Here is a 57,671-nt window from a genome sequence, read left to right as displayed (position 1 = left end):
CTGCGTGACGGCGCCGAAACCGAAGCGATCAACGTCTTCGCCCACAACCTGCACGACTTGCTGCTGGCCGCCCCGGCCGGCCCGCGTGCAACACTGGGTCTCGACCCGGGCCTGCGTACCGGCTGCAAGGTCGCCGTGGTCGACTCGACCGGAAAACTGCTCGATCACGCCACGGTTTACCCGCACGTGCCGCACAACAAATGGGATCAGACCATCGCCATTCTGGCCGCCCTGTGCGCCAAGCATTCGGTTGACCTGATCGCCATCGGCAACGGCACCGCCAGCCGCGAAACCGACAAACTGGCGATCGAGCTGATCAAAAAATACCCAGCGATGAAAATGACCAAGGTCATGGTTTCCGAGGCCGGTGCATCGGTGTACTCGGCGTCGGAACTGGCGGCCAAGGAATTCCCGGACCTCGACGTGTCGATCCGTGGCGCGGTATCGATTGCCCGTCGCTTGCAGGACCCGCTGGCCGAGCTGGTGAAAATCGATCCGAAATCCATTGGTGTCGGCCAGTACCAGCACGACGTTTCGCAGTTGAAACTGGCGCGTGGTCTGGACGCTGTGGTCGAGGACTGCGTGAACGCCGTTGGCGTTGATGTGAACACTGCTTCGGTGGCGCTGTTGGCGCGGATCTCCGGCCTCAACGCGACGCTGGCGCAAAACATCGTCACGCACCGCGACGAACACGGTGCGTTCAAAACCCGCGCAGCGCTGAAGAAAGTCGCGCGTCTGGGCGAAAAAACCTTCGAACAGGCGGCCGGTTTCTTGCGCGTGATGAACGGCGACAACCCGCTGGATTCGTCGGCCGTTCACCCGGAAGCCTACCCGCTAGTGCAGCGCATTGCCGCTGAAACCGACCGCGATATTCGCTCGCTGATCGGCGATGCCGGGTTCCTCAAGCGTCTGGATCCGAAGAAATTCACCGACGAGACCTTCGGTCTGCCAACCGTCACCGACATCCTGCAAGAGCTGGAAAAACCGGGCCGCGACCCGCGTCCGGAGTTCAAGACTGCCGAGTTCCAGGAAGGCGTTGAAGACCTCAAAGACCTGCAACTGGGGATGATCCTCGAAGGCGTTGTCACCAACGTGACCGCATTCGGTGCCTTCGTCGACATCGGCGTGCATCAGGACGGTCTGGTGCACATCTCGGCGCTGTCGGAGAAATTCATCAAGGATCCGCGTGAAGCGGTGAAGGCCGGTGATGTAGTGAAAGTGAAGGTCATGGAAGTCGACATCCCGCGCAAACGTGTTGGCCTGTCGATGCGCATGGGCGACACCCCGGGCGAGAAAATCGACGGCGCCCGTGGCTCGCGTCCGGGCTCAGCGCAACGCCAGCCTTCGAACAACGCACCACGCAAGGAAACCGCGACCGCAGCGCCAGTGAACAATGCGATGGCCTCGCTGTTCGCCAATGCCAAGCAGTTGAAGAAACGCTGATGGAGATTCCGGCCGGGCTCGTCGAGAGCGCGTTTTTCAAGCTGTTGGGCTGCCGCCTGCACAGCCTGGAAACCGGGGTGGCGCAAGTCGCCCTGGTGCTGGAACCGGAACTGCGCAATCGCGGCGGCAAATTACACGGTGGCGCGCTGTTCAGTCTGGTCGATATCGCCATGGGGCTGGCCTGTTCCAGCACTCATGGCTTCGATCAGCAGAGCGCGACCATCGAGTGCAAGATCAACTATATCCGCGCCGTTTCCGACGGTGAGGTCATGTGCACGGCGCGGGTGATTCACCCGGGCCGACGTACTTTGGTGGTCGAAGCCGACGTGATGCAGGGCGACAAACTGGTCGCAAAAGCGCAAGGCACGTTCGCTGTCCTGTAGCTACCGGTCATCATTTTGAGTTAATTTCGGCGCAACGAACCTTGTGGGAGCGAGCTTGCTCGCGAAGGCGGTGTGTCAGGCAACCGAAATGTTGGCTGATAAACCCTCTTCGCGAGCAAGCTCGCTCCCACAGGGATTGTGCAGTTCTTGACTGACCGGCAAATGGCCTGCCGCTATAAAACCAGGCGAAAACGCCAGTTTCAACTTCACCCTTGTAGACCGTCTTGCCCACCCCCATATTGGGGCGACTGACGCGTGAAGGAATCCAAATTGAGCGAACTTCTCAACCGCCGCCTGGCTCTGCTCGGCGAGCGCGCTAACCTCTCTCTGCTCGAGCAGTGCCTGCACGGTATCGAACGTGAATGCCTGCGCGTGACCAGCGAAGGTCGCCTGGCGCAAACGCCGCACCCCGAAGCCTTGGGTTCCGCGCTGACCAACGAACAAATCACCACCGACTACTCCGAGTCGCTGCTGGAATTCATCACGCCCGCCCTGCCCGACCCGGCTGATACCTTGGCGAGCCTGGACAAGATTCACCGTTTTGCCTACAGCAAACTCGGCAACGAGTACCTGTGGAGTCCATCGATGCCGTGCCCGTTGCCGGCCGAGGAAGACATCCCGATAGCCTACTACGGCACCTCCAACATCGGTCAGCTCAAGTACGTCTACCGCAAGGGCCTGGCCCTGCGGTACGGCAAGACCATGCAGTGCATCGCCGGGATTCACTACAATTTCTCCCTGCCGGAAAAGCTCTGGCCACTGCTGCGCGAAACCGAAGGTTTTGTCGGCACGGATCGCGATTTCCAGTCGACGTCCTATATCGCGCTGATCCGTAATTTCCGCCGCTATAGCTGGTTGCTGATGTACCTGTTCGGTGCCTCGCCGGCGCTGGATGCAGGCTTCCTGCGCGGTCGGTCGCATCAGTTGGAACAACTTGATCCGGACACGCTGTATCTGCCCTACGCGACCAGCCTGCGCATGAGCGACCTCGGTTATCAGAGCAACGCCCAGGCCGGCCTGACGCCGTGCTACAACGATCTGGCAAGCTACACCGACAGTCTGCGCAAAGCCGTGGCCACGCCGTACGCGCCGTACGTTGAAGTCGGCACGCACCAGGATGGCGAGTGGGTGCAGCTCAACACCAACATCCTGCAGATCGAAAACGAGTACTACTCCAACATCCGCCCGAAACGCGTGACCTACACCGGCGAGCGGCCGATTCAGGCGCTGGTGGCCCGTGGCATTCAGTACGTTGAAGTGCGTTGCCTGGACATCAACCCGTTCCTGCCGATGGGCATCGACCTCACCGAGTCGCGCTTCCTCGATGCGTTCCTGCTGTTCTGCGCGCTGAGCGACAGCCCGTTGCTGACCAACACCTCGTGCGGCAACGCCACCTCGAACTTCCTCAGCGTGGTCAAGGAAGGTCGTCGTCCAGGCCTGCAATTGCAGCGTGACGGTGAACCGGTCGAGATGAAGACCTGGGCGGCCGAACTGCTGGAGCAGATCGCTCCACTGGCGGCGTTGCTGGATCAGAGCCATGGCGGCGATGCCCATAGCAAGGCGCTGGACGCGCAACTGGCCAAGGTCAGCGATCCGTCCCTGACACCTTCGGCGCAAGTGCTGGCGGCGATGGCAGAGCACAAGGAAAGCTTTGCGCAGTTCTCGTTGCGTCAGAGTCAGGCGCATGCGGAGTTCTTCCGTAGCGAGCCGTTGGTGGCGGATGAGCAGGCGAAGTTTGAGGAGTTGGCGCGTACTTCTCTGGCAGCGCAGGCTGAGCTGGAGCAGAACGAAGTCGGTGATTTCGACGTATTCGTCGGGTCGTATCAGGCAAGCATTCTCGCAATCAGCAACTAAAAGCCCCTCACCCTAGCCCTCTCCCAGAGGGAGAGGGGACTGACCGCGGTGTTGATACGAAGTACGCCGACTTGAAATATCCAGCCGAAATCAGGCCTTGAAAAGCACAGAGATCGGCCCCCTTTCCCCCTCGCCCCCTTGGGGGCGGTCCGACGTTTCGGGAGGGCTGGGGTGAGGGGGCAAAGATCTAACGCCGAACGCAAGATCCGAAATATCCACAATTCTGATCGTTCCCACGCTCCGCGTGGTAACGCCTCAAGGGACGCTCTGCGTCCAGGTGACGCGGAGCGTCACCGGCTGCATTCCCACGCAGAGCGTGGGAACGATCTACCCCCCCCAATCCCACCAAGCCTTAGATTTTTCCGCTCATAAGCTCATTCTAAAAAGTTATTTATTTACTGATTCTTAGATCATTTAGTCTCCTTTCACGCCGACGCTCGGTCGCCTGATATGGAGCTGTTCAATGAAACTGAATTTCCCGCTTCGCCTGCTCGCCGTAGCCTCCCTGGCTGCCGCGAGTTTTCTGGCCCAGGCCGCCGACCTTACCGTCGCCTACCAAACCACCGTTGACCCGGCGAAAGTCGCCCAGGCCGACGGCGCCTACGAAAAAGCCACCAAAGCCGACATCGCCTGGCGCAAGTTCGACAACGGCGCCGACATCATCGCCGCCATCGCCTCTGGTGACGTGCAGATCGGCTACCTTGGTTCGAGCCCGCTGACCGCCGCGATCACGCGCAAAGTCCCGGTCGAAACTTTCCTCATCGCCACGCAGATCGGCGCCGCTGAAGCACTGGTCGCGCGCGACGGTTCCGGCATCAAGACGCCACAGGATCTGATCGGCAAGAAAATCGCCGTGCCATTCGTATCGACCGGTCACTACAGCCTGCTCGCCGCGCTGAAGCACTGGAACATCGACCCGTCGAAGGTCACCGTGCTCAACCTCGCCCCGCCAGCGATCATTGCCGCGTGGAAACGCGGTGACATCGACGCCACCTACGTGTGGGATCCGGCACTCGGCGTGGCCAAGGAAAACGGCAAAGTGCTGATCACCTCCGGCGAACTGGCCAAGTTTGGCGCGCCGACCTTCGATGCGTGGATCGTGCGCAAAGACTTCGCCGAGAAGCACCCGGAAATCGTCACCGCGTTCGCCAAGGTCACCCTCGACGCCTACGCCGACTACCGCAAAGACCCGAAAGCCTGGCTCGCCGATCAGTCCAACGTCGACAAACTGGTGAAACTCTCCGGCGCCAAGGCCAGCGACATTCCGCTGTTGCTGCAAGGCAACGTCTACCCGCTGGCGGCGGACCAGGTCGTCAGCCTCGGCGCGCCGACCACCAAAGCCATCACTGACACCGCCGCGTTCCTCAAGGAGCAAGGCAAGGTCGAAGCGGTTCTGCCGGACTATGCGCCATACGTCAGCGCCAAATACATCACCAACTGACCAGGAGTTAACCGCGATGGCCTTGCTACAGCTGGAGCGCATCAGCGCACAGTACCCGGGCAGCCCGACACCGGTGCTGGCGGATATTTCTCTGACCCTGGGGCCTCAGCAATTGCTGGTGGCCCTCGGCCCGTCCGGCAGTGGCAAGACTTCGCTGTTGAACCTGATTGCCGGTTTCGTCGAGCCGAGCGCCGGGCGCATCACCCTCGACGGTGTGCCGGTCAAAGGCCCGAGCGCCGAACGGGGCGTGGTGTTCCAGGATGATGCGTTGCTGCCATGGCAGGACGTGCTGGCGAACGTCGCGTTCGGTCTCGAACTGGCCGGTATCGCCCGGGACAAACGCGAAAAAATCGCCCGTGAAATGCTCGCGCTGGTTGATCTTTCAGGGTTCGAAAGTCGCCGCATCTGGCAACTCTCCGGCGGCCAGAAACAACGTGTTGGCCTCGCCCGCGCCCTCGCCGCTGATCCGCGCGTGTTGCTGATGGACGAGCCTTTCGGTGCCCTCGACGCGTTCACTCGCGAACAGATGCAAGAGCTGTTGCTGCAAGTCTGGCAGCGCACGGCCAAACCGGTTTTCCTGATTACCCACGATATTGAAGAAGCGGTTTTCCTCGCCACTGACCTGATTCTGCTCGCACCGAATCCGGGGCAGATCGTTGAGCGCCTGCATCTGGATTTCGGTCAGCGTTATGCCGCCGGTGAATCCGCCCGGGCGATCAAATCCGATCCGAGTTTTATCGAAACCCGCGAACACGTGCTGAGCAAAGTGTTCTCGCAACGCAGCGCCGGGCAACGGCAGGAGCGCGCATGAGCAGTTACGACGTTTCCTCGGCTGCGGTAAAACCGGTCAGCGCTTCGGCGGCCATTCCTGTACGTCGCAGCCTCAGCACTCGCTGGATCAGCCTGCTGACGCTGTTCGCGTTGTTGGCAATCTGGTGGGCCGTAACAGCCACTGGATTGATCGAGCCGCTGTTCCTGCCGCCACCGTCCGCCGTGCTGCAAAAGGGCTGGTTGCTGGCGACTACCGGTTACATGGATTCAACGTTGTGGCAGCACCTCGGCGCAAGCCTGAGCCGCATCGGTCTGGGCCTCGGTTTTGCGATCCTGACCGCCGTGCCGGTGGGCATTGCCATTGGCGCCAACCGCATCGCCCGTGGCGTGCTTGATCCGCTGATCGAGTTCTATCGCCCTATTCCACCGCTGGCCTATTTGCCGCTGATCGTGATCTGGTGCGGCATCGGCGAGTTGTCGAAAGTGCTGCTGATTTATCTGGCGATTTTCGCGCCGATCGCCATTGCCACGGCGACCGGTGTGCGCACGGTTGATCCGGCGAAATTGCGTGCCGCGCAGTCGTTGGGCGCGACTCGCGTGCAGCTGATTCGTCATGTGATTTTGCCGAGCGCTCTGCCGGACATTCTCACGGGTGTGCGTATTGGTCTGGGCGTTGGTTGGTCGACCTTGGTTGCTGCTGAACTGATCGCGGCCACCAGCGGTTTGGGCTTTATGGTGCAGTCGGCTGCGCAGTTCCTGGTCACCGATGTGGTGGTGCTGGGGATTCTGGTCATCGCCCTGATCGCCTTCGCCATGGAAATGGGCCTGCGCGCCCTGCAGCGCAAACTGGTGCCGTGGCACGGCCAGGCCCACTAAATCGCCCTGTGAAACTTCCCCTGTGGGAGCGAGCCTGCTCGCGATTGCGGTGTGTCATTCACCACAGCATTGACTGCCAGTCTGCAATCGCGAGCAGGCTCACTCCTACAAAAGCTTGAACCCCGAATTCGAAGAGAAAGACCATGAGCAGCCTCAATATCACCCCATTAAGCTCAGCCCTCGGCGCACAGATCAGTGGCGTCGACATCAGCCAGCCGTTGACCCTGGAACACCGCGACGCGATCGAGCAGGCGCTGCTCAATTATCAAGTGCTGTTCTTCCGCAACCAGCCAATCGAACCGCCGCAACAAGCGCGTTTCGCCGCGTACTTCGGTGATCTGCACATTCACCCGATCTACCCGAACGTACCGGAACAACCGGAAGTGTTGATCCTCGACACCGCCGTCACCGACGTGCGCGACAACGCGATCTGGCACACCGACGTGACCTTCCTGCCGACGCCGGCGATGGGCGCGGTGCTCAGTGCAAAGCTGTTGCCGGAATTTGGTGGCGACACGCTGTGGGCCAGCGGGATTGCTGCGTACGAAGCGCTGTCGGCGCCAATGAAAGCCTTGCTCGAAGGGCTGACCGCGACTCACGATTTCACTCGCTCGTTTCCGCTGGAGCGCTACGGCAATACGCCGGAAGCGTTGGCGCAGTGGGAAGAGGCCCGACGCAAGAATCCACCGCTGTCGCACCCGGTGATTCGTACGCATCCGGTCAGCGGGCGGCGTTCGTTGTTCGTCAATGAAGGCTTCACGTCGAAGATCAATGAGCTGTCGGAAACCGAGAGCGAGGCGATTCTGAAGTTTCTGTTCGCCCATGCAACGCGACCGGAATTCACCATTCGCTGGCGTTGGCAGCAGGACGACATTGCGTTCTGGGATAACCGCGTGACGCAGCATTACGCGGTGGATGATTATCGGCCGGCGCGGCGGGTGATGCAACGGGCGACGGTGTTGGGCGATGTGCCGTTTTTTCGCTGAGTCCTTTTAAAGGCAAAAGCCCCTCACCCTAACCCTCTCCCGGAGGGAGAGGGAACTGACCGAGGTGTTTGTACTAGCTACATCGACCTGAAATGTCGGGTTGAATTCAAGTTTTGAAAAGCATGAAGATCGGCTCCCTTTCCCCCTCGCCCCCTCGGGGGAGAGGGCTGGGGTGAGGGGGATGGATCTTGCTGACCAAACCCAATCTTCATCACTCCGCCGTCGAAGGCTTCTCCCAAAGATTGATCCCACCCTCTTGGGCAAACCGGTCAATCTCCGCCAATTCCTCAGCACTGAAGCTCAAATTCTTCAACGCCCCGACGTTCTCGATAATCTGCTCCGGCCGGCTCGCCCCAATCAGTGCCGAGGTCACCCGAGGATCCCGCAACGTCCACGCCAGCGCCAGTTGCGCCAGGCTCTGGCCGCGACGCTTGGCGATCTCGTTCAATGCGCGCACATGAGCGATGTTGGCATCAGACAGGTGCGAAGCCTGCAACGAACCGCCGCCCGGACGATTGACCCGCGCATCCGCCGGCACGCCGTTGAGGTATTTGTCGGTGAGCAGACCTTGCGCCAACGGAGTGAAAGCAATCACGCCCGTGCCGAGTTCATCGGTGGTATCCAGCAGGTCTTTTTCCACCCAGCGATTGAGCAGGTTGTACGCCGGCTGATGGATCAACAGCGGTACTTTCCACTCTTTCAACAGCGCAGCGATCTCGCGGGTTTTTACCCCGGAATACGACGAGATACCGATGTACAACGCCTTGCCCTGTTGCACGGCAGTGGCGAGGGCGCTGGCGGTTTCTTCCAGCGGGGTGTCCGGGTCGAAGCGGTGCGAATAGAAGATATCCACATAGTCCAGACCGAGCCGTTGCAGGCTCTGGTCGAGGCTGGCCAGCACGTATTTGCGCGAACCGCCGCCCTGGCCGTAAGGGCCGGGCCACATGTCCCAACCGGCCTTGCTGGAGATGATCAGCTCGTCGCGGTACTGCTTGAAGTCTTCGCGCAGCAGACGACCAAAATTGATCTCGGCGCTGCCGTAGGGCGGGCCGTAGTTGTTGGCCAGGTCGAAGTGGTTGATGCCCAGGTCGAACGCGGTGCGTAACAAGGCGCGCTGGGTGTCGATCGGCGTGCTGTCACCGAAGTTGTGCCACAGACCCAGCGACAACGCCGGCAGCACCAGACCGCTGCGGCCGACGCGGCGGTAAGGGATGGAGTCGTAGCGGTTTTCGGCAGCGGTGTAAGTCATCGAATCCTCTCTTGTCTGTCTTGAATAGGGTGTCGACTGCTTCGCGAGCAAGCTCGCGAAGGGTGTTACACAAATCGATTGCCGGGTCGGGCCAGACCCAGGTTCTCGCGCAAGGTCCGGCCTTCATACTCGGTTCTGAACAGCCCGCGCCGTTGCAGTTCCGGGACCACGCCATTGGCGAAGTCTTCGAGCCCGCCGGGCAAGTGCGGCACCAGCACGTTGAAACCGTCCGCTGCGCCTTGTTCGAACCATTCCTGCAAACGATCGGCAATCTGCTCCGGCGTACCGACCAGGCTGTAATGCCCGCGTCCGCCAGCAATCTTGCGCCCCAGTTCGGCAAGGCTCAGGTTCTCCCGGCCCGCCAGTTCAGTGAGCAATTTCTGCCGGCTCTGCTGACCGCTTTCGGTCAGCGGCAACTCCGGCAACGGCCCGTCCAGCGGGTACTTCGACAAATCGAAGTTGCCCAGCATACGCCCAAGCAAGGCGACGCCAACCTCGGGTTCGACTAATTGCTGAAACGTTTCACATTTTTCCCGCGCTTCGGCTTCGGTGCGGCCGACCACAACGAAAACCCCGGGCATGATTTTCAGCGAATCCGCGCTGCGCCCGTACTTGGGCAAACGTGCTTTGAGGTCAGCGTAAAACGCTTGGGCACTGGCCAGCGAAGTCTGTGCGGTGAACACCACTTCAGCGGTTTGCGCCGCCAATTCGCGCCCGGTTTCCGAAGATCCAGCCTGAACAATCACCGGTTGCCCCTGCGGCGAACGCGCAACGTTCAGCGGACCTTTGACCCTGAAGTGTTCACCAACGTGATCCAGCACATGCAATTTCGAAGGGTCGTAATACGCTCCGCTGGCCTTGTCGCGAAAGAAGGCATCGTCCTCCCAACTGTCCCAAAGCCCGGTCACCACCTGATGAAACTCGCGGGCTCGGCTGTAGCGTTCGGCGTGGCCAATGTGTTCGTCACGCCCGAAATTCAGCGCTTCGGCAGCATTGTCCGACGTCACCAGATTCCACCCCGCGCGGCCACCCGACAGGTGATCGAGCGAAGCAAATTTGCGCGCCACGTGATACGGCTCGTTGTAACTGGTGGTCGCCGTGGCGATCAGGCCGATATGCTCGGTCACCGCACTAAGGGCCGAGAGCAAGGTCAGCGGTTCAAAGTGATCGGAACGCGCCATGCGGCTGGCGATGTCCTGAGTTGGCGCGGCGACGCTGTCGGCGACAAACAACGCATCGAATTTTGCCGCCTCGGCGATCTGCGCCAGCCGTTTGTAATGGGCGAAATCCAGTCCCGCATTCGCCGGCACATCCGGATGACGCCACGCTGCCACGTGGTGCCCGGTGGCCATAAGGAATGCACCGAGTTTCAACTGTCTGCTCATCTCAGAAATCCTTGCGCAGTTGCACGCCAAAGTAGCGCTCGTCATCCCGTGGCACGGCGCGATAGATGTAATTGCCGCCGCTGGCGAGCAATGGCGAGTACGACTTGTCGGTGAGGTTTTTGCCCAGCAGTGCCACGCGCCAGCCATTGCTGTAATCAGCCAGCGCGACACTGGCGTTCCAAAGACCGTAGGCGCCCTGCTTGGTGTCGACGTTCTGGCTGATGTCGTACTGCACTTCGCTCTGCCAGCTATAGTCGGTGCCGAGTTCGATATCCAGGCCGTTATCCAGCGGGATGCTGTAGTCAGCACGCACGTAGCTTTTCCAGTCCGGACTGAACGGCAGCGGTTTACCGTTGACGTTGCACGACGCCGCTGCGCCTGCCGGGCAGGCGAATTCGTCGATGCGCGCACGGGTGTAGGCGAGTGCGCCGGACAGTTTCAATTGCTGGGTGGCCTGCAAGGCGTAATCGAGTTCGACGCCCTCGGTGCTGACGCTGCCAGCGTTGATCAGGCGCGTCACCACTTGCCCGGCGACGGTGTCGAAGAAGTTCGCCTGATAGTTGTCGTAATCGCTGTGGAACACCGCGAGATTGGTGGTCAGGCGATTGTTCCAGGAAGTGGCTTTGATGCCCGCTTCCCAGGTGTTGGAGGTCTCCGGTTTCAGCGCTTCGGTATCGCGCGGCTGCATGTTGAAGAAGACGTTGTAGGCCGGGCCTTTGTAGCCGCGCGAGTAGGTCAGATAGGTAGTGACAGCATCGCTCAAGTCGTACTGCACACCGAGGCGGCCGGACCAACCGTCTTCGTCCACTGAACCGGAACTGCTGGTGGCCGGTTGAATGCCGCTGACGGTGGTCGACGAGGTCGAGACGCGGCGGTGATCGTATTCCAACTCATCGTGGGTGTAGCGCAGGCCGGCGATGCCACGAAAATCCGAGGTGAAGTTCAGCGTGCTCTCACCGAACACCGCATAGCTGTCGCTGGTGGTGCTGTAATCGGCGACGCCTCGGTCGGTGCGCGTGGTGGTGTTCAGCGTGCGCTGATAGGTCTCGTCATCCTTGCCGTGCATGTAGAACAGGCCGCCGACGTACTCAAGAAACTCGCCCTTCGGCGAGGCCAGGCGCAGCTCTTGCGAATATTGATCGAAGGCCAGATCACCTTTGTCCGCCGTGCCGGGGAACGCCGCCGTCACCGTACCGAGACGGTCACCGTCCTGATACTGGGTGTTGTCCCAACCGCGCCATGCGGTGATCGACGTCAGGGTGTAATCGCCCAGTTGCCAGTCGAGCTGGCCGGACAGGCCCTTGTTGGTGTCCTCGACATGGCTGCGGGTGTCGGTGTTGATATCGCGATTGTGGCTAGTCGCATTGACCGGGTTCAGCGCGTTGGCGAAGGCCGGCGTCAGCGACTTGCTGACCACGCCGTTGGGGCCGTCGTCATGGGACTGCATGTAGTCGGCGATCAGGGTGAAGGTGACGTCGTCATTCGGGGTGAATTCGAGTTTGCCGCGCACGCCGCGATGGTTGTAGCCGTTGACCTCCTGGCCATTGTGCTGGTTGTCGACGTTGCCGTCGTAGGTGCCGAACAGCGTGCTGATCGAGCCTTTCAACGTGTCCGGAATCAGGCTGCCGCCGATGCCGAAACGGGTGCGACTTTCGTTGCCGCTGTAGTACGACTGATCGATGTAGCCATGGGTCTCGGCGGTGGGTGCCTTGCTGGTGATGTTGAGTACACCGGCCGAGGCGTTCTTGCCGAACAGCGTACCTTGCGGGCCGCGCAGCACTTCGACGCGCTCCAGATCCAGCAAGTCGAGAGTGGATTGCCCGGGACGCGCGTAGACCACGCCGTCGATCACCGTCGCCACGGTCGGCTCGACACCCGGCGAGGTGGAAATCGTGCCGACACCGCGCACGAACAACGAGGTGTCCTTGTTCGAAGCGCCAGTGCGGAAGTTCAGCGACGGCACTTGCTGGACGATGCTCGCCACGCCGTTGCGGTTGTCGCGCTCAAGTTGTTCGCCGTCGATCACCGACACTGCGACCGGCACTTTTTGCAGTGACTCTTCGCGGCGGGTCGCGGTGACTGTCACCGATTTGAGTGTTGGCTCCTGATCACTGCTCTCGGCAGCGAATGCGTTGGGCAACGGCAGCGCCGCCAACCCCGTGAATAACCAGCCGGCGGCGCGGATCGATTGCGCCAGTTTGTTTGTCGCCCCAGGAATGTTGTGCATGTTTGCCCGCTCGAAATTGGCCCTTAACCGCTGCCGTTCTGCGACGACAGCGCCTGAATCGGTGTCTTGGGCATTCGCTCGAGCGAGTAGCAGACAGCGCGCTTTGTTAGCGCTACCATCGACAGTATTGGCAAGCCGCACATAGAGCGTCAAATACTGAAAAATCACTTTTATATGCGATTTGGTTTTTAAGAAGGATCGAGCCTTGAGCGAAGAAAAACCCCGCAAACGTCGTGGCGCCGGGCGTGTAACGCTGAATGCCGTGGCGCGTGAGGCCGGGGTTTCGGCGATCACCGTGTCACGCTATTTCAACCAACCTGAGCAGGTTTCGCCCGAGCGTCGCGAGCGGATTGCGGCGGTGGTGGCCGAGTTGGGTTACGTGCCGAATCTGGTGGCCGGCGGGCTGGCCTCGGCGCGAGGGAAAATCGTCGGCATGGTGATCCCGAATATCTCCGGGCCGATCTTCGCCAATACCATTCAAGGCTTCAGCGATACGCTCAGTCGTTATGGCTATCAGCTGTTGCTGGCGTCGAGTTACTTCAGCACTGAACAAGAAGAAAACGCCGTGCGTGCGTTTCTCGGCTGGTCGCCAGCGGCGCTGGTGCTGACCAGTCACTTTCACAGTGCGGGCACGGAAAAGATGATCGCCGAGGCGGATGTTCCGGTGATCGAGACGTGGGATTACCAGCCGGAGCGTGAGCCGATGCAGATCGGTTTTTCGCATTTTGAAGTGGGCGTGAAGGCGGCAAAACATCTGCTGGGAAAAGGCTACCGACGCATTGCCTTCGTGCAAAACAGCGCTGCGGGCGACTTCAGCGCATTGGAACGCCGCGACGGTTACGCGGCGACCTTGCGCGAATCCGGCCTGGACCCTTGGATCTACGCCCCTGACGCCGATCGAGCGCCATTCGAGGCCGGCAAACAGGCGATGGATGCGCTGATGAATGCCTCACCGCGCCCCGACGCAATCATTTTCGCCAACGACAACCTCGCCGCCGGCGGCCTGCTCGCCGGGCAACGCGCAGGCCTCAAGATCCCCGAGGACTGCGCCGTCCTCGGTTTCGGCGATTACCCGTTCGCCGAGATGCTGCTACCTAGCCTGAGCACGATCAAACCGCCGGCGCTGGAGATCGGCGTACTGGCCGCAACACGCGTATTGGAAAGTCTTGGCGTGTTGCCGAGCGACGAAGTGCAACGTCTGAACCTGCTGCAGTGCCAAGTCATCGAACGCGAAAGTACCTGACTTCGCTATACCGACAGTTCGCGCAAGGCGGCCGCCGCGAGAAATCCGGAACGGGATCGATAGCGCTGGTCACGGCGGACTGTCTGGTCAATACGCTCAAGCAACTGCTCCGGCAGCGTGGCGTTAAAACGCACTGACTTGCCGAAATACGGGGTGATATCAAAATCGACCACGCCCCAGATCCCTCCCGCGTAATCCGGGTTATCGAGATGAGCATCAATGTCCCGCACTTGCGGTAACGGCGCGTTGTCGGCGACCAACCCCTCATAGTGAAGCGCCAATGCCTCCTGAGTATTTTCAAACGCCTCAGCGACCGTAGTGCCTGCGGAGAAACAACCCGGGACATCCGGGATGATCACTCCGTAGTCTGAGTCGACATCCTTGTGCAGAACGACAGGGAATTTCATATGAGTGAGTCCTTCCTCTGACAGGCCCATAAAACGGCCTTCGTTTCCAATAACGGGCCTCATTTCAAGGCCGCCTGTTTCAAAATGCTGTTGATCGTGCCCTTGGGCAGATCCGAATCAGGGTGCTTGATCGTCACCCTTCCTGGCTTGTGCGGATGCTTGTATTGGTGGTGGCTGCCTTTCACCGCCACGAGATACCAACCATCGTCTTCGATCATCCTGATCATTTCCCGACTGCGCATTTCCTTTGCCCTGTTCGACAGCTAGAGCCATTTACTCTAGAGGGCGCAGTAGCCTTTGATACACACGATACACACTAGGATAAATATTAGCTCACTGAACAATCGCTCGGTTATGGGGCAGATCAACGGCAGGCTTGGGCCAGCAAGAAAAACATGTCGCCGGCCAAACTCTCTGTAAGGGTCGCAAAATATGTCCAATAGAGATGTGGCGGGACTGGCTATGCTCTAAAGAACACCGAGGTGGCCCCTTCGCGAGCAGGCTCGCTCCCACAGGGATTTCCTGTGTACATGAAATCCCTGTGGGAGCGAGCCTGCTCGCGAAAGCGATCCTTCAGGCAATGCACCTCCACCAGGCAGAACCCGCCATGCACACCGCCATCATCATTTTCTTCGGCCTGGTCCTGCTCGCTCTGATGCTTTACATCGGCGAGCGCATCGGCTTCAGCCGCCAGACCATGGCCTACGGCTTCGCCGCCCTGTGGTTGGCGTTGACGGTGATCAATGGCGCGGTGGGCGTGGTGCATGCCGGCCAGTCCGTGGGTTCGGAAATAGCCATAGGCAGTGCGGTGTTCGGGGTGCCGGTGGCGGCGATGGTGTTGTTCATGGTGCTGAGCGCCGAATCCTGAGCGGACCCGGCGCTCAGGCGCCGATCAACGTACCAAGTGCAGGAACTGCATATGGCGTTCGTACTGATCGAGGATGTCGTTGATGATCTGTTCTTTGGTGTAGCCGACCAGATCGTAGTCCTGACTGCCCTCGCTCAAGTGCACTTCGGCGCGGTAGTAACGACGATTGTTGAGCTGCTTCGAGCCCATCCCGCCACGCGCGAACGACGGCGTGAAGTAGCCGCGCATCTGCACCTGATAGATGAACGGATGCGCATCACCATGGCCGATTTCGAGGCTGACGCTGTCATTCGCCGGATCCGGCTGGGTGACCACGTTGAGGCCTTTTTCAACGAACACCGCCGTCACTTCTTCAATTGCCGGGCGTACCGTGGTGTCCATGAAGCGGTACACCTCGTCACGCGACGGGAAGTGCACCGCCTGACTCAGCCGCTGACGCCAGCCGCCCGTACCGCGCCGTGAACCGGAGACCGGTGCCAGCGAGTGCAACTGCGCGATCTGCTTCTGCGACTCCAGATAGAACGCCTTGTGCAAGCCCCACATCATCAGCAGCAAGATCAACGAGAACGGCAACGAGGTCAGCACTACCGCTGATTTCAGCGCATCGATACTGCCGGAGAACAACAGCGCACTGGTGATCAACGCGGTCATTGCGCCCCAGAACACCCGCAGCCATTTCGGTCCGTCTTCGTCCGGATTACCGCCCTTGGCCGACAGCGTCGAGAGCACCACGGTGCCGGAATCGGCAGACGTGACGAAGAACACGAAGCTGATAAACACCGTCACAGCGATGACGGTTTTGCTCCATGGGTAGGTTTCCAGCAGCAGGTAAATGCTCATCGACGGATTGTCGATGGCCGACATGCCCAATGCACTCATGCCGTGATTGAGCACTTGATCCAGCGCGCTGTTGCCGAAAATCGACATCCACGCGAGGGTGAAACCGAGCGGAATCAGCAGCACGCCGAAAACGAATTCACGGATGGTCCGGCCACGGGAAATCCGTGCGATGAACAGGCCCACGAACGGCGACCATGCAATCCACCAGGCCCAGTAGAACACTGTCCAGCCACCAAGCCAGTCGCTCGGTTTGTCGTAGGCGTAGAGGTCGAAACTCTTCATCGGCAAGGCGCCGAGGTAGTCGCCAAGATTCTGGATCAAGGTGTTGAGCAGGTGCTGGGTAGGCCCGGCGAACAACACGAACAGCAGCAGCGCACAGGCCAGCAGCATGTTGATGTCGGACATCACCCGCACGCCTTTATCGACGCCGGAGACGGCAACGATGATCGCTGCGCCCATCATCAGCGTGATCAGGCCGACCTGAATCCACTGGGTGTGAGCGATGCCGAACAGGTAGTCGAGACCGGAGTTGAGGTGCAGCACACCAAAGCCCATGTCGGCGCCCAGACCGAACACCGTGGCGATGATGCCGAAGCCGTCCACTGCGTAACCGATCGGGCCGTTGATGCGTTTGCCGATCAGCGGATACAGCGCCGAACGCAGAGCCAGCGGCAGGTTGTGGCGGTAAGCGAAATACGCCAGCGCCATGCCGACGAAGGCAAACACGCCCCAGCCATGCAGGCCCCAGTGCAGAAACAGAATTTGCATCGCCTGACGTGCCGCGTCTGCCGTGCCCGCCTCGCCTTGCGGCGGTTGGAGCATGTGGGTCAGCGGTTCAGAGACGCAGAAGAAGAACAGCGTGATGCTGATCCCGGCGGCGAACAGCATGCCGGCCCATGACAAGTAACTGAATTCGGGCTCGTCGTGGTCGGCACCGAGTTTTATCTTGCCGTAGCCGGATAAGGCGGTGACCACCACGAAGACCAGATACAGGGTCATCGCGAGCATGTAGTACCAGCCGACCGTATTGGCCGCCCAGTTTTGCGCTTCCAGCAGCCAGGCGCCTGCCTGCTCCGGCATGGCGATGACAACGAGACCAAACAGCAGAATGACCGTCGCGGCGAAGTAGAACACCGGCGGATTCATGCGTACCAGACCGCTGGCGGGGGTAGACGATGCACTCATGAAACGTGCACCTCGAAGGGTTGAAACGTGGCTGAAATGATCGGACTCAGCAAAGGCAAGCCTCCTGTTGTGAGCGGGCAGCGAACCACCGGTTTAACTTGAATGAACGTTCAAGTTAAACATGGATAGGGTGGCAAGGACTAATCGTACGGCTAGGCGGTAGTTTTCCTACGCTAGCTCAAGGATGGGTATGACGCGGGTTTGAGGGTATTCGTTCACTGGAGAATTGGCTGATTGCCATTATCTTGATTTGGTCTGAAAATCATTCGCGAGCAGGCTCGCTCCCACATTTGAAACGCATTCCAGTGTGGGAGCGAGCCTGCTCGCGAAGAGGCCTGATGCCGCAACGCAATTTCAGAGCCTACTTCTGCGTCCCGTCATCATGCTGCAAATTGGCCTGAGTCAAATTGCACCCCGCCGGCACACTCCGCGTCAGCCACACATTGCCGCCAATGGTCGAACCCTTGCCAATGGTGATCCGCCCGAGAATCGTCGCCCCGGCATAAATCACCACGTCATCTTCAACGATCGGATGGCGCGGATGGCCCTTCTGCAACTGCCCGTCCTCATCCGCCGGGAAGCGCTTGGCACCCAAGGTCACGGCCTGATAAATCCGCACGCGCTCACCAATGATCGCGGTCTCGCCGATCACCACGCCCGTGCCGTGATCGATAAAGAAACTACGGCCGATCTGCGCACCCGGATGGATATCGATACCGGTCGCCGAATGGGCGATTTCCGCGCTGATACGCGCCAGCAACGGCAAACCGGCGCGATACAAATGGTGCGCGAGGCGATGGTGAATCACCGCAAGAATCCCCGGGTAGCACAGCAGCACTTCGTCGACACTGCGTGCCGCCGGATCACCGTGATAGGCCGCCAGCACATCGGTGTCGAGCAGCGTGCGCAGGCCCGGCAGTGCGAGGGCGAAATCCTGCACGATCTGAATCGCGCGTGCTTCGACTTCGGTGTCGGCCTGCGCAATATGGCGGGCGACGTAACGCAGCTCCAGGCGGGTCTGCGCCAGCAACGCATTCAGCGCGACATCGAGGGTGTGGCCGACGTAGAAATCTTCACTCTCTTCGCGCAGATCCACCGGGCCCAGACGCATCGGGAACAACGCGCCACACAATGCTTCAAGAATCTCCGCCATCGCTGCGCGGGACGGCAACTCGCGACCGCCCTGCTCGCCGGACGCCCGGCCGTTCTGTGCCCGCCACTGATCCCGCGCGCTGCGCAGTTGACTGACGATGGTCTGCAATTGCCAATGGCTGGAACGCTCGCTCACGGTAAAGACTCCTCACGGGCGGCCGGACTGTCTGGCCGCGTCAACGGCGCCTACTTTACGGCATGCTCGCGAAGGCGAATTAAGAACCGATAGTGCTGGGCTCAGTTCATTTGGCTATAAGCGATTCACGGTTGCCCCTGCAAAAGCGCGTGCCTATAGTCCTTTCATCTTCCTCCGCCAGTACGGACCCATGATCAAACAACAGCTGGACCGCTTTAACCGTCTCGACCTGCTCGGCCACCCGACGCCCCTGGAAAAACTCGAACGCCTGTCCACTTGGCTCGGCCGCGAGGTGTACATCAAGCGCGATGACCTGACGCCGCTGGCCATGGGCGGCAACAAATTGCGCAAACTCGAATACCTCGCTGCCGATGCCTTGGCGCAAGGTGCCGATACGCTAATTACCGCCGGTGCGCTGCAATCGAACCACGTTCGTCAAACCGCCGCACTCGCCGCCAAACTCGGTCTTGGCTGTGTGGCGCTGCTGGAAAATCCGCTGGGCACTGACGACAGCAATTACACCGGCAACGGCAACCGCCTGCTGCTGGATCTGTTCGATACCAAGGTCGAACTGGTCGACAACCTCGACAACGCCGACGAACAACTGACCGCCCTCGCCGCCCGCCTGCGCAGCAACGGCAAGAAGCCGTATCTGGTGCCAATTGGTGGCTCCAATGCGCTCGGTGCGTTGGGCTATGTGCGCGCCGGTCTGGAACTGGCCGAGCAGATCAACGACACCGGCCTGAATTTCGCCGCCGTGGTGTTGGCCTCGGGCAGTGCCGGGACGCACAGCGGTCTGGCATTGGCGTTGAGCGAAGTGCTGCCGCAATTGCCGGTGATTGGCGTGACGGTTTCGCGCAGTGAAGAAGATCAGCGGCCGAAGGTTCAGGGACTTGCCGAACGCACGGCGGCGCTGCTCGGCGTCGAACTGCCGGCCAGCTTCAAGGTCGAGTTGTGGGACGAATATTTCGGCCCGCGTTATGGCGAGCCGAATGCCGGGACGCTGGCGGCGCTGAAGCTGCTGGCGAGTCAGGAAGCGGTGTTGCTCGATCCGGTGTACACCGGCAAGGCCATGGCAGGTTTACTCGACGGGATTGGTCGTCAGCGCTTTGATGAAGGCCCGATCATCTTCCTGCATACCGGTGGGGCGCCGGCGTTGTTTGCCTACAAGGACTTCCTGTAACAGAAGATCAAAACGGCAGCTTCTACAAGTGATCTCATGCAGGAGCTGCCGCAGGCGGCGATCTTTTTCCACAGACAATACATATTCCAATAAAGAATAACATTTCAGATATTAAGTATTTTCAAGTCTAACACAGACATCTTATAGTCTCGCCGCAGGCGAATTTCGCGAGAGACGCATAAGCTGCTTTAAGGCAGGATAGCGCTGTCGTCCGAATCACCCATTCGCCAACTTTGCTTAAGCGTCTTCCATAAGAAAACACAGGGGCTTGTCATGAATTTTTCCGCACTACGTCGCAATCTGCTGGTGGGTTCGCTGGGGCTTGCGCTGAGCGCCGGCCTGATCGGCCAGGCAGTGGCCGGTGAACAGTTGCAACAGATCAAGGACAAAGGCGTTATCAACGTCGGCCTGGAAGGCACTTACCCACCGTTCAGCTTCGTTGATGCCGACGGCAAGCTGTCCGGTTTCGAAGTCGAACTCTCCGAAGCGCTGGCGCAAAAACTCGGCGTCAAAGCCAAGATTCAGCCAACCAAGTGGGACGGCATTCTCGCCGCGCTGGAATCCAAGCGTCTGGACGTTGTGGTCAATCAGGTGACCATCTCCGAAGAGCGCAAGAAGAAGTATGACTTCTCCGAGCCGTACACCGTTTCCGGCATTCAGGCGCTGGTGCTGAAGAGCAAGGAAGCCGCGTTGAACATCAAGACCGCCAATGACCTGTCCGGCAAGAAAGTCGGCGTAGGTCTGGGCACCAACTACGAACAATGGGTCCGCGCCAACGTGCCGGGCGCCGACGTCCGTACTTACGACGATGATCCGACCAAGTTCGCCGACCTGAACAACGGCCGCACCGACGCCATCCTGATCGATCGTCTGGCTGCACTTGAGTACGCCAAGAAAGCGCCAAAAACCGTCGCTGCCGGTGAAGCTTTCTCCCGTCAGGAATCCGGTATTGCCCTGCGTAAAGGCGAGCCTGAGTTGCTGGCTGCATTGAACAAGGCGCTCGACGAACTGCGTGCCGACGGCACCCTTGAGAAGCTGTCGAAAAAATACTTCAACGCAGACGTCACTAAATAATGGAAGCAGGTTTTCAGTTCGGACTGGACTTCCCGCAGTTGAGCCAGCAAATCGCCGAAACCACACAGCTGTTGGTGGACTCCGCGCCCTTCCTGTTCAAGGGCGCGTATTTCACGGTCATCCTCAGCCTAGGCGGGATGTTCTTCGGGCTGCTGCTGGGCTTCGGCCTGGCATTGATGCGCCTGTCGCGCTTCAAATCGGTCAGCTGGCTGGCCCGCGTCTACGTGTCGTTCTTCCGCGGTACGCCGTTACTGGTGCAGCTGTTCGTGATCTATTACGGCTTCCCGCAACTGGGAATAGAGCTTGATCCACTGCCAGCGGCACTGATCGGCTTTTCGCTGAACATGGCCGCGTACGCCTGTGAAATCCTCCGTGCCGCGATCGGTTCGATCGAGCGCGGCCAGTGGGAAGCCGCTGCGAGCATCGGCATGACCCGCGCGCAAACCCTGCGCCGGGCCATCCTGCCGCAAGCGATGCGCACGGCGTTGCCACCGCTGGGCAACAGCTTCATTTCACTGGTCAAGGACACGGCACTGGCCGCCACCATTCAGGTGCCGGAGCTGTTCCGTCAGGCACAGTTGATAACCGCCCGGACTTTCGAAGTCTTCACCATGTATCTTGCCGCCGCGCTGATCTACTGGATTCTGGCCACGGTGCTTTCGCACTTCCAGAACAAGCTGGAAGAGCGGGTCAATCGGCACGACCAGGAGTCCTGACCCCATGATTGTCGTGGAAAAACTGACCAAGCAATTCAAGGGTCAGGTCGTGCTCAACGGCATCGACCTCGAGGTCAAGGAAGGCGAAGTCGTCGCGATCATCGGCCCCAGCGGGTCGGGGAAAACGACGTTCCTGCGCTGCCTGAACTTCCTTGAACAACCCACCAGTGGCCGGATCAAGGTCGGCGATATCGAAATCGATACCAGCCGCCCGCTGAACCAGCAGCAAAGTCTCGTGCGCAACCTGCGCCAGCATGTGGGCTTCGTGTTCCAGAACTTCAACCTGTTCCCCCATCGCACCGCACTGGAAAACGTCATCGAAGGCCCGATCGTGGTCAAGAAGATGCCGCGCGACGAGGCAATTGCGTTGGGCAAAAAGCTGATGGCCAAGGTCGGACTCGCCGGTAAGGAAGACGCTTATCCGCGTCGTCTTTCGGGTGGTCAGCAACAGCGCGTAGCGATTGCCCGGGCGCTGGCGATGGAACCGGAAGTGATTCTGTTCGACGAGCCGACTTCGGCGCTTGACCCGGAACTGGTCGGCGAAGTGCTGGCGACGATTCGTGGCCTGGCTGAAGAAAAACGCACCATGGTGATCGTCACCCACGAGATGGGTTTTGCTCGTGACGTGGCCAACCGTGTGGTGTTTTTCGATAAAGGTGTGATCGTCGAACAAGGTGAAGCGAAGGCATTGTTTGCCAACCCGAAAGAAGAACGTACTAAACAGTTTCTCAGCAAGTTTCTGAATCACGCCTGAGAACTTTTATTGCATCACCGACAACTTCCACGGATGGAAGTCCCCTTTATAAAACATCTAGCTGCTTCAGTCCCTCTCAAACAAAACATATCCCTAACAGTACATATATATGTTCTGCAACAGATAACACCCGCCTCCTTCCATGCCACATCAAATGATAGTGCTCAAATAAATCCGCGCATAAAACGCCGGGAAAGCCCTGTGCCTCGTGGTTAATTTCGCCTGACCACCTAGGCATATGGCCGCAATGGCGTAGGAAACTTCTGATTAATTCGTAATTCACGGATTAACTAATATCGTCTATTGACACCCCATCCCGCAGACTCTTATCTAGTCGGCAACCGGCATCAACTAGTTCAACCACCCCGTCTTCAACTTGAATAAAAGCCCAAAGCTTTATTGCCAGTTTATTCACGCTTTTTGTTCTTTCAGAAACGGACTTCGCTGCAAGGCTTCAAGGAGAGAAATCGATGACCCGCACTTCGCACACCCCCGAACTGGCAGCGCCGACCCTCGCGCCAGCGCAAAAAACCGGCATCAATCTGGCTGCCGCCGCACACCTCTTGATCGAGGTGTCGCCCTACCCTGATATGGACAGCGGCGATCTCATCGAGCTGTTCTGGAACAAATGCTATGTCGCTTCCAAAGTGCTGACGGCGGATGACGTCGGCACAACCGTCAGCCTGCGAGTGCCGGAAAGTTTCATCGCCAACGGCACCGCGCGCATCCACTACCGGGTGATGCAGGTCGGTCAGGGGCCGGCGTTTTCGGCGGCGACGCGCGTACAGGTCAAACTGGACTGCCCCGGCGGGCAACCCACGGCGCTGAGCGCAGACGAAAATCAGCAACTGGCCCCGGTGACCATCCCCGACGCCATACGCCGTCAGGGCGTCAATCCGAACCAGATCAAACGCGGTGTGCCGCTGACCATCGAGCCGTATCTGAACATGGCCGAGGATGACGCGATCACCTTGCGCTGGGGTGACGTGCGCATGGATCTGGCACCGGTCACCGCCGCAGATATCGGCTTGCCGATTCGAGTCTGGGTACCGCCGTCGGTGATCGTCGAAGCAGGCGAGGATCTGCGCCTGGACGTGACGTATTGCATTCTCGATCGGGTCGGCAACAACTCCCGCTGGGCACCGCCCCGCACCTTGAAAATCGGCTGCGCAAATCCTTATCTGAAAGTCCCGCTCAGGCCCGAACTCAAAGCCGCCGAATCCCGCAAGCCCTGAACACAATGCCCCTGTGGCGAGAGAGCAAGCGCCCTCGCCACCGGATCATTCCAGCCGCAAAAAAATTCTTAACCAACCCGACCATCACCTCTTCTATGCATATTCCTAAAAGTTAGTTTATTTAATATTTATACACGTTTAGGGTATATAAACCGGACCACCGGACATTCATTCGTTCGCCGCACTTTTGCGGCGTTTTTCATGAGATGTGAGGTAGGTAGTATGGTCCGGAACACAATCACCCCAGTGCAGATCGCCAGGGCATTGCGTGCAGCCAAGGAGCGGCACTGATGTCCAGTCTGGCAAATGCAAACGTCCAGTCTGATCTGGACATCGCCCCGTTGTTGTTGCCTGCGCAGGTCTTGCGCAACGACGCCCAAGCCATCGAGGCCGCCCATGAACTGGCGCAAGTCGCCCGCGTGCAGGCGGCCAAACGCGACCGTCAGCGCAAGCTGCCGTGGTCGGAAATCGAACAGTTCACCCGCAGCGGATTAGGCAGCATCGCCATCCCGCGCGAATACGGTGGCCCGCAGGTTTCATTCGTCACTCTGGCCGAAGTGTTCGCGATCATCTCCGCGGCCGACCCGGCGTTGGGGCAGATCCCGCAGAACCAGTTCGGCATCATCAATCTGGTACTCGGCAGCGCCACCGAAGCGCAGAAACAACAGCTATTCCAGAGCGTTCTGGAAGGCTGGCGCATCGGCAACGCCGGTCCTGAGCGCGGCACCAAAAACACCTTGGAACTGAAAGCGCGGATCACCGCTGATGGCGATGATTTCGTGATCAATGGCCAGAAGTTTTACTCCACCGGCGCGCTGTTTGCGCATTGGGTCGCGGTCAAGGCGCTCAACGATGACGGCAAGCAAGTGCTGGCCTTCGTTCGTCGCGGCACACCGGGTTTGCGCATCGTTGATGACTGGTCGGGCTTCGGTCAGCGCACCACCGCCAGCGGTACGATTCTGCTGAACAACGTGCGCGTCGAGTCGAGCCTGGTGGTCGACAACTGGAAGATCAACGAAACCCCGAACACCCAAGGCGCGGTGTCGCAGCTGATTCAAGCCGCGATCGACGCCGGCATCGCCCGTGGCGCCATTGATGACGCCATTGAGTTCATCAAAACCCGCGCACGGCCGTGGATCGACGCCAAGGTTGATCGCGCCAGCGATGATCTTTATGTGATCGCCGATATCGGCAAACTGAAAATCGAACTGCACGCCGCCGAAGCGCTGCTGCGCAAGGCCGGGCAGGTTCTCGATCAAGTACACGCTGCGCCGCTCACTGCCGAATCTGCCGCCCGCGCTTCGATCGCCGTGGCCGAAGCGAAAGTGCTGACCACCGAGATTTCCTTGCTCGCCAGCGAAAAGCTTTTCGAACTGGCCGGCAGCCGCGCCACCCTCGCCGAATTCAACCTCGACCGCCACTGGCGCAACGCCCGCGTGCACACCCTGCATGACCCGGTGCGCTGGAAATATCACGTGGTCGGCGCCTATCGCCTCAACGGCACTTTGCCTGCTCGCCATTCCTGGATCTGAGACGACCAGACATCTGGAGAAACCTATGACTTTTTCCCATCACGTCGCGGTCATCACCAGCGATGAGCAAGCCCTGATCGTCGCCAGCGACCTGGCCGAAGATTTCAAACGCGACAGCGCCCTGCGTGACCGTGAACGTCGCTTGCCATTACCGGAACTCGACGTGTTTTCCCGCTCGGGTCTGTGGGGCATCAGCGTACCCAAGGAATACGGCGGCGCTGGCGTGTCCAACGTAACTCTGGCCCAAGTCATTGCCCTGATCGCTCAGGCTGACGGCTCGCTTGGGCAGATTCCGCAGAACCATTTCTACGCACTGGAAGTGCTGCGCGTAAACGGCAGCCACGCGCAAAAACAACGGCTGTACGCCGAAGTGCTCGCTGGCCAACGCTTCGGCAATGCCTTGGCAGAACTGGGCACCAAAACGGCCCACGATCGCGTCACCAGTCTCAAACGCGACGGTGACGGCTATCGCATCAACGGCCGCAAGTTCTATGCGACCGGCGCGATTTACGCACAGCGCATTCCCACTTCTGTGGTGGATGAAAACGGTGTACAGCAACTGGCCTTCGTCCCCCGCGACAGCAAAGGCCTGACCGTGATCGACGACTGGAGCGGCTTCGGCCAGCGCACCACCGGCAGCGGTTCGGTGGTGTTCGAAGACGTGTACGTCGCGGCTGAAGACGTGTTGCCATTTCAAAGCGCCTTTGAACGTCCAACCACCGTCGGCCCGCTGGCGCAGATCCTTCACGCCGCCATCGACACCGGCATCGCCCGCGCCGCTTACGAAGACGCCCTGCACTTTGTGCGCAGCAAGACGCGGCCGTGGATCGACTCCGGCAACGACAAAGCCACTGAAGATCCATTGACGCTGAAAAGCTTCGGCCACTTGAGCATTCGCCTGCACGCTACCGAAGCCTTGCTCGAACGTGCCGGCGAATTCCTCGACGCTGCGCAAGCCGAGACCCGTGCAGAAACCGTCGCTGCCGCTTCGATTGCCGTCGCCGAAGCACGGGCGATCAGCACTGAAATCTCTTTGGCCGCCGGCAGCACGCTATTCGAACTGGCCGGCAGCCAGGCGACCCTGATCGAACACGGCCTCGACCGCCACTGGCGCAACGCCCGCGTGCACACCTTGCACGACCCGGTGCGCTGGAAATACCACGCGGTGGGCAACTACTACCTCAACGATGAAAACCCTCCATTGCGAGGGACGATCTGATGAGCGCCGTGAAAAAGAAGATCCTGCTCAATGCGTTCAACATGAACTGCATCGGCCACATCAACCATGGCCTGTGGACGCATCCGCGCGACACCTCGACGCGCTACAACACCATTGAATACTGGACCGAACTGGCGCGACTGCTGGAGCGTGGACTGTTCGACGGGTTGTTTATCGCTGACATCGTCGGCGTGTATGACGTCTATCAGAACTCCGTGGACGTGACGTTGAAAGAGTCGATCCAGTTGCCGGTCAACGATCCGTTATTGCTGGTTTCAGCGATGGCTGCCGTGACCAAAAACCTCGGTTTCGGCCTGACCGCCAACCTCACCTACGAACCGCCGTATCTGTTCGCCCGGCGCATGTCGACGCTCGATCATTTGAGCCGTGGTCGAGTGGGCTGGAACATTGTTACCGGCTATCTCGACAGCGCCGCGAAAGCCATGGGACTGAGCGAGCAGGTCGAGCATGACCGTCGTTATGACCAGGCCGACGAGTACCTGGAGGTGCTCTACAAACTCTGGGAAGGCAGTTGGGAAAACGGCGCGGTACTGAATAACCGTGAGCAGCGGATCTACGCCAACCCGGAAAAAGTGCACAAGGTCGAGCACAAGGGCGAGTTCTATCAGGTCGAGGGTTATCACCTCTGCGAACCTTCGCCACAACGCACACCAGTGCTGTTTCAGGCCGGCAGTTCTGAGCGCGGTTTGCTGTTCGCCGGGCGTCACGCCGAGTGCGTATTCATCAGCGGTCAGAACAAGCCATCGACCAAGGTTCAGGTCGACAAGGTTCGCGCCAGCGCCGTGGAAGCCGGGCGTAATCCTGAAGACATCAAGGTGTTCATGGGCCTTAACGTGATTGTCGGCGAGACCGAAGAAGCCGCGTGGGCCAAGCACGCCGAGTATCTGAGCTACGCCAGCGCCGAAGCCGGCGTGGCGCATTTTTCCGCCTCCACCGGCATCGACTTTTCCCAATACGAGATCGACGAACCGATCCAGTACGTGAAGAGCAACGCCATTCAGTCGGCCACCAAGAACCTGCAGAACAACGACTGGACCCGGCGCAAATTGCTCGACCAGCACGCCCTCGGTGGCCGCTACATCACCGTGGTCGGTTCGGCTGAGCAAGTGGCGGATGAGCTGGAATCGTGGATCGCCGAGACCGGCCTGGATGGGTTCAACCTGACCCGCATTGTCACGCCGGAAAGCTATGTCGATTTCATTGAGATGGTAATTCCGGAGTTACAACGGCGCGGGTCGTACAAGACCGCGTACGACAGTGGCAGCTTGCGCGAGAAGCTGTTTCACGGCGCGGCGCAGCTACCGGAGCAACACACCGGCTCTTCGTACCGGCATTAAAAGCTTCGCGAGCAAGCTCGCTCCCACATTTGGAATGCATTTCCCTGTGGGAGCGAGCTTGCTCGCGAAGAGGCCCGACCAGACACCACAAATCTTATGCACTGACTGGAAAAACCATCATGACCCAGAAAATCCTGTCCCACCCAGTCAAAGCACTGGCCCTGGCCTTCGGCCTGTTCAGCTCGGCGCTGTTCGCCGCCGACGCCCCACTGAAAATCGGCACCACCGCCGCCTTCGCCATTCCGCTGGAAGCTGCCGTCGAAGAGGCCTCCAGACAAGGCCTGAAAGTCGAACTTGTGGAGTTCACCGACTGGATCGCGCCTAACGTCAGCCTCGCCGCCGGCGACATCGACGTGAACTACTTCCAGCACATTCCGTTCCTCGAAAACGCCAAAGCCGCCTCGGGTTTTGATCTGGTGCCGTTCGCCCCGGGGATCATCAACAACGTCGGTCTCTACTCGAAAAAATACAAAAGCTTCGATGAGTTGCCCGAAGGCGCCAGCGTCGCCATCGCCAACGACCCGATCAACAGCGGCCGTGGTTTGCAATTGCTGGCCAAGGCCGGTTTGATCACGCTGAAGCCGGGCGTCGGCTACAAGGCTACTGAAGACGATATCGTCGCCAACCCGAAGAAAATCAAAATCCTCCAAGTCGAAGCCGTGCAATTGGTACGCGCCTATGACGACGCCGATCTGGTCCAGGGCTACCCGGCCTACATTCGTCTGGCGAAGACTTTCGATGCCGGTTCGGCGCTGCTGTTCGACGGCCTCGACCACAAGGAATACGTGATCCAGTTCGTCATCCAGCCGAAAAGCAAAACCGACCCGCGCCTGATCAAATTCGTCGACATTTACCAGCATTCGCCGGTTGTTCGCGCGGCGCTGGATAAAGCCCACGGCAAGCTCTATCAAGCCGGTTGGGAAAGCTGAGCATGACGGCCGCGATCCAACGGCGACTGGAGATTCCAGAGCCACACCATGCTGAAAAAACCGAGCTGCACCCTGAGCTGAATCGCGCCCACGTACGCTTCATCGGTCTGGGCAAAACCTACAACGGCCGGCAAGGCCCGGTCGCGGCTTTGCAGGGCATTGATCTGGCGATCCAGCGCGGTGAAGTGTTCGGCATCATCGGCCGTAGCGGCGCCGGCAAGTCGTCGCTGATTCGGACGATCAATCGTTTGGAACAGCCGACGTCCGGGCGCGTGCTGATCGATCAGGTCGACATCGGCGAATTCGATGAAGACCGTCTCGTTGCTTTGCGCCGGCGCATCGGCATGATCTTCCAGCACTTCAATCTGATGTCGGCCAAGACCGTTTGGCAGAACGTCGAATTGCCGCTGAAAGTCGCGGGCGTGCCAAAAGAGCAGCGCGACAAAAAAGTCCGCGAATTGCTCGAACTGGTCGGTCTGCAAAGCAAGCACAAGGCTTATCCGGCGCAGCTTTCCGGTGGGCAGAAACAGCGTGTCGGCATCGCCCGTGCGCTGGTGCACGACCCGGATATTTTGCTCTGCGACGAAGCGACTTCAGCCCTTGATCCGGAAACCACGCAGTCGATCCTCGGCCTGCTGCGCGAGATCAACCAACGCCTGGGCCTGACCATCGTATTGATTACCCATGAGATGGCTGTGATTCGCGAAATCTGCGACCGCGTTGTCGTGCTTGAGCACGGGCGGGTGGTCGAGCAAGGCCCGGTCTGGGAAGTGTTCGGCAATCCGCAGCACGAGGTCAGCCAGACCATGCTCGCGCCGCTGCAACACGCGTTGCCGGAAGAACTGCAGAGTCGTTTGCAGGCTCAAGCGCCGTCCTCCGATGCCGCTGTGGTGCTGCGTTTGCAGTTCACCGGCAGCGCCAGTGACGAGCCGGATCTGGCGGCACTGTTCGCGGCATTGGGTGGCCGGGTGAAGCTGCTTCAGGGCGGCGTCGAACGGATTCAGGGGCATGCGCTGGGGCAACTATTGCTAGCGGTGAGCGGCTCTTCGTTCAGCGCCGAGCAACTGCGCGAGCGCGCCACGCCTTGGGCGCAACGGGTGGAGGTATTGGGTTATGTGGTTTGATCGCTTGTTGCAGGGTTTTATCGACACGTTTCTGATGGTCGGCGTGTCGTCGCTGATCGCCTTGCTGGTGGGGATTCCCATGGCGGTGATCCTGGTCACCAGCGACAAGGGCGGCATCTACGAGGCGCCGGTGCTGAATCGTGCCTTGGGCGCGTTCGTGAACCTGTTCCGCTCGATCCCGTTTCTGATTCTGATGGTCGCGCTGATTCCGTTTACCCGGTTGATTGTCGGCACCACGTACGGAGTGTGGGCGGCCGTGGTGCCGCTGACGATTGCGGCGACGCCGTTTTTTGCGCGGATTGCCGAAGTGAGCCTGCGTGAGGTCGATCATGGTTTGATCGAAGCCGCGCAGGCGATGGGTTGCCGACGTTGGCACATTGTCTGGCATGTGCTATTGCCCGAGGCGCTGCCGGGGATTGTCGGCGGGTTCACGATTACGCTGGTGACGATGATCAACTCCTCGGCCATGGCCGGGGCGATTGGTGCCGGTGGCTTGGGGGATATCGCTTATCGCTACGGCTATCAGCGCTTTGACAGCCAGATCATGTTGACGGTGATTGTGTTGCTGGTGGCGTTGGTCGCGGTGATTCAGTTGGGTGGGGATCGCTTGGCGCGGGGGTTGAACAAGCGCTGAGTCTGGCCGAGCTCATGCGGCGCCTTCACAACCGTTATCGCGAGCAGGCTTCCCACATTTGGAATGCGTTCCACTGTGGGAGCGAGCCTGCTCGCGAATGGCTGCGCAGCAGCCCCGAACCCGATGGCGTATATTCGGCAAATCTCCTTTGCCCGTGCAGCCCTCGACCATGAAGCAGACCCCCACCGATCTCGAACAGATCACCGCCACCACCCTCGGCCATTACAACTCAGTGGCCGAAGACTTCCGCGAAGGCACCCGCGATCACGATGTCAGCCAGAACATCGATGCGTTGCTGCGGCATATTCAGGGCACGGCGCCATTCACGATTCTGGATTTTGGCTGCGGCCCAGGGCGGGATCTGCAAACGTTTACGCGCATGGGGCATGTCGCTGTAGGGCTCGACGGCTCTCAAGAGTTTGCGCGAATGGCCCGTGAAGACAGTGGCTGCGAGGTGCTGCAACAGGACTTTCTGAAGCTGGATCTGCCGGCCGAACGCTTCGACGGCATCTTCGCCAACGCGGTGTTGTTTCATGTGCCTTTGCAGGAATTGCCACGGGTGCTCAAGCAATTGCATGGCGCCCTGAAGCCCGGTGGTGTGCTCTTCAGCTCGAATCCACGCGGGGATAACCGTGAGGGCTGGAACGGGCCGCGCTATGGCTCGTATCACGATCTTGAGGCGTGGCAGGAGTTGCTGACGGCGGCAGGGTTTGTCGAGCTTGAGCATTACTATCGGCCGGCCGGGCTGCCGCGTGAGCAGCAGCCTTGGTTGGCCAGCGTTTGGCGTAAGGCTTGAGTCGAGTCAGAGACAAGTCCCTCACCCCCAGCCCTCTCCCAGAGCAGATTGGGGGAGATTGTAGAAGTACACCGACTTGATCGAACTTCGCTGAACCCATAATCGACCCGATCCTTCAGGTCGATGGATAGCGTCAGACACCTCGGTCAGTCCCCTCTCCCCCCGGGAGAGAGTTAGGGTGAGGGTCGTTGTTGACTTGATCCTTCTTCGGCTCGCGAATCTTGTACCAGGCCACATACAGCGCCGGCAGGAACAGCAGCGTCAGCAACGTCGCCACCACAATCCCGCCAATCATTGCGTAAGCCATCGGTCCCCAGAACACTTCCCGGGCAATCGGGATCATGCCCATGCTCGCCGCTGCCGCGGTCAACAGGATCGGCCGGCGCCGGTGCTCGGTCGCTTCCACCACCGCATCCCACGGCGCATAGCCTTTCTGCTCGAACTCATCGATCTGCGTCACGAGGATCACCGAGTTACGGATGATGATGCCGATCAGCGCGAGAATCCCCAGGATCGCCACGAAGCCCATCGGCGTGCCGGTCGGCACCAGCGCCAGCACTACGCCGATCAGCCCCAGCGGCGCGACACTGGCGACGAGGAACATCTTCTGCACGCTGTGCAACTGGATCATCAGGAAGGTCGCCATCAAAAACAGCATCAACGGCAAAACCTTGGCAATCGGCCCTTGGGCCTTGCCGCTTTCCTCGACCGTACCGCCGGTGGCGACCTTGTAGCCCACTGGCAGTTTGTCAGCGAAGGCATCAATCGACGGCTTGAGCAGTTTCACCAGATCGGTCGGCTGGATCTCGTCGCGCACCGAGGCCTTGATGGTGATGGTCGGCAAGCGGTCACGACGCCACACCAGCGGCTGCTCCAGTTCATAACGCACGGTGGCGAACGCCAGCAGCGGGATCGACGTGCCGTTGGGCGTAACGATCTGCAGATTCTGCAGGGTTTCCGGCGTACCGCGCTCCGAATTCACCGCCCGGCCGACCACATTGATCAGGTAGATGTCGTCGTTGACCTGGGTCAGCGGCGCGCCGCTGACGATGCTGTTCATCAGGTTCGCGACGTCTTCGGAGGACAACCCGAGCTGCCGCGCCTTGTCCTGGGCGATGTCGATGCGCAGGACTTTGCCCGGCTCGTTCCAGTCGTAAATGATCTCGCCGATGTGCGGGTTCTTGTCCAGTTCGGTGGCCAGGTCGATGGCGTGCTTGCGCACCTGATCGATGTCCTTGCCACTGACCCGGTACTGGATCGGACGCCCCACCGGCGGGCCCATTTCCAGCGCCTGGACGTAACTGCCGATGCCGACGAAGTCTTTGTGCAAGCGCTCACGCAGGCGTTGGCTCAGGGCCTCGCGGGCTTCGAAGTCTTTGCTGACAATCACCAGTTGTGCGTAGTACGGGTTTTGCAATTGCTGGTCGAGCGGCAGGTAGAAACGGATCGCGCCCTGACCGATGTAGGTGCTCCAACGCACAATGTCCGCGTCGCCTTTGAGGGTTTCTTCCAGCTTGTCGACGGCTTTGCGGGTTTCGTCGATCGAGGCGTTTTGCGGCAGGTTCAGGTCGACGAGAATTTCCGGCCGGTCCGAGGAAGGGAAGAACTGGTTCTGCACAAAGCGCATGCAAAACACTGCCAGCACGAACAGCAGCACGGTAATGCCGATGGCCCACCAGCGATTGCGCATCGCCCACAGCAGACCGCCATTGAACGCACGCCCGACGCGGCCCGGCTCGGCTTCATGGGGTTTCACGTTGGCGCTGAGAATGTGCACGCCGATCACCGGAGCGAAGAACACCGCCACCACCCATGACACCAGCATCGCCACGGCGATCACCGCGAACAGGGTGAAGGTGTACTCACCGGCGGAGCTGGCATTGAGGCCGATGGGCACGAAACCCGCGACGGTCACCAGCGTGCCGGTGAGCATCGGGAACGCCGTCGAGGTGTAGGCGAACGTCGCGGCCTGCTCGCGGGTCTCGCCCATTTCCAGGCGCGTGACCATCATCTCCACGGTAATCATCGCATCGTCGACCAACAGACCGAGGGCGATGATCAAGGCACCGAGCGAAATCCGCTGCATGGTGATGCCACTGTATTCCATGAATACGAACACCATCGCCAGCACCAGCGGAATCGAGCACGCCACCACCAGGCCGGCGCGCACGCCGAGGCTGATGAAGCTGACCACCAGCACGATGATCACCGCCTCGAACAGGGCACTGGTAAAGCCACCGACCGCTTCTTCCACCACCACCGCCTGATCGGACACGGTGTGCACACCCACGCCAACCGGCAAGTCTGCGGTCAGTTCATCGATGCGTTGGTGCAACGCCTTGCCGAACTCCTGAACGTTGCCGCCCTTCTGCATGGCAATCGCCAGACCGATGGCCGGTTTGCCGTCGAAGCGGAATTCCGGGGTAGCCGGATCGGTGTAACCGCGAGTGATGTCGGCGATGTCAGCCAAGCGATAGAAACGGTCGTTGAGCTTGAGATTGACCTCGGCCAGATCTTTCTCCGAGGCGAACTGCCCCGAAGTGCGCACGGAAATCCGCTCAGGGCCGGCCTCGATCACACCGGCCGGGGTCACGGCGTTCTGCGATTGCAGGCTCTGCACAACCTGACGCTGATCGATACCCAACGCCGCCAGTTTACGGGTGGAGAAGTTCAGATAAATCACTTCGTCCTGCTGGCCGATCATTTCGATCTTGCCCAGCCCCGGTACATTGCGGATCTCGGCCCGCGCCTGTTCTACGTAATCGCGCAACTGGCGCATGGTCAGGCCGTCGGCGGTGAAGGCGTAGACCGAGCCGAACACATCACCGAACTCGTCGTTGAACCCGGGCCCCTGAATACCTTTGGGGAACTGCCCGCGAATGTCGTCGATCTTCTTGCGCACCTGGTACCAGATTTCCGGGATGTCCTTGGCGCTGGTGGTGTCGCGCAGGTACACGTAAACCGTCGATTCGCCGGGGCGCGTGTAACTTTTCACGTAGTCGAGGGAGTCGAGTTCTTCGAGTTTTTTCTCGATGCGGTCGGTGACCTGTGCGAGGGTTTCTTCCTGGGTCGCGCCCGGCCATTTGGTCTGGATCACCATGGTCTTGATGGTGAACGACGGATCTTCTTCGCGGCCCAGATTGAAGTACGAGAACACGCCCATCAGCAACGCGACGAACATCAGGTACCAGACGAATGACTGATGCTTGAGGGCCCATTCGGAGAGGTTGAAAGAGCCTTTCATTGACTGTCCTCGTCAAGTTTTACCGATTGTCCGGGTTTGAGGCTGTTGACGCCGGCGCTGACCACGCGCTCGCCATTCTTCACGCCGCCCGCGAGCACTACGCTGCTGTCGGTGCGGCTGATCACGCTGACGTCGCGGGGGCTGACGGTTTTGCTCTGGGTGTCGATGACCCAGATCCGTGGTTTGCCGTCGACTTCCTGCAAAGCGGTAGCCGGCAATTCGATGCGCGGTTTGATCGCCGAACTGAGGGTCACGCTGATCGCCGTGCCGAGGCGGAAACCGTCCGGTGTCTCGGCCAGTGTCAGGCGTGCCCGACGAGTACGCGTGGCGCTTTGCGCCTGCGGTTCGATCTCGCGAAGGGTTGCCGTGGTGTTGATGCTCGGGTCGAGTTGCCCGGCCACCAGAAACACCACGTCGGAAGGAATCTGATCGACCAGGGTGTCGGGCAGATCGATCACCGCTTCCTTGATGTCCGGTTGCGCCAGAGTCACGACCTGCTGGCCCGCCGTCACCACTTGCCCGGCTTCGGCGTTCCACGCGGTGACCACGGCTTTATGGTCGGAACGCAGTTCGGTGTAGCCAAGCTGGTCCTTGCTTTGATTGACCGCCGCCCGTGCCTGGTCCAGCGAGGCCTGGGTGGTTTTCAAGTCCGTGGTGGCGATGTCCAGTTGTGCCTGCGCCCCTACGCCACGATCGAACAGCGCCTGCTGACGGCGGGCATTGGCCTGGGCATTGATCAGTTGCGCCTGAACCCTGGCCAGGTCGCCTTGAGCCGAACGCAATTGGTTCTGCTGATCAGACGGATCGAGGGTGGCGAGCAGCGTGCCCTTTTGCACTTCGGTTCCGACATCGACGTTGCGGCTGGCGATGCGGCCACCGACGCGGAAACCAGTGTTGCTTTCATAACGCGCCTGGATGCTGCCGGCGAAACGCCCGAGGCTTTCCTCGCTCAACGCTTGAACCTTGACCGATAGCACCGGACGTACCGGCTCCGGAGGTGGCTCGCTTTTCGAGCAGGCCGCCAGCAACACACCCACGGATAACAGCCCCAGACGCTTCATGGCTGTGCTCCCGGTTGCAGACCCTTGTAGGTGTTTTCAGCGATTTCGACTTTCATGCCGGGATGCAATAACTGTCCTCCGGCGACAATGACTTTCTCCCCGCCCTTGAGGCCTTCGCTGATGATGACCTTGCCGATCAGGTAGCGGCCGACGGTCACGTTGTGCAACTGCGCTTCACCTTTATCGTCGACCATCCACACCGCCGGATCACTGATGTTTTTAGTCAGCGCCGACCATGGCAATTCGACTGCCGACTTGCCGCTGCCCTTGGCGGTGGCGCTGACCACCGAGCCCAGCTGCATCCCTTGTGGCAGGCTGTCGAGGCTGACTTTGACTTGCACCGTGCCGGACTGCGCCGACACCGCCGGGGTGATTTCACGCACCGTGCCGGTGGTTTTGATGGCAGGGTTATCGAGCAGACTGACGACGATCGAGGGATCCGCAGGACGCTCGGCCAGCAGTGATTCGTAGACATTGAACACCGCGTCACGGTCGCCATCGCGGGCCAACGAAAAAATCGGTGCCGTGGCCTGTACCACCTGGCCGACTTCGGCCTGACGCTCAGTGATCACGCCCGGGGCGTCGGCGATCAGTGCGGTGTAGCTGAGCTGATCTTTAGCGTTGGCCAATTGCGCCTGCGCCGCGCTCAAGGCGCTCTGGCTGCTGCGCAACGCGGCTTGGGCGGAATCGTATTCGCTCTGGCTGGTGTAACCCTTGGGCAGGAGTTTTTGCTGGCGCACGAAAGCGGCCGCGCTCTGTTTCACCCGGGCTTGTTCAGCGACGACCTGGGCTTGAGCCGAGTCGACGTTGGTCTGCAAATCCTTGGGGTCGAGTTTGGCCAGCACTTGCTTGGCCGTGACCCGGTCACCGACGTCAACCATACGCTGGATGATCTTGCCGCCGACGCGGAACGACAATTCGGTCTGCACGCGCGCCTGCACGTCACCGGTCAACGTCACCGACGCGGCGTAATCCGTGGGTTTCACTTCCTGTACAAAGACCCTGGGCAGGTATTCCTCAGGGGCTTTTTTCTCGCCGCAGGCGGTCAGCAAAGTGAGCAGACTCAGCATGACCGCTGTTTTCAAACCGGGACTCGCCATGCAGACTCCTTCCTGTGTACGAACGTGCAAGTGACGATACGACTGTGAGCTTAGAACAGGGTTCAACGTTCGCCCGTTCGATCCCCATATTTCCCTGCAGGAGCTACCGAAGGCTGCGATCTTCTGAAAACAACGTCAAAAAATCGCAGCCTGCGGCAGCTCCTGCAATGGGCGCCTCAAGAGAAGGAATTCCATGCTCAATACTCTCGCGGTGGCCAATTACCGCTCGATCAACAAACTGGTGATCCCGCTCGGCCGGCTGAACCTGATCACCGGGCCCAACGGCAGCGGTAAGTCCAATCTCTACCGGGCCTTGCGCCTGCTAGCGGAAACCGCTCAGGGCGGGGTGGTCAATGCGCTGGCCCGTGAGGGTGGGCTAGAGTCGACCTTCTGGGCCGGGCCGGAAACCATCAGCCGACGCATGCGCAATGGTGAGGTGCCGATCCAGTCGACGGTACGCCAAGGCGTGAAGCGACTGCGCCTGGGGTTCGCCGGGGAAGATTTCAGCTACTCGATCAGCCTCGGCCTGCCCGACTCCAACGGGCACTTCATGCTGCCCGAGCATTCGCACCCGATTCCCTCGCGCTTCAGCCTCGACCCGCAGATCAAGCGCGAGTGCATCTGGGCCGGCCCGCTCTACCGCCCCGCCAGCCTGCTGGTGGATCGTGACGGCCCGATGATCCGCACACGCAACGAGCGCCAATGGGATGTGCTGGCGCAACACACGCCGAACTTCGACAGCCTGTTCGATCAGGTCGGCAGCCTGCGCAGCTCGCCGGAAGTGTTCCAGATGCGCGAGTTCATTCGCCGCTGGCGCTTTTATGATCACTTTCGCAGCGATGCCGACGCCCCAGTACGCCAACCGCAATTGGGTACGCGCACGCCAGTGCTGCATCACGACGGCCGTGATCTGGCGGCGGCGTTGCAGACCATCATCGAGATTGGTGATGGCGATGCGATGCGTGCGGCGATTACCGATGCGTTTCCTGGCGCGCGGGTGCATATCGAAGCGCAGGCCGGTGGACGTTTTGCCATCGAGTTTTATCAGGAAGGTTTGTTGCGGCCATTGTCGGCGGCGGAGCTGTCGGACGGCACGTTGCGTTATTTGCTGTTGGTTGCGGCGCTACTGACGCCGAGGCCGCCGTCGCTGATGGTGCTGAACGAACCGGAGACCAGCCTGCACCCGGATCTGTTGCCAGCGTTGGCGCGGTTGATTATCCGTGCCTCGGAGCAGTGTCAGGTGTGGGTGGTGTCGCATGCGCGGCGGTTGATTTCGGCGTTGCAGGAAGACCCGGAGTGCAATTGTATTGTGTTGGAGAAAACCCTGGGACAGACCGGGATTGTCGGCCAGCGGGTGCTGGATGAGCCGGCGTGGAACTGGCCGGATTGAGCGTTCAAGCCAAAAGCCCCTCACCCTAACCCTCTCCCAGAGGGAGAGGGAACTGACCGAGTTGTTCTTTCGAGTTACGCCGGCGTGAAATTCCTGAGCTGAACTCAAGTTTTGAAAGGCATGAGGATCGGCTCCCTCTCCCTCGGGAGAGGGCTGGGGTGAGGGGCAGGCCTCACCCCCGACTCAACAGGCAATCACCCCTGCCACTTGCCACCCTCGACAATCACGCTCTCAGGCTTGGTGTCATCACTCAGCTCTTTACGCACATACTGGTCGTACAGCTTGAGCAGATACTTCTCTTCACCCAGCTTGGTCAGCTCAGTATTCACCCAGTCACGCAACTCGAGATTGCCCTTCTTCACCGCCGGCGCGATCGGCGCTTCAGCCCCCAGTTTTTCATCCAGCACGCGATAGCCCGGGTTCTGCTTGGCCCAGCTGAACAACACCAGGTTGTCCTGTGCGTACGCATCGCCACGACCATTGGCCAGGGCTTGCAGCGATTCGGAGTTTTTCTCGAACTTGAGCAATTTCCAGTCCGGATGATTCTTGGTCAGCCAGATATCAGCGGTGGTGCCAGTGGTGACGATGGTGGTGCGGGTTGCCAAGTCATCAAGGCTTTTCACCGAGCTGCTTTGCGGTACCAGCGCCTGCACCGCGACCTTGAGATTCGGGTTAGTAAACTCCACCGCTTCCTTGCGCTCAGGCGTGACGGTCATGTTGGCGAGGATCAGGTCGACCTTGTCGCTTTGCAGAAATGGAATGCGACTCGCCGGTTCCACGGCGACGAACTCGACCTTGTTTTCATCGCCAAGCAGATCCTTGGCGAAACGGCGGCCGATGTCGGTATCGAAACCGACGTAGCGCCCCGCTTCGTCGACAAAACCGAATGGTGGTTTATCGGTGAAGACACCGACAATCAACTTGTCGCGGCCCTTGATCTTGTCCAGATAACCGGCCGGCGCAGTGCTTTCGCTGGCGACTTTCGGCTTCGGTGGTTCTTCGGTTTTGCTGCAACCGGCAAGCAAGACGAGGCTGAGCAGAGGCAGTAAAAAAGCGGCAGTTTTCATAACAGTTCCAGTTCCTTTGTCGGATTCGTTTTTGGCAGTGTTGCCACGAAGGAGAACTTCTCCAGAAACTGCTGCGCGCGTGCGGTTTGCGGGTTCGTAAAGAAAATCTCGGGCGGGTTCTGTTCAAGGATGCGCCCGGCATCCATGAACACGATGCGATCGGCCACCGCGCGAGCGAAGGCCATTTCATGGGTGACGATCAACAGGGTCATGCCTTCGCGGGCCAGGCCCTGAATGACCTGCAAAACTTCCTTGACCATTTCCGGGTCGAGGGCGGCGGTGACTTCGTCGAAGAGCATCACCCGTGGGTTCATGCACAGCGAGCGGACGATGGCGATGCGTTGCTGCTGGCCGCCGGAGAGCTGACGCGGGAAGGCATCGCGCTTGTCCGCCAGGCCAACGCGTTCGAGCAGCGCTTCGGCTTCCTGTTGCGCTTCGCGGCGCTGACGCTTCTGTACCTTGAGCGGGCCAAGTAGCAAGTTGTCGAGCACGCTCATGTGCGGGAACAGGTGATAACTCTGGAACACCATGCCGATCTGCTGGCGGATCTCGCGCCAGTCGGTGGACTTGTCCAGCAGCTCGCGGCCGACAAATTTCAGGCTGCCGCTGTGGGCTTCTTCCAGACCATTGAGGCAACGCAGCAAGGTGCTTTTGCCGCAACCGCTGGGGCCGAGGATGACGATCACTTCGCCACTCTGCACTTGCAGGTCGATGCCGTTGAGCACCTGCTGCTCGCCGTAGAATTTGTTGAAACCGTAAAACTCGATCAATGCGCTCATGCTTGCGTCCAGCGCCGCTCCAGCACGCGCGAAGCGGCCGAGAGCGGGTAGCAGATGAAAAAGAAAAACAGGAACAGCGCGCCGTAGATCAGCACCGACTCGTAGGTGCGCTCGATGATCTGCTGGCCGACCTTGATCACATCGACCACACCGATCAGCACCGCCAATGAGCTGGTCTTGATGATCCGCGTGTAGACGTTGATGGTCGGCGGCGTCATGCGCTTCAACGCTTGCGGCAGCAGTACGTAGCCATAAAGTTGTGCGGCGTTTAGGCCGATCGACAGCCCCGCTTCACGCTGCCCGCGCGGCAACGAATGCAGCGCACCGCGCGCCACTTCGCCCACCTCGCTGGCGCCCCACAGCGACAGCACCAGCACCGCGCACCAGAAACTCGGCAGGCTCAGGCCTAAAAAGATCGGTAAGCCGAAGAACAGCAGGTACAACCAGACCAGCACCGGAATCGCCCGGAACAACTCCAGATAGCCCCGCAGGATCGCGTTCAGCCACCTCACGTTGAGCGTTCGCAGCACACCGTAGAGCACGCCGCCGACAGTGCTGATGGCGATGCTCAGGAACGAGATCGACAAAGTTTGCCCGGCGCCTTTGGCCAGTTGCGGCAACGACACCCAGAGCAGTTCAAGACCCGAACTGGCCATGCTGGAGCCTCCTTTCCAGACGGCTGAGCAGCAGCGACAGCGGCAAGAACAGCAGCACGCAGATCAGCGTCAGCACGGCGAGCATTTCGTAGGTTTTGTAGTAGAGCGCGATGTAGCTCTTGGTGGTGTAGAGGATTTCCGGCACGGCCACCGCCGAAACCACGGTGGTTTCCTTGAGCAGGAAAATGAAATTGGCGAACAACGACGGCAGGCTGAGAATCCCCGCTTGCGGCAGGATCACGTAGCGTAGCAACTGGCCATGGGACAGGCCGATTGAGCGCCCTGATTCCAGTTGCGCTTGGGGCACCGCATCGACGCCGGCGCGCAGCACTTCGGTAAGGTAAGCGCCGCCGAGAAAGGTCATGGTGATGATCGCGGCAGTGAAACCAGAGACTTTGATCCCCAACGCCGGCAAGGCGAAGTAGACGAAGAACAACTGAATCAGCAACGGCGTGTTGCGTGCCAGTTCCACATACAGGCCCACCAGTCTTTGCAGGTACGGCGTGCGGAACACCAGAATCGTCGCGTTGAGCAGCGCCACCAGCAGCGAGGTGCCAATGGCGATAAAACCGACCTGCAGCGTTACGCCCACGGCTTTGAGAAACGCCGGCAGGGTGCTGAGGATAAATGCGTAATCGAAGGTCATGAAACGTCCTGAACGCCGCTCGGTAAGCGACGGTGGTGCAGTCCATGGGCAGCGGATGGCTGTCCGGCAGACACCGACTTTATAGGTATAAAAACAAGAATTTAAATACCGTTAAAGCATATTGATATCACCCAAAAAACTATCTTGTGGGTTTGCCGGGAAGGAATAAGAAGGCTATTTTTCTTTGCGCTGTAGGAAGGATCTTTTTTTCATGAAAGCCCTCCAAGGACGAACAGCTTTTGGCCAGACTCCCCCGGCCAACCTCATAACAAGGAAGAGAACATGGACGTAAAAGTGCCGCAGCGACTGGATCCGCAGGAAATTTTGAAATTGTTGGTGGCGTTGAGGCGGGCATTGAAGGCTGCAGCGTAAGTCAAAATCCCCTCATCGGAACGCCGCCCGCCCAGCCCTCTCCCCGAGGGAGAGGGGGCCGACCGAGGTGTCTGGCGTCATAGACCTTATCGATTATGGATTCGGTAAAGCCGTGTCAGGTCGGCGACTTCTACAGCATCCCCCAATCAGTCCCCTCTCCCTCTGGGCGGTCCGACGTTTCGGGAGGGCTAGGGTGAGGGGCTTTTCAACGCACACACAAAAACGCCGATGCCCATCACTGGCCATCGGCGTTTTCACACCTTGAAGGGGGTGGTTCAAGCGTCAGATCAGAACGCCGGCAGTACCGCGCCGTTGTACTTCTTCTCGATGAACGCTTTGACTTCCGGGCTGGTCAGGGCTTTGGCCAGTTTCTGGATCGCGTCGCTGTTCTTGTTGTCCTCACGGGCCACCAGGAAGTTCACGTACGGCGAATCAGCACCTTCAATCACCAGCGCATCTTTTTGCGGGTTCAACTTGGCTTCCAGTGCGTAGTTGGTGTTGATCATGTCCAGATCAACTTCTTTCAGAACGCGTGGCAGCAGGGCCGACTCCAGTTCCTTGAACTTGAAGTTGTGCGGGTTCTTCGCGATGTCTTTTGGCGTTGCCAGCGCGTTCTTCGGGTCTTTCAGCTCGATCAGGCCAGCCTTCTGCAGCAGGATCAGTGCGCGGCCACTGTTGCTGCCTTCGTTCGGGATGGCGATGGTGGCGCCGTCCGGCAGTTCAGCCAGGGTCTTGTACTTGCTCGAGTAACCACCGAACGGTTCAACGTGCACGCCCTGCACGGTCACCAGGTACTTGGACTTGTCGTCCTTGTATTTGCCCTGGTTGAAGCTGTTCAGGTACGGCAGGGTCTGGAAGTAGTTGGCGTCCAGACGCTTCTCGCCCACCTGTACGTTCGGCTGAACGTAGTCGGTGAACACTTTGATTTCCAGATCCACGCCTTCTTTGGCCAGGGTCGGTTTGATCAGCTCAAGGATTTCAGCGTGCGGAACCGGGGTCGCGGCAACCACCAGTTTTTCGCCAGCATTGGCCAGGGAAGCAGTCAGAGCAGCCGCCAATGCGGTAAACAACAGAACCTTTTTCATGCAGTGTCCTTATCGAAAATCACGGTCGTCATCGACGACGGCATTAATACGTGTGCCAGTGAAGTGATATCGCTGGCGTGGGGCGGACAATACCGGGATTTTTTATTCCCGGACAATAACGTTTATTCAGCTTCATATTCCATTTTGTTCATGTTGAACGAAACGGTTACAACCCCTCACTCAAACGAATCAGCAAATCTTTCAATGCCTTACGCTCGGCGACGCTGCCGCCGATGTTGATTTGTGCAACCAGCCGTTCGATCTGAAGCTGCGGGCCAGACGCCTCGGGCAGGTTCAGGTGCTCCGGCAGAATCTCGTCACCGGTACTCACCAGCAAGGCAAAGTGAATGACGTTTTCCAGCTCGCGGGTATTGCCCGGCCAACTGTGTTGTTCGAGCACGTGCTGCGCCGCTTCGCTGATCAGCGGTACAGGAAGGTCGAGACGCTGGCTGTAGATGCCGAGGAAATACTCGGCCAGCGACAGGATATCGCCGGTACGCGCACGTAACGCCGGCAATTCGAGGTGGCCCTCGCTGAGGTAGTGATAAAGGCGCTCGTGGAATTTCCCGGCGTCCACCGCTTGCGCCAGATCGATGCTGGTGGCCGCGACCAGGCGCACATCCACGGGACTTGGCTGATGCGCACCGACACGAGTGACTTCGTGGTTCTCCAACGCGGCAAGCAATTTGATCTGGATCGGCAGCGGCAAGTCGCCGATTTCATCCAGATACAAGGTGCCGCCGTTGGCCGAACCGAACCAGCCTGCACGGCTGCTGGCCGAGCCGCTGTAACTGCCGGCAGCGTAGCCGAACAGCTCGGCATCAGCGTAGGTCGGGCTGATCGCTCCGCAATTGACCGAAACAAACAGACCGCTGCGGTCACTGGCGCGATGGATGTGCCGGGCGAGCAATTCTTTACCCGTACCGGTCTCGCCACGGATCAATACCGAAGTCGAGCGCGGCGCCAGTTGCTCGAGCTCCTCACGCAGTTGACGCGAGCGCGGATCGACGAACACCAGCGCCTTGGCGCGAATGCTCAGGGGGCTTTTTTCCGCATCGGGAAAGGTCAGCAACGGCTGACCGAAGGTTTCGAAACTCATGGCAGGCTCCCGCCCAAAACCGCCGGCAGACGGGGGCGTTGAAAGAAAAAAGGTCAGGCGCGGCGGCGGGCGTGGTGTTCCATACGGTTTTGCAGGCGATAGAGATAAGCAAAACCCTGCTCCCAACGCTGATGCCCGGACTTGACGTTGATGTGTCCGGCACCGGCGAGGATCCCCGCCTCGGCACCCCAGTTGCGCGCCAGCTCCAGTGCGCGCGGCGCACTCACGGCGGCGTCGTTGTCGGAACTGACGACCTGGCTCGGAAACGGCAGCAGATCAGTCGGAATCGGCGCGAAATTGCGCAGCGCCGGGGCACATGCCGGACGCTCGACATCTGCCGGCGCGACCAACAAGGCACCACGCACCTGACGCAGGTATTGCAGCGGCGCAGTGGCTGCCCAATGGGCAACGGTGATGCAGCCGAGGCTGTGGGCGATAAGGATGACAGGCGTGCTATCGGCGGCAATCGCCTCGGCCAGTGCCGCCACCCAGTCTTCACGACGCGGCGTCAGCCAATCGGCCTGCTCGACCCGCGCACTGTTTGGCAGGCTGTTCTGCCAGTGGCTTTGCCAATGATCATCTGGCGATCCTTGCCAGCCCGGCACAATCAGGTAGCGGATTGATTCGTTGCGCATGGGGAGCTCTCCTGCGTCGTGTCTGTTCCTGGACGAGTATAGGGAGGGGATTTATATTCGTTAAGGAATAAGAAGCTATTTATTAAGACCTGAATTGAATATGAGATGTGTGCCTGGCTTGAAATCTTTCCCCCTCACCCCAGCCCTCTCCCCCATGGGGGCGAGGGGGAAAGGGAGCCAATCTTCATGCCGTTCAAATCCTGAGTTCGACTGGGATTTCAGGTCGGCGTAACTCGTGAGAACAACCGAGATCAGTTCCCTCTCCCTATGGGCGGTCCGACGTTTCGGGAGGGCTAGGGTGAGGGTCTTGCGTCTAATGCCAGAAACAAAAAAAGGGCCGCACCCTGCCAAGGAGACGGCCCCGGAAAAACGTAAATCCTGTTACCGCGCAGTAATCACCGATAACTTGGTAATCCCCGCCCGTTCAATCGAAGCCATCGCCCGCGCCACTTCGCCGTAGTTCACCCCGTCATCGGCCTGCAATTGCACGCGCACTTCCGGATCCTTGGCCTTGGCCGACTTGAGGTTGAATTCGAGCAAGTCAGGCTGAATCTCGTCCTTGTTGATAAACAGCTTGCCGGCGCCATCGATGCTCACCACCAGCGGGTCCTTCTGCTCGACCGGCGCCACCGCTTCGGTTTTCGGCAGGTTGATCGGGATCGCGTTGGTCAGCAGCGGCGCGGTGACGATAAACACCACCAGCAGCACCAGCATCACGTCCACCAGCGGAGTCACGTTGATCTCGCTGAGCACCTCATCACTGTCTTGCGTGGAGAAGGCCATATCAGGACGCCTCCTTCACTTTTGCTGCGTTGCCCGGCGTTGCGACCTTGTGCGCCGTCGGGTGGATCAACACGCGGAATGCACTCTTCTGCGCCAGGCTGTAGAAGTCGTGGGCGAAGTCATCCAGATCCGCCGCCGTCAGTTTCAACCGACGCAAAAAGTAGTTGTAAACCAGCACTGCCGGCACCGCGACGGCGATCCCCACACCTGTGGCGACCAGTGCCGCCCCGATTGGCCCGGCGACCGTTTCCAGGCTCGCCGAACCTGCGGCGCTGATGCCTTTCAACGCCTCCATGATTCCCCACACCGTGCCGAACAATCCAATGAACGGCGAGGTGCTACCAATACTTGCGACCACTGCAAGGCCCGTTTCCAGCGAACGCCGTTCGCGAACGATCTGCTGACGCAATGCGCGCTCGAGGCGATCCTGATGGTTGATCGCCTGGCTCAAATCATTCGCCTGTGGCGTCTCACCCACCTGAATCGCCGCGTAACCGGCCTGTGCCACCCGCGCTGCGGCGCCGGGTTGGGTCTCGCTCAATTCAGCGGCTGAATCCAGACTCGACGCCGCCCAGAAACGCTTATGAAAACGCCGATCCTGCGCCTTCAGCCGCCCGAACTGCACAGCCTTGAGCAGTGCCAGGCCCCAGGTGGCGACGGAAAAAACCACCAACAGCCAGATCACCGCGCTTTCGATGGATTCCAGTGGAGATGCCAGTAACGTCATGATGATTCCCTCGTGTAAACGTTTCGCGCGAATTTGGTTTCGGTTTAATGAATCTTGAAATCGATGGGCACGCTGACCCAGCCGTCCTGGGCGACATCACCCTGCTTGGCCGGGACGAAACTCCAACGTTTGACGGCGTTCAGCGCCGCGTCGTCGAGCTGTTGCCGGCCGCTGCTTTTGGCTATCTGGATCTCACCCGGTTTGCCGCTGGCCAACACATGCACGCGCAGCAACACCGTGCCTTCCCAACCGCGACGCTGAGCCAGCGACGGGTATTCCGGTGCCGGGTTTTTCAGGTACGCGGCGTTCGCTGAGGCTGGGGTTACCGGTGCCGGCGCGGGGGGAGCAGGTGGCGCTGGCGCTGCAACCGGAACTGCCGGTTGTGGCGGCGCGGGTGGTTGCTCGACGGCTTTCGGCGCTGGTTTGGGGGCCTGTTTAACCACCGGTTTGGGTTTCGGAACGGGTTTTGGCGGCGGTGGTTTTACCGCCAGTTCGTCTTCTACCGGCGGCGGTGGCTCAACCACAGGCGCAGGTGGTGGCGGCTCGACAACCGGTGGTGCTGGTGGTGCCGGGCGCGAGAATTCGATAGTCATCGGCGGAATTTCCGGCGGCACGATCGGCAGCACCGGCGTCGGCTTCTGGCTGATCCAGTAGATCACCGCGCCATGCACCACCAATGCGAGCACGCCGAGCAGAAGGGTTTCGCGCCGACTCAAAATTCCTTTGGGCGCACGCTGCAAACGCAGCTGTCCCAACGGCACACGATGCGGCCGGCCGAGATCGACCAACTCGCCACCCGGCGTCTGACGCCACAGCAATTCCTCTGCGCTGGCGGCGGTCTGGACATTGCCCATTGATTCACTCCCTGCGGTCTTTTTGCGTTCTCTACAAACACTGCCGATCAACCGTTTGTTGAATTCCCCACGGCGAATCGATGGATGAATCATTGGGCTTGGCGCTTATCTCCGAAAGTAATCTTTAACGTTATGCATAGGTCTTTATGGAATATATGAATTGATCAATTCCGCCAAAGCCACGTGCCACGTGGGCTGTAGCGATGCGGGAAAATTCGCATGCTTTTCAGGCATTGAAAGTATTCACGCAACGCATCAAATTCGCCTGACCCGGTTTTGCCGGACAACTAATACCAAGTAGATAGTTGATTATTATTTTGCTGGAACAATAAAAAAGGCCGACGTACTTTCGTGCGTCGGCCTTTATCAATTGCGCGCGGATTATTGTTTGACGAATTCCCCTGCCAGGGTCACTACTTCACCGTCAAAATTAGTACGGGAACCGGCCGCACGAACTTTTGCGTAATTGTGATCAGGAGAAAACAATGACCACGCTTGAAATCCGCTATTACCATTCAGACCGACAAATGTGATGGTGGTAGGTTGTCCGGTGCTGTTCTGGAAATGGTAATGCCCGTAGCTGACGTCATAGTTAACGCCGCCCTGGCTGAACGTGCCACTGAATGTACCGTTGGAATCGTTGCCATCGGTAATCGTCAGTTTGGCGCCAGCGTTAGCGTTCACATAAGTGCCATTAATGCTCGACATGATTCGATTTCCTTTATCGTTGGGATAAGTATCTTCCGATGAGAGCAAGTTTCCTCCTGGAAACTCACGACAGTCAGGATGGTTGCACATTCAATTATTGTCCACGCGACTTACTAACGAATTTGCAATAAGCACCCTTCAACCCGCTCATAACTTATCGCCGTTCGTTCGAGCAATAATTCCAATTCAACTAACGACTGGCATTGGTTTGTTGCGCGCCGACAACCGGGGCATTAACCGCCGTCTCGGAGCGTGGCGTACCCGTTGGCACCCAGTCATAACTCACAGGCAACGCCCGATAGACCCAATTGCTGATCGCGTCGCTGCCCGGCGCCTTGCCGAGATACGGGCTGACGTATTCCCAGACATTTTCACCACTGGCCGTCACCTGGAAAAACCGTCCGTTCATGCCTTCGTCGATCAGCGTGTTGCCGTTGGGCAAGCGCCGCGCGCTGCTGATAAACGAGCTGTAGAACGCCCACCCCGGTTGCTTCGAATTGGCCGCGCTGTACTGCCAGACGATCTCACTTTTCACCGGATCGATTTCCAGTACCCGCGAGCCGGAAATCAGCCCGAGGGTAACGTTCGGATAACCCGCCGATCCCTGGTTATCGAACACCAGCAAATTGCCGGCACCTGGCAATCCGGCCGGAATGATGTGTGCATCATGCTGACCGACGAACTGATCCACCGGGCGCGGCAATTTTTGCGCAGTTTTCGGGTTGATCAGCGGCAGGTTCGGGCCGAGACGCCAGACCACTTTGCCGCTGTTCTTGTCGATGATCGCGATGAAGTTGGCGTTGCGTGAATCGATCAGCAGGTTGTCCGGATTGAAGCGCTTGTCACCGGCATCGAACCACTTGTTCGGCCCCACCAGACTGAGGTTGTTGATGTGCAGGTAGTCCGGATTTTCACTGGCGCGCACCAGCTTCAACTGCTCGGCGGTGAAGCCGAATTCATTCAGATGCTCCGAGGCCAGCCACTGCCATTTCAGCGCGCCGTCGGGGCTGACTTCATAGATCGCATCGTCAATCACCTCGGGCACTTTAAAGCCTTTGACTTTGTGCACCTTGTTCGCCAGCACCACGGTGTTGCCGTTGCTCAAACGGCGCTGATCATGGTGTTGTTGCGCTGCGCCACCGGGCGCCTTGTCGCCCCACTGCCAGACGACTTTGCCATTCCAGTCCAGCTCGCCGACGCTCTGATTGCCCAACCCGTTGCCGGCCGAACCGAGTTTACCGGGATCCTTTTCACTCAGTTGCAACAGCACATGGCCGCGCTCGCCGCCGACCAGTTTCGGGTCGATGATCGCTGACGGGAAACCTGCCTGTGGCCAGGTTTTCACCTCGTTGCCGTTCATGTCGATCAGGTGCGTCTGCTTGTCGGCGCCGCTGAAAATCACGTACTGATTGAAAGCCTTGTTCGGGTCATAACGGGTCACGCCGGTCGGGTAAACACTCGGTGCGGCGAAGGCGCCGGCACTGAGCACTGCGCCGGACAGCAACACCGGCAAAGCGGTTTTGATACGCAACATGATGCAGTTCCTTGAGTGACGAATCAGAAGTCGTAGCGACCGGTGACGCCGAGGGTGCGAGGTGTGCCGAGCAAGCCTTCATAGCCGCCATTGCCGCCCGTCCACAGGGTCGTGTAGTAGGTTTTGTCGAAAGCGTTTTTCAGCCACAGCGACACGTCCCACTGGCCCTGATTGAAATCGCCGCGCAGGCCGGTGGAAAAGTTGACCACCGCATAACTCGGGATCTGTCCGAAGTCGGAATCCTCGACGGTACCGACGGCTTTCGAGCGAAACGCATAGCTAGCGGTGACGTAAGGTTCGAAGCCGTTATCCAGATTCCATTTGTATTCACCGTTGGCGTTGCCGATCCATTTCGAAGCGCCGACCACCTGATGGCCGCTGAGGTCGCAGGACGCTGGAGCCCCCGGCGCCTGACTGACTTCCGGCGGGCACGGGGCATCTTTGTACGAGAGGTAACTGACGTCGTTGTAGGAGCCGTTGATGTTCAGGGTCAGGCCGCGCAGCGGGATCACCGTGCTTTCGAACTCGACCCCGCGTGAACGTACGGAACCGGCGTTGGTCAGGTACTGCACACGGTTTTCCGCGTCGTAGGCGTTGGTCTGGTAAGCGTTGACCTGAGTCCAGAAGACGTTGGCGTTGAGTTGCAGACGGTGATCCCACAGCGTGCTCTTGAAGCCGAGTTCGGCGTTGTTCGCGCGCTCGGTGCCGATCAGCAGCGAATCGGAACCCGCTACCGGTGCGGAACCGACGGCGAGGTTGACCCCGCCGGACTTCTCGCCGTGGGATAACGTGGCGTAACCGAGCACATCATCAGTGATGCGATAGCTGAGGTTGAGCAGCCCGGAAGGACTCGAGCTGTACTGATTCAGATCGCCGGAATCGTAAGCGCCGGCACGACCGCGCCGCGCCGTGGCCGCAGCGCCCGTAACGGCGGCACCACCGAGCGGCGCATCGCGAGTGACCCAGGCTGATTTCTCTTCATACGTGCCACGCACCCCGGCGGTGAAGTCCAGTCGCTCGGTGAGGTGCCAGGTGCCTTGGGCGAACAATGCAAAACTGTCGGTCTTGATATGACCGTTGCCGACACTGGTGACGTTGGCCAGCGCACCGGGCGCCGTACCATTCCAGATATCCGCTTGCGGGCCGTAATAAGCGAAGGATTTATTGTCCAGATCCGAGCCGAAGTAGTACGCGCCTACGACGTAATCGAAGAACTCGCCCTTGGGCGAGGCCAGGCGAAATTCCTGCGAGTACTGTTTGTCTTCCACCGAAACCCCGGCGTTGTAACTCGCCGGCACGTTGAGGCCATCGTCGTTGCGCGGGGTGAAATTCCAGAAGCGATAGGAGCTGATCGAGGTCAGCGTGAAATCGCTCGGAAGCGTCCAGTTAGCCTCCACCGAAGTGCCGCCCTGATGCACGGTGACATGCTGGTCGTTGTCCAGATTGACCTTGCGGTGCGAGCCATTGACCAGCGTTGCGCCGGCGGCATTGGCGCGCGACTGGTACAGGTTGACGCCGTTGATGGTCGGCCCGGTGTTGTACAACACGCGGGTGCCGGCGCTGGAATCTTCTTCGTTGTAGTCGCCGATCCAGCGCAGGTTGAAATCTTCGTTGGGCTTGAACAGCAGCTGCGCGCGGAAGCCCTCGCGCGAGCCGCCGTTGAGATCATGGCCGTCGTATTCGTTTTTGATGTCACCGTCGCTACGGGTTCGATAAGCCGAAAAGCGTCCGGCCAGTTGATCGTTGAGCGGGCCGGAAATGGTGCCCTTGGTCTGGAAGTAACCGTCCTCACCCACCGAGGTTTCGATGCTGCGCTCAGGGGTGAAGGTTGGCGCGCGGGTGCTGATGTTGATCACCCCGGCAGTGGTGTTTTTGCCGAACAACGTCCCCTGCGGCCCACGCAAGACTTCGAGCTGTTCGATATCCATCAGGTCAAACACCGCCATCCCCGGGCGGCCCAGATAGACGTTGTCGATGTACAGGCCAACGCTGCCTTCCAGGCCATCGCTGGCCGGGTTATTACCGAGGCCGCGGATCGATACGCTGGACTGGCGTGCGTGCATGTAGGCGACGTTGACGCTGGGCACCAGTTGCTGCAAATCCTGAATCCGGTAGACCCGCTGCGTCTCCAGATTCTGCCCACTGACCACGCTCATCGGCGTCGGTACATCTTGCGAACTTTCTTCGCGGCGGCGGGTGGTGACGGTTACGGTTTCCAGTTGCGAACTGTTGGCGGCAGGCTTGCCGGCCGGAACTGGCGCCGGGGTTTCTGCTTCGGCGGCGTAACCGTGAGTCCAGCTCGCGCTCCCGGCCAGCAACAGGGCCAGAGGCAGGCGTTTGAGCCGTCTTGGCGTTAAGGGTGACGCAAGGTTCAACGGACTCATGGCGCGGCTCCTGGTCAAAAAACACACAGACATCTTCAGCCCTGCATATTCTTTTAAGTTATTTATTTATATATTTACAGATATTTACTGCATAAGAGATTGCCTTTATAAGGAGTCGACCTAATGCATATCCAATGCATTTCCCGGATATTTTTTATGTGAAAAATGCATATCGACTTGCGTCAACTTCGTCACTTCATCGCCTTGGCTGAACAACGCAGCTTCGTCGCCGGCGCGCAGGCGGTGAACCTGTCGCAGTCGGCGTTCAGCCGCAGCATTCAGGCGCTGGAACACAGCGTCGGCTGCCAGTTGGTCGATCGTGGCCGCAAGGAATTACCGCCGACCAAACAGGGCCAGGTCCTGCTTGAGCACGCGCGGCGACTGGTCAGTGGTGCGCAGCAGATGGCCAACGAGATCAGTCAGTTCAATGGGCTGGAGGCGGGGGAATTACGCTTCGGTTGTGGGCCGGCACCGGCGGCGGGTTTGATCCCTCGGGCGATTGGCAGCTTCATCGGCCGCTATCCGAAAGCGCGGGTGCAGTTTCAGGTCGATGACTGGCAGAGTCTGAGTAAGCGGTTACTCAGCGAAGAGTTTGAATTTTTCGTCGCGGACACTCGGCACTTCGAGGCAGATCCGGATTACCTGACCTACCGGTTGCGACCGCGCAAATGGCATTTCTGCTGCCGTGCCGGCCACCCTTTGGCCGGGTTTGAGCGGGTCACCGCCGAGCAATTGATGAGCTATCCCTTGGCGGTAAGTATTCGTCCGCCGAACCTGCGCAAAGTCATAGTCGACCTCAGTGGGCGTCCGGATTTCACACCCAATGTGGAGTGTGAAAACAGCTCGAGCCTGCTCAGCGTGGTGCTGCGTTCGGATGCGATCGGAATTGTCGGGGCGTATTCCGACGCGCTGCATCAGGCCAAGGGCGAGTTGGTGTGCTTGCGCATCGAAGGACTGGCGGATGATCTTGAGGAACTGTACACCCGCTACGGGATTGTCAGCCGCGCAGGGTATCGGTTGTCGCCGTTGGCGGAGGCGATGATTGAGCAGATCAAGGCGATTGATGCGGTGGTTGAAGAAGTCTGTTCACTGGAGAATTTTGCTGTCTGAATTGACGCTTTCGCGAGCAGGCTCGCTCCCACAATGGATTGTGGTGAATACAGAATGTGTGATCGCCACCAACCCTGTGGGAGCGAGCCTGCTCGCGAAGAGGCCGGCACAGGCACCGATGCATTTCCTGCATAAAACCCATTCCCCAAATGCACTTGCCGAACACCCCCACTGAAAGCGAAAAACCCCACCTGTCTCTCTGACCGGTGAAACCATGTCCAACTCGCCAAACCCCGTGCGCAACGTGCTGTACATCATGTGCGATCAACTGCGCCGCGATTACCTGTCCTGCTACGGCCATCCGCATCTGCACACGCCGAATATCGATCGCCTGGCTGCAGCCGGCGTGCGTTTCAGCCGCGCCTACACCCAAGGCACGATTTGTGGCCCGTCGCGGATGTCGGCCTACACCGGACGCTATGTCAGCAGCCATCAAGTGGCGTGGAACGCCGTGCCGTTGCCGCTGGAAGAACTGACCATCGGCGATTACCTGCGCCCGCACGGCATTCGTACTGCGCTGGTCGGCAAGACCCACGCGACGGCGAATGTCGATGCCTTGCAACGCCTGGCAATCAATCCCGAAAGCGAACAGGCCGAAATCCTCAACGAAGTCGGTTTCGAACCTTACATGCGCCACGACGGCATCTACCCCGACGACCCGCTGTTCGACGACAAACGCGAATCCGCGCCCTACACCCATTATCTGCGCGAGCAGGGGTTCGACGGCAAAAACCCTTGGCACGACTGGGCCAACGCCGCCGAAGGCGAGCACGGTGAAATCCTCAGCGGCTGGCAAATGCGTCATGCGAATTTGCCAGCACGAATTCCCGAGCAACACTCAGAGACTGTCTACACTACAAATCGAGCCATCGACTTCATCACCGAGCAAGGCGAGAAATCGTGGTGTTTACACCTTTCCTATATCAAACCGCACTGGCCGTACATCGTGCCATCGCCGTACCACGCATTGTACAGTACGAAATCGATTCTCGAAGCGGTCCGCCCGACGCCCTCCAAAGCCAGCAAACACCCCGTATACACTGCCTTTCGCCAGCATGAGGAAAGCCTCAACTTTTCCCGCGATTCAGTACGATTGACTGTAATCCCTACGTACATGGGTCTGATCAAGCAGGTGGATGATCAACTCGGACGGCTGTTCGACTTTTTGCAGAGCAACGGTCGCTGGGATGACACGCTGATCGTGTTCACCAGCGATCACGGCGACTTTTTGGGCGATCACTGGCTCGGTGAGAAGGAGTTTTTGCTGGAGCAGGCGGTGGGCGTGCCGTTGATCGTGCGTGATCCTCGGGCGGCGGCGGATGTCACGCGCGGCACGGTGGATGATCGACTCGCGGAAACCATCGATGCGTTGCCGACCTTTCTTGAAGCACTGGGATTGCCGGGGGCAGAGCATCGGCTTGAAGGGCGTTCGTTGATCCCGCTTCTGCACGGCGAAAATCCGGATTGGCGCCACTATGCAATCAGCGAATACGACTACGCCTTCCAGGCGCCGGCGCGTGAGCGTCTGGGCCAGCCGATCGATCGCTGCCGGATGACCATGGTGCGTAGCGAGCGCTGGAAGTACCTGGCTTACGACGGCTTTCGACCGCAGTTGTTTGACCTGCTGAATGATCCGCAGGAGTTGCGGGATTTGGGTGATGCCCCGGAATTCGCGGCGGTGCGCGAGGAGCATGCGGGGTATTTGTTTGAGTGGGTGCGGGGGTTGAAGCGGCGGACGACGATCAGTCATCAGGAGATAGATGGGCGTGGGCAGCGGTTTCGTTATGGTGAGCCGCAAGCCGAGAAGGTTGTTCAGATTGGTGTTTGGTAGCGGGAAGAGCCCCTCACCCTAACCCTCTCCCGGAGGGAGAGGGGACTGAATGGGGGATATTGCAGAGATACACCGACCTGATCCAGCTTCACCGAATCCATAATCAATAAGGTGGTTCAGGTCGATGCATCCCGAAAGACAACTCGGTCAGCTCCCTCTCCCTCGGGGAGAGGGCTGGGGTGAGGGGCTTTTGATCTTCAATCACGCCCCTTAATTGTCTGACTGCGCTGCCCTGAAGCCCCAACCGGCACTTCACCCTTCAACGTCACCCGACGCACCACCCGATCCTGAGTACCGTAATCATCAATCGCATAATGCTGCGTCGAGCGGTTATCCCAGATCGCCACATCACCGGCCTTCCAGCGCCAGCGCACGGTGTTTTCCTGACGGATCACATGACTCTGCAACAGCCCGAACAGATGCGCTGAATCCGCTTGCGAGTAACCCTTGATGCGTTTGACGAAATGCCCCAGCAGCAAGCTCTTCTCGCCGCTGATCGGGTGCACGCGCACCACCGGATGCTCAGTCTCGTAAACGGTCGACGTGAAGACCTTGCGATAACGCTCAAGCTTCTCCGCCGAGACGTCCGGCTTGGCGCTGGCGTAGTCGTATTCGTTGCTGTGCACGGCGACCAGTTTGTCGGCCAGTTCACGCAGCTCGGTCGGCAAGCCGTTGTACGCCGTCGCGGTGTTGGCCCACAGGGTGTCGCCGCCGAATGCCGGCGCGACGACCGAGCGCAGGATCGAGGCTTTCGGGTAGGCGTCGACGAAAGTCACGTCGGTGTGCCAGGAGTTGGCGCGCTGACCTTCAGCACCGTCCAGCTCCAGCAGATAACGCGTGCCTTCACGCGACGGCACGGTCGGGTGCGCCACCGGCTCGCCGAGCAAATGGGCGAAGGCTTCCTGACGCTGATCGTCGAGTTGGGTCTGCTCACGGAAGAACACGACTTTGTATTGAACCAGAGCCTGCTGGATAGCTTCGACGGTGGCGGCGTCCAGCTCACCGGACAGGTGCACGCCACGGATCTCGGCGCCGATACGACCGGCCACCGGATGAATCTCCAGCGCGTGGACAGCGGGTTTTACTGCGAGTGCGGCATTGCTCATGGGTAGACCCTCATCGACTGCTTACGGTTTTGGACGGCAGCGAAACAACGCTCTATCTATATTCCATTTACATCTAATAGATATTCACATGCTTCGTTGACGGAATAAGAGCTTGCATTTAAAACCTCTAGCAACCCTCGTCGCAAATGCCTTCGAGCTATTTTTAGGATGCCGGAAAAGCATATGGACCTTCGCCAATTGCGTTACTTCATCGCCCTCAACGAACACCGCAGTTTTGTCCGCGCGGCGGACGCGATGGGCATCACTCAACCGGCGTTCAGCCGCAGTATTCAAGGGCTCGAGCAGGAGTTCGGCTGCGTGCTGGTGGATCGCGGCAACAAGGATCTGCGCCCCACGCCCGAAGGCCAAGTGGTGCTGCAACACGCCCTGAGCCTGGTGCAGGGTGCCGCGCTGCTCAGTGCCGAAGTGACGCAGATGACCAAGCTCGATGCCGGCGAAGTGCACTTCGGTTGCGGCCCGGCGCCAGCAGTGAAACTGGTGCCGGACGCCGTGGCGCAATTCATCAACGCGCACCCGAAAGTGCGCACCTGTTTTCAGGTGGATAACTGGGAAAAACTCAGCCGCGCGTTGAGCCGTGAAGAGATCGAATTCTTTATCGCCGACATTCGCCATTTCGAGTCCGATCCGAACTTCCAGACCCAGGCACTGACACCCAAACGCGGGGTATTTTTCTGCCGCCCGGGACACCCGTTGCTGGCAAAGGAAAGTCTGTCGACCAACGACATGTTCGACTATCCGCTGGCGACGACGCTGATCCCCCCGGGGATTCGCAAATTATTGGCGAACCTCAGCGGCCGCATCGATTTTTCCCCGACCATCGAGACCGAGCATTTTCCGGCGCTGGTGAAGGTGGTGCTGCAATCGAATGCGATTGGCGTCGGTACGGAAGAGGCGTTTGTCGAGGACATTGCCAAGGGTTCGCTGGTGTTGCTGCACTGGCGCAATCTGCCGCAGAACCTGGAGAGCATGAATGCGCGTTGCGGGATTGTCAGTCGTACCGGGTTTCGCCTGTCGCCGGCGGCACGGGCGATGATCGAGACGTTGGTGGCGGTGGATCGGCAGGAGATCAGCGTCGCTGTTTAGGGCCCTTTCGCGAGCAGGCTCGCTCCCACAGTGGTTCGGTGGTGAATGCAGAATCTGTGTTCACCGAAGAACCCTGTGGGAGCGAGCCTGCTCGCGAAGAGGCCAGAGCAGGCGCTAAAGATTCAGAGCTTGGCCGCTGCCAACTCAGGCGCCACCCAATCATTCACCTTGAACGGCTTGCGAATCAGCTTCTGCTGCGCCGCCAGATCAACTTTGTCCTGCAAGCTGCCAAGGAACACCGGATCCAGCGTCGACGGGAACACTTCGCTCAACTTCTGATCCTGCAGATCCTGGGTCAGGATCACCGGCGGATAGCTGGCCAAACCCGAGACCAGTTGCACGTATGCGGCCTTGTTGCCGTCCTGCGTCAACCACTCCACGGCCTGTTGTTGCGCCTTGAGCAACTTGGCCACCGCCTCCGGGTGAGCGTCGACAAACTTGCCCGTGCCGACCAATACCGACTGCACGCTGCCTGCGCCACCGAGATCTTTGGTGTTCAGCGGCAACTCGGCCAGCCCCTTGGCCTGCAATGCGCTCAACCCGGAGCTGCCCCATGACGCATCGATCTGCTTGGCTGCCAACGCCGCGACCGCTGCATTGAAATCCAGATTGATCACTTTCAGATCCTTCTCGCTCAGGCCCTGACTTGCCAGCGCCGCATCAAACGACAACTGCGTCGCGGTGCCACGGAAGATCGCCACGCGCTTGCCCTTGAGATCCTGCAACGTCTTGATCCCCGAACCCGGCACCACCCCCAGATACTGCTTCACCCCACGCGCACTGGCGCTGAGCAAGCGAGTATCCAGTGCCATTGGACTTACCGATGATTGCCGCCAGATCGCCGAGATACGCCAGATCAACCTGACCGTTGGCAAACGCTTCATTGATCACCGGTCCCGCACCCTTGAAGAAACTCCACTGAATCTTGATGCCCTGATCGGCAAAGGCCTTTTCGAAGATCTGCTGATCGCGCAGCACGTCGACCACACCGCCGCCGCTGTGTTGAGTCCCCGCGCTCAGGTCGGGCACGGCGATTCTGATTTCCTTGAGTTCGTCGGCATGCGCGGTAAACGCCAGCAGGCCCACCAGAGCAGGAACGGCAAACAGACTGAAAACATGTTTGAAGGGGAGGTTCATGGGTGCTGCTCCTTGATCACGACGGGCGTTGAGGAGCCGAAAGTAGGCCGAATGACTACCTACGCTTAAATACTATAAATGCACATTTTTATAGCTTTTAACGCTAAGCGAGCAGCGCCGGGGCTCGTAGCGGCGTATGCATTAACAGCATCGAAAATATTCTTCGAATGCATTGGATGCGTTTGGGTTGGAAGCCTTAAATGGCCTCGCTTATCCCTCAAAAGAATCTATATCGATGTTTTTATAACTTTTTGTTTTT

General features: G+C 59.4%; 49 protein-coding genes and 1 pseudogene (1 of these 50 only partly in view). 25 read left to right on the top strand and 25 right to left on the bottom strand.

Translation table 11 applies throughout. The features are described 5' to 3' along the window. The 7 genes from AB4O11_RS09775 to tauD all read left to right on the top strand — a co-directional run. Positions 1-1,443, top strand: the 3' portion of a protein-coding gene (locus AB4O11_RS09775) for a Tex family protein (protein ID WP_093440637.1). The gene continues 882 nt to the left of window position 1, outside the view; 1,443 of the gene's 2,325 nt are visible here — the last part of the coding sequence; its start codon lies beyond the left edge, outside the window; it ends in the stop codon at positions 1,441-1,443. After that, on the top strand, positions 1,443-1,826 hold the full coding sequence (locus AB4O11_RS09770; RefSeq protein ID WP_053116527.1) for a PaaI family thioesterase: 384 nt from the start codon (positions 1,443-1,445) through the stop codon (positions 1,824-1,826). Before AB4O11_RS09775 ends, AB4O11_RS09770 begins: the two co-directional genes overlap by 1 nt. Before the next feature lie 270 nt (positions 1,827-2,096). Continuing rightward, the gene (gene gshA, locus AB4O11_RS09765) at positions 2,097-3,680 is read left to right on the top strand and encodes a glutamate--cysteine ligase (protein ID WP_460130537.1); all 1,584 of its coding nucleotides are present in this window, start codon (positions 2,097-2,099) and stop codon (positions 3,678-3,680) included. A 463-nt stretch (positions 3,681-4,143) separates the two neighbouring features. Further along, the gene (tauA, locus tag AB4O11_RS09760; protein WP_460130535.1) at positions 4,144-5,121 is read left to right on the top strand and encodes a taurine ABC transporter substrate-binding protein; all 978 of its coding nucleotides are present in this window, start codon (positions 4,144-4,146) and stop codon (positions 5,119-5,121) included. A gap of 16 nt (positions 5,122-5,137) precedes the next feature. After that, the gene (gene tauB, locus AB4O11_RS09755) at positions 5,138-5,932 is read left to right on the top strand and encodes a taurine ABC transporter ATP-binding subunit (RefSeq protein ID WP_460130533.1); all 795 of its coding nucleotides are present in this window, start codon (positions 5,138-5,140) and stop codon (positions 5,930-5,932) included. After that, positions 5,929-6,768 (top strand): taurine ABC transporter permease TauC, encoded by an 840-nt coding sequence (gene tauC, locus AB4O11_RS09750; RefSeq protein WP_102899603.1) that lies wholly within the window; start codon positions 5,929-5,931, stop codon positions 6,766-6,768. Before tauB ends, tauC begins: the two co-directional genes overlap by 4 nt. A gap of 143 nt (positions 6,769-6,911) precedes the next feature. Next, on the top strand, positions 6,912-7,754 hold the full coding sequence (gene tauD, locus AB4O11_RS09745) for a taurine dioxygenase (RefSeq protein WP_093440615.1): 843 nt from the start codon (positions 6,912-6,914) through the stop codon (positions 7,752-7,754). A gap of 211 nt (positions 7,755-7,965) precedes the next feature. On the opposite strand, the gene mgrA is transcribed toward tauD, so the two are convergent. The 3 genes from mgrA to AB4O11_RS09730 form a co-directional block, all read right to left on the bottom strand. Further along, positions 7,966-9,003, bottom strand: coding sequence for an L-glyceraldehyde 3-phosphate reductase (mgrA, locus tag AB4O11_RS09740; RefSeq protein ID WP_034148469.1), 1,038 nt, complete (start codon positions 9,001-9,003; stop codon positions 7,966-7,968). 65 nt (positions 9,004-9,068) lie between these two features. Then, on the bottom strand, positions 9,069-10,388 hold the full coding sequence (locus tag AB4O11_RS09735; protein ID WP_460130531.1) for an LLM class flavin-dependent oxidoreductase: 1,320 nt from the start codon (positions 10,386-10,388) through the stop codon (positions 9,069-9,071). Position 10,389: 1 nt separating this feature from the next. Beyond that, positions 10,390-12,615: a TonB-dependent receptor gene (locus AB4O11_RS09730; RefSeq protein WP_460130530.1), complete on the bottom strand. Its 2,226-nt coding sequence runs from the start codon at positions 12,613-12,615 to the stop codon at positions 10,390-10,392. A gap of 205 nt (positions 12,616-12,820) precedes the next feature. Here AB4O11_RS09730 and AB4O11_RS09725 point away from each other — a divergent pair, with 205 nt between their 5' ends. Further along, positions 12,821-13,858, top strand: coding sequence for a LacI family DNA-binding transcriptional regulator (locus tag AB4O11_RS09725; RefSeq protein WP_116256381.1), 1,038 nt, complete (start codon positions 12,821-12,823; stop codon positions 13,856-13,858). Positions 13,859-13,863: 5 nt separating this feature from the next. Here AB4O11_RS09725 and AB4O11_RS09720 read toward each other — a convergent pair whose 3' ends face one another. Next, entirely contained in the window at positions 13,864-14,328 is a 465-nt protein-coding gene (locus AB4O11_RS09720) for a type II toxin-antitoxin system HicB family antitoxin (protein ID WP_371748262.1), read from the bottom strand. Further along, positions 14,325-14,507 carry a type II toxin-antitoxin system HicA family toxin gene (locus tag AB4O11_RS09715; protein WP_460130528.1) on the bottom strand — a complete coding sequence of 61 codons (183 nt, stop codon included), beginning with the start codon at positions 14,505-14,507 and terminating at the stop codon, positions 14,325-14,327. The genes AB4O11_RS09720 and AB4O11_RS09715 overlap by 4 nt, the downstream gene beginning before the upstream one ends. Positions 14,508-14,872: 365 nt before the next feature. Between AB4O11_RS09715 and AB4O11_RS09710 the strand changes: the two genes are divergently transcribed. Continuing rightward, complete coding sequence (locus tag AB4O11_RS09710; RefSeq protein ID WP_093440654.1) at positions 14,873-15,133, top strand: hypothetical protein; 261 nt, start codon at positions 14,873-14,875, stop codon at positions 15,131-15,133. Between the two features lie 24 nt (positions 15,134-15,157). Here AB4O11_RS09710 and betT read toward each other — a convergent pair whose 3' ends face one another. Then, a complete protein-coding gene (gene betT, locus AB4O11_RS09705; RefSeq protein WP_163030199.1) occupies positions 15,158-17,119 on the bottom strand; it encodes a choline transporter BetT in 1,962 nt (653 codons plus the stop codon). Positions 17,120-17,519: 400 nt separating this feature from the next. Further along, a complete protein-coding gene (gene epsC / locus AB4O11_RS09700) occupies positions 17,520-18,446 on the bottom strand; it encodes a serine O-acetyltransferase EpsC (protein ID WP_460130527.1) in 927 nt (308 codons plus the stop codon). 190 nt (positions 18,447-18,636) lie between these two features. On the opposite strand from epsC, the gene AB4O11_RS09695 reads away from it, so the two are divergent. From AB4O11_RS09695 to AB4O11_RS09640, 12 genes are all read left to right on the top strand, one after another. After that, a complete protein-coding gene (locus AB4O11_RS09695) occupies positions 18,637-19,629 on the top strand; it encodes a D-cysteine desulfhydrase (RefSeq protein ID WP_320336006.1) in 993 nt (330 codons plus the stop codon). 273 nt (positions 19,630-19,902) lie between these two features. Continuing rightward, positions 19,903-20,703, top strand: a complete 801-nt coding sequence (tcyJ, locus tag AB4O11_RS09690; protein WP_093440581.1) for a cystine ABC transporter substrate-binding protein — start codon at positions 19,903-19,905, stop codon at positions 20,701-20,703. Between the two features lie 50 nt (positions 20,704-20,753). Next, positions 20,754-21,419, top strand: coding sequence for a cystine ABC transporter permease (gene tcyL, locus AB4O11_RS09685; protein WP_175559671.1), 666 nt, complete (start codon positions 20,754-20,756; stop codon positions 21,417-21,419). A 4-nt stretch (positions 21,420-21,423) separates the two neighbouring features. Continuing rightward, positions 21,424-22,173: an L-cystine ABC transporter ATP-binding protein TcyN gene (gene tcyN, locus AB4O11_RS09680; protein ID WP_093440573.1), complete on the top strand. Its 750-nt coding sequence runs from the start codon at positions 21,424-21,426 to the stop codon at positions 22,171-22,173. A 470-nt stretch (positions 22,174-22,643) separates the two neighbouring features. Continuing rightward, positions 22,644-23,408, top strand: a complete 765-nt coding sequence (locus tag AB4O11_RS09675) for a hypothetical protein (protein WP_186620768.1) — start codon at positions 22,644-22,646, stop codon at positions 23,406-23,408. Positions 23,409-23,698: 290 nt separating this feature from the next. Beyond that, a complete protein-coding gene (locus AB4O11_RS09670) occupies positions 23,699-24,940 on the top strand; it encodes an SfnB family sulfur acquisition oxidoreductase (protein ID WP_186620769.1) in 1,242 nt (413 codons plus the stop codon). Positions 24,941-24,965: 25 nt separating this feature from the next. Continuing rightward, entirely contained in the window at positions 24,966-26,159 is a 1,194-nt protein-coding gene (locus AB4O11_RS09665) for an SfnB family sulfur acquisition oxidoreductase (protein ID WP_460130524.1), read from the top strand. Further along, on the top strand, positions 26,159-27,517 hold the full coding sequence (locus AB4O11_RS09660) for an LLM class flavin-dependent oxidoreductase (protein ID WP_460130522.1): 1,359 nt from the start codon (positions 26,159-26,161) through the stop codon (positions 27,515-27,517). Before AB4O11_RS09665 ends, AB4O11_RS09660 begins: the two co-directional genes overlap by 1 nt. Positions 27,518-27,636: 119 nt before the next feature. Beyond that, positions 27,637-28,446 carry a MetQ/NlpA family ABC transporter substrate-binding protein gene (locus AB4O11_RS09655; RefSeq protein WP_460089478.1) on the top strand — a complete coding sequence of 270 codons (810 nt, stop codon included), beginning with the start codon at positions 27,637-27,639 and terminating at the stop codon, positions 28,444-28,446. A gap of 2 nt (positions 28,447-28,448) precedes the next feature. After that, positions 28,449-29,570, top strand: coding sequence for a methionine ABC transporter ATP-binding protein (locus tag AB4O11_RS09650; protein ID WP_460130520.1), 1,122 nt, complete (start codon positions 28,449-28,451; stop codon positions 29,568-29,570). After that, positions 29,560-30,204, top strand: coding sequence for a methionine ABC transporter permease (locus tag AB4O11_RS09645; protein WP_034151854.1), 645 nt, complete (start codon positions 29,560-29,562; stop codon positions 30,202-30,204). Before AB4O11_RS09650 ends, AB4O11_RS09645 begins: the two co-directional genes overlap by 11 nt. Positions 30,205-30,373: 169 nt before the next feature. Further along, entirely contained in the window at positions 30,374-31,000 is a 627-nt protein-coding gene (locus AB4O11_RS09640) for a class I SAM-dependent methyltransferase (protein WP_099757702.1), read from the top strand. 133 nt (positions 31,001-31,133) lie between these two features. On the opposite strand, the gene AB4O11_RS09635 is transcribed toward AB4O11_RS09640, so the two are convergent. From AB4O11_RS09635 to AB4O11_RS09625, 3 genes are read right to left on the bottom strand one after another with little or no spacing between them, the layout of a single operon-like run. Further along, entirely contained in the window at positions 31,134-34,244 is a 3,111-nt protein-coding gene (locus tag AB4O11_RS09635; RefSeq protein WP_460130518.1) for an efflux RND transporter permease subunit, read from the bottom strand. Beyond that, positions 34,241-35,305, bottom strand: coding sequence for an efflux RND transporter periplasmic adaptor subunit (locus tag AB4O11_RS09630; RefSeq protein WP_093440529.1), 1,065 nt, complete (start codon positions 35,303-35,305; stop codon positions 34,241-34,243). The genes AB4O11_RS09635 and AB4O11_RS09630 overlap by 4 nt, the downstream gene beginning before the upstream one ends. After that, the gene (locus AB4O11_RS09625) at positions 35,302-36,405 is read right to left on the bottom strand and encodes an efflux RND transporter periplasmic adaptor subunit (protein WP_460130517.1); all 1,104 of its coding nucleotides are present in this window, start codon (positions 36,403-36,405) and stop codon (positions 35,302-35,304) included. Before AB4O11_RS09625 ends, AB4O11_RS09630 begins: the two co-directional genes overlap by 4 nt. Before the next feature lie 193 nt (positions 36,406-36,598). Here AB4O11_RS09625 and AB4O11_RS09620 point away from each other — a divergent pair, with 193 nt between their 5' ends. Then, complete coding sequence (locus AB4O11_RS09620; protein WP_460130515.1) at positions 36,599-37,795, top strand: AAA family ATPase; 1,197 nt, start codon at positions 36,599-36,601, stop codon at positions 37,793-37,795. 194 nt (positions 37,796-37,989) lie between these two features. On the opposite strand, the gene AB4O11_RS09615 is transcribed toward AB4O11_RS09620, so the two are convergent. The 13 genes from AB4O11_RS09615 to AB4O11_RS09555 form a co-directional block, all read right to left on the bottom strand. Continuing rightward, a complete protein-coding gene (locus AB4O11_RS09615; RefSeq protein ID WP_460130514.1) occupies positions 37,990-38,862 on the bottom strand; it encodes a transporter substrate-binding domain-containing protein in 873 nt (290 codons plus the stop codon). Further along, on the bottom strand, positions 38,859-39,641 hold the full coding sequence (locus AB4O11_RS09610) for an amino acid ABC transporter ATP-binding protein (RefSeq protein ID WP_460089470.1): 783 nt from the start codon (positions 39,639-39,641) through the stop codon (positions 38,859-38,861). The genes AB4O11_RS09615 and AB4O11_RS09610 overlap by 4 nt, the downstream gene beginning before the upstream one ends. Next, complete coding sequence (locus AB4O11_RS09605) at positions 39,638-40,297, bottom strand: amino acid ABC transporter permease (RefSeq protein WP_116256391.1); 660 nt, start codon at positions 40,295-40,297, stop codon at positions 39,638-39,640. The genes AB4O11_RS09610 and AB4O11_RS09605 overlap by 4 nt, the downstream gene beginning before the upstream one ends. After that, positions 40,278-40,943 (bottom strand): amino acid ABC transporter permease, encoded by a 666-nt coding sequence (locus tag AB4O11_RS09600; protein ID WP_038359751.1) that lies wholly within the window; start codon positions 40,941-40,943, stop codon positions 40,278-40,280. The genes AB4O11_RS09605 and AB4O11_RS09600 overlap by 20 nt, the downstream gene beginning before the upstream one ends. Positions 40,944-41,602: 659 nt before the next feature. Then, complete coding sequence (locus AB4O11_RS09595; protein WP_007918708.1) at positions 41,603-42,400, bottom strand: MetQ/NlpA family ABC transporter substrate-binding protein; 798 nt, start codon at positions 42,398-42,400, stop codon at positions 41,603-41,605. Between the two features lie 166 nt (positions 42,401-42,566). Next, positions 42,567-43,499 (bottom strand): sigma 54-interacting transcriptional regulator, encoded by a 933-nt coding sequence (locus AB4O11_RS09590; RefSeq protein WP_095047071.1) that lies wholly within the window; start codon positions 43,497-43,499, stop codon positions 42,567-42,569. A 53-nt stretch (positions 43,500-43,552) separates the two neighbouring features. Continuing rightward, positions 43,553-44,134 (bottom strand): alpha/beta hydrolase, encoded by a 582-nt coding sequence (locus tag AB4O11_RS09585; RefSeq protein WP_093440491.1) that lies wholly within the window; start codon positions 44,132-44,134, stop codon positions 43,553-43,555. 381 nt (positions 44,135-44,515) lie between these two features. Beyond that, positions 44,516-44,917: an ExbD/TolR family protein gene (locus AB4O11_RS09580; RefSeq protein ID WP_003220570.1), complete on the bottom strand. Its 402-nt coding sequence runs from the start codon at positions 44,915-44,917 to the stop codon at positions 44,516-44,518. Position 44,918: 1 nt separating this feature from the next. Beyond that, positions 44,919-45,644 carry a MotA/TolQ/ExbB proton channel family protein gene (locus AB4O11_RS09575; protein WP_093440486.1) on the bottom strand — a complete coding sequence of 242 codons (726 nt, stop codon included), beginning with the start codon at positions 45,642-45,644 and terminating at the stop codon, positions 44,919-44,921. A 44-nt stretch (positions 45,645-45,688) separates the two neighbouring features. After that, positions 45,689-46,498 carry an energy transducer TonB gene (locus tag AB4O11_RS09570; protein ID WP_460089468.1) on the bottom strand — a complete coding sequence of 270 codons (810 nt, stop codon included), beginning with the start codon at positions 46,496-46,498 and terminating at the stop codon, positions 45,689-45,691. A 381-nt stretch (positions 46,499-46,879) separates the two neighbouring features. Continuing rightward, the gene (locus tag AB4O11_RS09565) at positions 46,880-47,206 is read right to left on the bottom strand and encodes a hypothetical protein (protein ID WP_038359731.1); all 327 of its coding nucleotides are present in this window, start codon (positions 47,204-47,206) and stop codon (positions 46,880-46,882) included. A 190-nt stretch (positions 47,207-47,396) separates the two neighbouring features. After that, complete coding sequence (locus AB4O11_RS09560) at positions 47,397-48,740, bottom strand: aryl-sulfate sulfotransferase (RefSeq protein WP_180699383.1); 1,344 nt, start codon at positions 48,738-48,740, stop codon at positions 47,397-47,399. Between the two features lie 23 nt (positions 48,741-48,763). Continuing rightward, entirely contained in the window at positions 48,764-51,124 is a 2,361-nt protein-coding gene (locus AB4O11_RS09555) for a TonB-dependent receptor (protein ID WP_460130513.1), read from the bottom strand. Between the two features lie 165 nt (positions 51,125-51,289). On the opposite strand from AB4O11_RS09555, the gene AB4O11_RS09550 reads away from it, so the two are divergent. Continuing rightward, complete coding sequence (locus AB4O11_RS09550; RefSeq protein ID WP_186620794.1) at positions 51,290-52,234, top strand: LysR family transcriptional regulator; 945 nt, start codon at positions 51,290-51,292, stop codon at positions 52,232-52,234. A gap of 214 nt (positions 52,235-52,448) precedes the next feature. Next, positions 52,449-54,065 carry an alkaline phosphatase family protein gene (locus AB4O11_RS09545; RefSeq protein WP_460130512.1) on the top strand — a complete coding sequence of 539 codons (1,617 nt, stop codon included), beginning with the start codon at positions 52,449-52,451 and terminating at the stop codon, positions 54,063-54,065. 197 nt (positions 54,066-54,262) lie between these two features. On the opposite strand, the gene AB4O11_RS09540 is transcribed toward AB4O11_RS09545, so the two are convergent. Further along, complete coding sequence (locus AB4O11_RS09540) at positions 54,263-55,171, bottom strand: TauD/TfdA dioxygenase family protein (RefSeq protein WP_099757694.1); 909 nt, start codon at positions 55,169-55,171, stop codon at positions 54,263-54,265. A gap of 183 nt (positions 55,172-55,354) precedes the next feature. On the opposite strand from AB4O11_RS09540, the gene AB4O11_RS09535 reads away from it, so the two are divergent. After that, positions 55,355-56,275: a LysR family transcriptional regulator gene (locus tag AB4O11_RS09535; RefSeq protein ID WP_093440454.1), complete on the top strand. Its 921-nt coding sequence runs from the start codon at positions 55,355-55,357 to the stop codon at positions 56,273-56,275. 122 nt (positions 56,276-56,397) lie between these two features. Here AB4O11_RS09535 and AB4O11_RS09530 read toward each other — a convergent pair. Next, positions 56,398-57,412, bottom strand: a pseudogene (locus AB4O11_RS09530) (ABC transporter substrate-binding protein). Positions 57,413-57,671: the final 259 nt, after the last annotated feature.

It is taken from the genome of Pseudomonas sp. H1_D05, assembly GCF_054682705.1.
Note: the sequence above shows the minus strand (reverse complement) of the source record. Positions and strands in the feature narration are given on the sequence as shown.

What these genes read in the sequence shown, in the direction of transcription:
- AB4O11_RS09770 (WP_053116527.1), top strand. Translation starts at nt 1,443, where the DNA reads ATGGAGATTCCGGCCGGGCTCGTCGAGAGCGCGTTTTTCAAGCTGTTG.
- AB4O11_RS09655 (WP_460089478.1), top strand. Translation starts at nt 27,637, where the DNA reads ATGACCCAGAAAATCCTGTCCCACCCAGTCAAAGCACTGGCCCTGGCC.
- AB4O11_RS09640 (WP_099757702.1), top strand. Translation starts at nt 30,374, where the DNA reads ATGAAGCAGACCCCCACCGATCTCGAACAGATCACCGCCACCACCCTC.
- tauD (WP_093440615.1), top strand. Translation starts at nt 6,912, where the DNA reads ATGAGCAGCCTCAATATCACCCCATTAAGCTCAGCCCTCGGCGCACAG.
- tauA (WP_460130535.1), top strand. Translation starts at nt 4,144, where the DNA reads ATGAAACTGAATTTCCCGCTTCGCCTGCTCGCCGTAGCCTCCCTGGCT.
- AB4O11_RS09620 (WP_460130515.1), top strand. Translation starts at nt 36,599, where the DNA reads ATGCTCAATACTCTCGCGGTGGCCAATTACCGCTCGATCAACAAACTG.
- mgrA (WP_034148469.1), bottom strand. Translation starts at nt 9,003, where the DNA reads ATGACTTACACCGCTGCCGAAAACCGCTACGACTCCATCCCTTACCGC.
- AB4O11_RS09660 (WP_460130522.1), top strand. Translation starts at nt 26,159, where the DNA reads ATGAGCGCCGTGAAAAAGAAGATCCTGCTCAATGCGTTCAACATGAAC.
- AB4O11_RS09580 (WP_003220570.1), bottom strand. Translation starts at nt 44,917, where the DNA reads ATGGCCTTCTCCACGCAAGACAGTGATGAGGTGCTCAGCGAGATCAAC.
- AB4O11_RS09665 (WP_460130524.1), top strand. Translation starts at nt 24,966, where the DNA reads ATGACTTTTTCCCATCACGTCGCGGTCATCACCAGCGATGAGCAAGCC.
- AB4O11_RS09545 (WP_460130512.1), top strand. Translation starts at nt 52,449, where the DNA reads ATGTCCAACTCGCCAAACCCCGTGCGCAACGTGCTGTACATCATGTGC.
- AB4O11_RS09560 (WP_180699383.1), bottom strand. Translation starts at nt 48,740, where the DNA reads ATGTTGCGTATCAAAACCGCTTTGCCGGTGTTGCTGTCCGGCGCAGTG.
- tcyN (WP_093440573.1), top strand. Translation starts at nt 21,424, where the DNA reads ATGATTGTCGTGGAAAAACTGACCAAGCAATTCAAGGGTCAGGTCGTG.
- AB4O11_RS09630 (WP_093440529.1), bottom strand. Translation starts at nt 35,305, where the DNA reads ATGAAGCGTCTGGGGCTGTTATCCGTGGGTGTGTTGCTGGCGGCCTGC.
- AB4O11_RS09605 (WP_116256391.1), bottom strand. Translation starts at nt 40,297, where the DNA reads ATGGCCAGTTCGGGTCTTGAACTGCTCTGGGTGTCGTTGCCGCAACTG.
- AB4O11_RS09710 (WP_093440654.1), top strand. Translation starts at nt 14,873, where the DNA reads ATGCACACCGCCATCATCATTTTCTTCGGCCTGGTCCTGCTCGCTCTG.
- AB4O11_RS09675 (WP_186620768.1), top strand. Translation starts at nt 22,644, where the DNA reads ATGACCCGCACTTCGCACACCCCCGAACTGGCAGCGCCGACCCTCGCG.
- tcyJ (WP_093440581.1), top strand. Translation starts at nt 19,903, where the DNA reads ATGAATTTTTCCGCACTACGTCGCAATCTGCTGGTGGGTTCGCTGGGG.
- AB4O11_RS09615 (WP_460130514.1), bottom strand. Translation starts at nt 38,862, where the DNA reads ATGAAAACTGCCGCTTTTTTACTGCCTCTGCTCAGCCTCGTCTTGCTT.
- AB4O11_RS09585 (WP_093440491.1), bottom strand. Translation starts at nt 44,134, where the DNA reads ATGCGCAACGAATCAATCCGCTACCTGATTGTGCCGGGCTGGCAAGGA.
- AB4O11_RS09565 (WP_038359731.1), bottom strand. Translation starts at nt 47,206, where the DNA reads ATGTCGAGCATTAATGGCACTTATGTGAACGCTAACGCTGGCGCCAAA.
- AB4O11_RS09590 (WP_095047071.1), bottom strand. Translation starts at nt 43,499, where the DNA reads ATGAGTTTCGAAACCTTCGGTCAGCCGTTGCTGACCTTTCCCGATGCG.
- AB4O11_RS09715 (WP_460130528.1), bottom strand. Translation starts at nt 14,507, where the DNA reads ATGCGCAGTCGGGAAATGATCAGGATGATCGAAGACGATGGTTGGTAT.
- AB4O11_RS09635 (WP_460130518.1), bottom strand. Translation starts at nt 34,244, where the DNA reads ATGAAAGGCTCTTTCAACCTCTCCGAATGGGCCCTCAAGCATCAGTCA.
- AB4O11_RS09610 (WP_460089470.1), bottom strand. Translation starts at nt 39,641, where the DNA reads ATGAGCGCATTGATCGAGTTTTACGGTTTCAACAAATTCTACGGCGAG.
- AB4O11_RS09720 (WP_371748262.1), bottom strand. Translation starts at nt 14,328, where the DNA reads ATGAGGCCCGTTATTGGAAACGAAGGCCGTTTTATGGGCCTGTCAGAG.
- AB4O11_RS09555 (WP_460130513.1), bottom strand. Translation starts at nt 51,124, where the DNA reads ATGAGTCCGTTGAACCTTGCGTCACCCTTAACGCCAAGACGGCTCAAA.
- AB4O11_RS09595 (WP_007918708.1), bottom strand. Translation starts at nt 42,400, where the DNA reads ATGAAAAAGGTTCTGTTGTTTACCGCATTGGCGGCTGCTCTGACTGCT.
- AB4O11_RS09695 (WP_320336006.1), top strand. Translation starts at nt 18,637, where the DNA reads ATGATCAAACAACAGCTGGACCGCTTTAACCGTCTCGACCTGCTCGGC.
- AB4O11_RS09600 (WP_038359751.1), bottom strand. Translation starts at nt 40,943, where the DNA reads ATGACCTTCGATTACGCATTTATCCTCAGCACCCTGCCGGCGTTTCTC.
- AB4O11_RS09540 (WP_099757694.1), bottom strand. Translation starts at nt 55,171, where the DNA reads ATGAGCAATGCCGCACTCGCAGTAAAACCCGCTGTCCACGCGCTGGAG.
- AB4O11_RS09570 (WP_460089468.1), bottom strand. Translation starts at nt 46,498, where the DNA reads ATGGGCAATGTCCAGACCGCCGCCAGCGCAGAGGAATTGCTGTGGCGT.
- AB4O11_RS09625 (WP_460130517.1), bottom strand. Translation starts at nt 36,405, where the DNA reads ATGGCGAGTCCCGGTTTGAAAACAGCGGTCATGCTGAGTCTGCTCACT.
- AB4O11_RS09730 (WP_460130530.1), bottom strand. Translation starts at nt 12,615, where the DNA reads ATGCACAACATTCCTGGGGCGACAAACAAACTGGCGCAATCGATCCGC.
- tauB (WP_460130533.1), top strand. Translation starts at nt 5,138, where the DNA reads ATGGCCTTGCTACAGCTGGAGCGCATCAGCGCACAGTACCCGGGCAGC.
- AB4O11_RS09650 (WP_460130520.1), top strand. Translation starts at nt 28,449, where the DNA reads ATGACGGCCGCGATCCAACGGCGACTGGAGATTCCAGAGCCACACCAT.
- AB4O11_RS09645 (WP_034151854.1), top strand. Translation starts at nt 29,560, where the DNA reads ATGTGGTTTGATCGCTTGTTGCAGGGTTTTATCGACACGTTTCTGATG.
- AB4O11_RS09670 (WP_186620769.1), top strand. Translation starts at nt 23,699, where the DNA reads ATGTCCAGTCTGGCAAATGCAAACGTCCAGTCTGATCTGGACATCGCC.
- tauC (WP_102899603.1), top strand. Translation starts at nt 5,929, where the DNA reads ATGAGCAGTTACGACGTTTCCTCGGCTGCGGTAAAACCGGTCAGCGCT.
- AB4O11_RS09550 (WP_186620794.1), top strand. Translation starts at nt 51,290, where the DNA reads ATGCATATCGACTTGCGTCAACTTCGTCACTTCATCGCCTTGGCTGAA.
- betT (WP_163030199.1), bottom strand. Translation starts at nt 17,119, where the DNA reads ATGAATCCGCCGGTGTTCTACTTCGCCGCGACGGTCATTCTGCTGTTT.
- AB4O11_RS09575 (WP_093440486.1), bottom strand. Translation starts at nt 45,644, where the DNA reads ATGACGTTACTGGCATCTCCACTGGAATCCATCGAAAGCGCGGTGATC.
- AB4O11_RS09735 (WP_460130531.1), bottom strand. Translation starts at nt 10,388, where the DNA reads ATGAGCAGACAGTTGAAACTCGGTGCATTCCTTATGGCCACCGGGCAC.
- AB4O11_RS09535 (WP_093440454.1), top strand. Translation starts at nt 55,355, where the DNA reads ATGGACCTTCGCCAATTGCGTTACTTCATCGCCCTCAACGAACACCGC.